Below are 54,182 nucleotides of genomic sequence, written 5' to 3'. Positions count from 1 at the left end.
GAGGCCTTCGGCAAACGCCGCGAGCCAATCAGGGCCTACATCGGGCAAGGTCAGGGCAAGGGTGAAGCCGATCGGCTTTGCCCCCATGGCCGCCAGGTCGCTGGCTGCCACCGCCAGCGAACGCTGGCCGAGCAAGCAAGGATCGCAGACAGCGGGAAAATGCACCCCGGCGACCAGCGTGTCGGTGGACACCGCCATTTGCTCGCCTGGGAAAAGGCTAAGCAGTGCGCAGTCGTCGCCAATGCCCAACACCACACCTTCGCCGCCTTGCGCACAGGACGCAGCAGCGAAGAAGCGGTTGATCAGCTCGAACTCACCCATGGCCCGACAGCGCCAGGATCAGCGCTTGTTCGCCTTGACTTCTGCTTCACGCAGGATCGGAGCGAGCTTGTCCAGCACGCCGTTGACGAACTTGTGGCCGTCAGTGGCGCCAAAGACCTTGGCCAGTTCCACGCCTTCGTTGATCACCACGCGGTACGGTACGTCGACGCGCTTGATGAACTCCCAGGTGGACAGGCGCAGCACGGCCAGCTCGACCGGGTCGAGCTCTTCCAGTGCCAGGTCCAGGCAAGGTGCTAGGGCGTTGTCGATCTCGCCCTTGATCGCCGGAACCCCGTGCAGGATTTCGCGGAAGTAGGCGCCGTCGACATCGGAGAAATCGTTATCGACCCGGAACTGTGCCTCGATCTCGTTCAGCGAATGCTGAGCCATGTGCCACTGGTACAGGGCCTGGGTCGCGAGCTTGCGGGCTTCGCGGCGCTTGGCGCTCTTCGATGGCTTGCCGGCATCCGCAGGTTTTGGATCGCGCGGGTTGAAACGATCGCTTTCGTCGCTAATCACTTGGCCTCCAACTGCGCCAGCAGGCTGACCATTTCCAGTGCGGACAGGGCAGCTTCAGCACCTTTGTTACCGGCCTTGGTGCCGGAACGCTCGATGGCTTGCTCGATGGAATCGACGGTCAGGACGCCGAAGGCGACCGGTACACCGAACTCCATGGACACCTGGGCCAGGCCCTTGGTGCATTCGCCCGCCACGTATTCGAAGTGCGGGGTACCGCCACGGATCACTGCGCCCAGGGCGATGATCGCGTCGTATTCCCCTTGCTGGGCAACTTTCTGAGCCACCAGCGGGATTTCGAACGCGCCCGGGGCACGGATGATGGTGATGTCGCTTTCGCTGACGCCATGGCGAACCAGGGCATCGACTGCACCGCTTACCAGGCTTTCGACGACGAAGCTGTTGAAGCGGCCAACCACCAAAGCATAGCGACCTTTGGGGGCGATGAAGGTACCTTCGATGGTCTTCAGGGTCATTCCGATGTTCTCATCTTCAAGAGCGAGGCCGCGCGCAGGCGGCCTCGGGAGGGTTTGGACTCGAGCAGAAGGGCGTCAATGCCGCTTCAAGTCACTCGGAGGGCACGTATTCTACAACTTCCAGATCGAATCCGGATATCGCATTGAACTTCATCGGCGAACTCATCAGGCGCATCTTGCGCACGCCCAGATCGCGCAGGATCTGCGAACCGGCACCCACGGTGCTGTAGGTGGTCGGCGCCTTGGCCGGCACATCGCCTGCACTTTCGCGGATGTGGGCCAGCAGCACATCGCCGTCCAGCGGGTGGCCCAGCAGCAGCACCACGCCACTGCCCGCCTCGGCCACCGCGGCCATGGCCGCACGCAGGCTCCAGCGGCCCGGCTGCTTGACCATCAGCAGGTCGCGCAGCGGATCCATGTTGTGGACCCGCACCAGGGTCGGCTCTTCGGCGCAGATCTTGCCCAGGGTCAGGGCCATGTGCACGTCACCTTCCACCGCGTCGCGGTAGGTGACCAGGTTGAACTGGCCCAGCTCGCTCTCGATTGGCTGCTCGGACACACGCTGCACGGTGCGTTCATGGATCATGCGGTAGTGGATCAGGTCGGCGATGGTGCCGATCTTCAGGCCGTGCTCGGCGGCGAACACTTCCAGCTCGGCGCGACGCGACATGGTGCCGTCGTCGTTCATCACTTCGCAGATCACACCGCTAGGCTCGAAACCGGCCATGCGCGCCAGGTCGCAGGCCGCTTCAGTGTGGCCAGCACGGGCCAGGGTGCCGCCCGGCTGGGCCATCAGCGGGAAGATGTGGCCAGGGCTGACGATGTCTTCGGCCTTGGCGTCCTTGGCGGCGGCAGCCTGCACGGTACGCGCGCGGTCGGCGGCGGAGATGCCGGTGGTGACACCTTCGGCGGCCTCGATCGACACGGTGAACTTGGTGCCGAAGCCCGAGCCGTTGCGCGGCGCCATCAGCGGCAGCTTGAGCGTTTCGCAGCGCTCGCGGGTCATCGGCATGCAGATCAGGCCACGGGCGTGCTTGGCCATGAAGTTGATGTGCTCGGGTTGGCAGCACTCGGCGGCCATGATGATGTCGCCTTCGTTCTCACGGTCTTCGTCGTCCATGAGGATGACCATTTTGCCCTGGCGGATGTCTTCTACCAGTTCTTCGATGCTGTTGAGCGCCACTCGGCACCCCCTTCTCAATCAGGATTTCAAGAAGCCGTTGGCGGCCAGGAAGCTTTCGGTAATGCCACTGCCCTTGCTCGGCTCGGCAGCCTTGTCACCCAGCAGCAGACGCTCCAGGTAACGGGCCAGCAGGTCGACCTCAAGGTTGACCCGACGACCTGCACGGTAGTCGGCCATGATGGTTTCGGACAGGGTGTGCGGGACGATGGTCAGCTCGAATTCGGCGCCATTGACCTCGTTGACCGTCAGGCTGGTGCCGTCGACGGTGATCGAACCCTTTTGGGCGATGTACTTGGCCAGCTCCTTCGGTGCACGCACGCGGAACTGGATAGCGCGGGCGTTATCGCTGCGCGAAATGATCTCGCCGACGCCGTCGACGTGGCCACTGACCAGGTGCCCGCCTAGGCGGGTGGTCGGGGTCAGGGCTTTCTCCAGGTTGACCTTGCTGCCGCTCTTGAGGTCGATGAACGCGGTGCGCTTGAGCGTCTCGACGCTGACGTCGGCCCAGAAACCGTCGCCCGGAAGCTCGACGGCGGTCAGGCACACGCCGTTGACGGCAATGCTGTCACCGAGCTTGACGTCACCCAGGTCGAGCTTGCCGGTCTCGACGTAGACGCGCACGTCGCCGCCTTTCGGGGTCAAGCTGCGGATGGTGCCGATGGATTCGATGATACCGGTGAACATGGGGTCTTCCTCAGGAACGGGTTGCGCAGGGCAAGCCCGGCATTATACGCCGGGCGGCGGCAAGGGGATGGCCGTGACCCGCCAGTCATCGCCCACAGCACGCATTTCAGTGATCTTCAGTCGTGGCGCCTCGCTCATTTTCGCCAATGGCCAGTCCAGCAGAGGGCGGGCCTGGGAGCCGAGGAAGGTACCGGCGACAAACAATTGGTACTCGTCGATCAGTCGTTGCCGGGCGAAGGCGCCAACCAGGCCGGCGCCCGCCTCCAGCAGGATCTCATTGACGCCGCGGGCAGCCAAGGTGCGCAGCAGTTCGGGCAGGTCGACCTGGCCATTCTCGCCTGGCAGGCACAGCAGCTCATGGCCGGCAGCGGCATAACGCGGGTCTTCAGCGACAGCGGTCACCACCAGCGCGGGGCCGGCCTGGAAGAATGGAGCGCTCAGCGGCAGGCGCAGGCGGCCATCGATGAGTACACGCAGGGGTGGCCGGCTCAGGGCCAGGGCGGTGGTTTCGGCATCCAGTCCTAGCTCGTCGCCGCGCACGGTCATGCGGGCATTGTCGGCCAGCACACTGGCGGCGCTGGTCAACACCACGCTGGAGCGGGCGCGCAGGCGCTGTACCGCCGAGCGGGCGGCCGGGCCGGTGATCCATTGGCTCTCGCCACTGGCCATGGCGGTGCGACCATCCAGGCTCATAGCCAGCTTGGCCCTGACGAACGGGAGCCCATGTTCCATGCGCTTGAGAAAACCGGGGTTGAGCGCCCGCGCTTCGCCTTCGAGCACACCACTGGCGACCTCGATACCCGCCTCGGCCAGACGGCGCAGGCCTTGTCCAGCCACTTGCGGGTTCGGGTCCTGCATGGCCGCCACCACCCGGGCGACGCCTGCCTTGACCAAGGCCTCGGCGCACGGCGGGGTGCGGCCATGGTGGCTGCAGGGTTCGAGGGTCACATAGGCACAGGCACCACGGGCACGTTCGCCAGCCTGGCGCAGGGCATGCACCTCGGCATGCGGTTCGCCAGCGCGCACATGCCAGCCCTCACCCACCACCTCGCCGTCACGCACGATGACGCAGCCCACCCGTGGGTTGGGGTGCGTGGTGTAGGCGCCCTTGCGGGCCAGTTCCAGGGCACGGGCCATGTAATGGGCGTCGAGGATCGCGGTCTGGCTGGGCATGCTTACTCTTTAGCTGGCTCGCGGGCCAGTCGGTCGATTTCTTCGCGGAATTCGTCGAGATCCTGGAACCGCCGGTAGACCGAGGCGAAACGGATGTAGGCGACTTCGTCGAGCTTGCGCAGCTCGGCCATCACCAACTCACCCACGACCAGTGACTTGACCTCACGCTCGCCGGTGGCGCGCAAACGGCTCTTGATGTGCGCCAGCGCAGCTTCCAGGCGCTCGACGCTGACCGGACGCTTTTCCAGCGCGCGCTGCATGCCGGCCCGCAGCTTCTCTTCATCGAAGGGCTGGCGCGTGCCATCCTGCTTGATCAGCCGAGGCAGCACGAGTTCGGCGGTTTCGAAGGTGGTGAAACGCTCGCCGCAAGCGACGCATTCGCGCCGGCGACGCACCTGTTCGCCCTCGGCGACCAGGCGCGAGTCGATGACCTTGGTGTCGTTGGCACCGCAAAAGGGACAGTGCATGGTGGCAGGCAACAAAAAAAGGGAGGGCCATGGTAGCGCATTGCACTGGCAAGACAAGCCAAAGGGGTTAACATCCATTCAATTCTGCCCGTGAAGGACGACCCCATGCATCTTCGAGCGCTCGCCGTGCTGTGCTGCGCCGCCCTGCTCGCCGCCTGCAGCAGCGAACGGCCCAAGACCGAACAGCCCCCCGCGCCCACACCGGCCAAGGTGACGAAAAAGGCCGAACCACTGGGTCCGTTGCCGGCCTACCAGCGTGAATTGAGCGGCACCTTGCTGGACATTCCTGCCGGCGCCGACGTCGAACTGGCCTTACTGGTGATCGACGAACGTGACCGTCCACAACAGTTGTTGGCCAGCAGCACCCTGACAGGCACCGGCCAGGCCCTGCCTTATCAACTGCGCTTCAACCCCGAAGTCTTTCCCACCGGCGCGCGGGTCGAGCTGCGCGGTCGAGCCAGTCAGTCCGGGCAACTGATCCTGCACCTGCCGCCGGTGCGCATCACCCAGGCGCAAACCCAGGCCACCGGCCCACTGCGTTTCAAGAAGGCGCCGTAGATGGCGCCGCAACACCTGCAACAGGCCCTGAGCGGCCTGATCGGCGAAGCGCGCCTGATCGTCAGCGAACTGCCGGGTTGCGAGCTCAAGCTCTGGCTGATCGACGAGCAGAACATGGACCGCGCCTTCAGCAGCGAGGAAACCCGGCGGATCCTCGAAGACCCGCCCTATTGGAGCTTCTGCTGGGCCAGCGGCCTGGCCATGGCCCGCTACCTGGCCGAGCGGCCTGAGTGGGTGGCAGGCAAGCGCGTGCTGGACTTCGGCGCAGGTTCAGGCATTGCCGGGATCGCTGCCGCCCGTGCCGGCGCCCTGGAAGTGGTCGCCTGCGACCTCGACCCATTGGCACTGGACGCTTGCCGCGCCAATGCCGCACTCAATGGCGTCGAGCTGGGCTACAGCAGCGATTTCTTCGGCGAAGACGACCGCTTCGACCTGATTCTGGTCGCCGACGTGCTCTACGACCGCGCCAACTTGCCTCTGCTGGACGCCTTTCTGGGGCGGGGCCGACAGGCGCTGGTGGCCGACTCGCGCGTGCGCGACTTCAGCCACCCGCTGTATCGCCAGTTGGGCGTACTCGAAGCCCTGACACTGCCAGACCTGGCCGAGCCGCACGAATTCCGCAGGGTCAGCCTGTACCACGCCAGTCGCGAGCCTTTATAGTGAGCCCATTGACCGATTTGCGAGAGTTACGATGAGCCAGGAAACGCCGTATATCTTCGATGCCACCGATGCCACCTTCCAGCAACTGGTCATCGAAAATTCCTTCCACAAGCCGGTGCTGGTCGATTTCTGGGCTGAATGGTGCGCGCCCTGCAAGGCACTGATGCCGTTGCTGGCGAAGATCGCCGAGGGTTACCAGGGCGAGCTGCTGCTGGCCAAGATCAACTGCGATGTCGAACAGCAGATCGTTGCCCAGTTCGGCATCCGCAGTTTGCCGACCGTGGTGCTGTTCAAGGACGGCCAGCCGGTCGACGGCTTTGCCGGTGCCCAGCCAGAATCGGCGATCCGCGCCATGCTCGAACCGCACGTGCAAATGCCCGCCGCACCGACGGCCTCCCCGCTGGAACTGGCCAAGGCGCTGTTTGCCGAGAGCCGCTTCGCCGAAGCCGAAGCGCAGCTCAAGCAACTGCTGGGTGAAGACAACAGCAATGCCCAAGCGCTGATCCTCTATGCCCGCTGCCTGGCCGAGCGCGGCGAGTTGGGCGAAGCCGAAGTGGTGCTTGACGCGGTCAAGACCGACGAGCACAAGGCCGCACTGGCCGGCGCCAAGGCCCAGCTGACCTTCCTGCGCCAAGCGACCAGCCTGCCAGAAGTCGCCGAGCTCAAGAGCCGACTGGCGCAGAACCCGCAGGATGACGAAGCCGCCTACCAGCTGAGCATTCAGCAACTGGCACGTCAGCAGTACGAAGCCGCCCTGGACGGGCTGTTGAAGCTGTTCCAGCGCAACCGTGGTTACGAGAACGGGTTGCCGCAGAAGGCGATGCTTCAGGTGTTCGAGTTGCTGGGGAGTGACCATCCATTGGTAGGCGTTTATCGTCGCAAGTTGTCGGCGGCGATGTTCTGACCTGCACCGCACCCGAAAGGCAGGGGCAGATAGCGCAGCAGCTACCTGCCCTTCACTTTTTTGACATCAGCCACCATTGCGCATGGCCACGAATTCAGCGGCTGTCAGCATCGGCACGGGAATGATGATCACCGCGAACTGCATGTAGATCGGATCACGGTGAATTGCCTGTACCACGCTAAACCTGTTGATGACGCCAGGCGTGAAAATGCCGTCCGACACTTTCCCGTCCCCTGCCAGCACTTTCCAGTCGGTAAGTTCCGGCGCTACCACGGTTTCTCCGCCCCCCCACGGCTCATAACAGAACGTCATCTGCAGTTTGCCGCCGACAATGGCGAGCTTGAAGTAATGAGTCGGTTTGGCATTGAGCACGACAATGGTCGAGTAATAGGGAAGTAGCGTGAAGCCCGTTATAATTCGGACAATATCAACGGGATTTCTTTTCAACGAAGTATGCAACGCTGCATCCTTCCGGGTGAGCGGACTTTCCCCGTAGATCACATCGCCATCGCCCTGCGGGACGTAAGTGCACGTGCGGCCGTCAGGAACAAGCTGCCCTATAGTTTCCGAAGCAAACTGCCAGACCGGTGTGCCAAGGTTGACTGTGTTTAGCACCAATCGCTGGCCGACACTCCCCGCAGGGACGATACGGACCAAAGGATTCACATGCGAAGAATAAGCGGCATTCTCTGTCGCGAATGCATCAGCACCCTTGACCTGCAAGTCAACCAATCTGGCTTCAGCAACCGCATTGCCCGGAGCCCCCCAAATCATCCCGGCAAACTTCACATATCCACGAGGGAATAGTATTTGGGCAAAGTGCTCGAAATCTCGCCCGTAGTAACCTGCCTCGGGAATGTTTCTGACATCCAGGTAGCACTGACCCAATAGACTCTCGTCCGTAACCGACACTTCGTCGCGCCCGGTGTTCCTACTGCCAGGAAATGACCCGTTGGCCTCATCAGAACTGGCGATATACATTACAAGCTGGCCTTCAACGCTTCGCAGATGGAAACGTAGATCCTGCATCAACCATCGCCCGTAGCTAACATCCGCGGTCTTGGGCAGCACAACATTTTTTTCACCCGCAGGAAGGTTGGCGAAACGAATCTTGAATGGCAGGCCCGCCTCTGTGTCGCGCCCTTGCCCTCCCAATAATCCGACAGAAAAGTCGGAACCCTCCGTCAGCGTAAAGACGGCGTTATCGTTGTATTTATAGGTCCCGACGCACTGGTCCAGCTTGAAGGTCTGAAACAGCGCCATGCGCTCATTCCGGCTGCCGGCAACGACCTCAAACAGCTCAGCCTGATTCGCCCCCGACGCTCTCTGAAACTCGTAGCTGGTGTAGGACACAAAACGCCTTGTCACATTGATCGAATCACCATTGCCGGTTGGAAACTCCAGCAGTGGACTGCCCAACACACAGCATATCCTCAGCCAGCCACTGGGGCGCTGATGGACAAAATCCAGGGCGTCATTGTTGGCACTGTCAGGCCGACTCTCGTAGTAGCGCAGCAGGAGGGCGTTTAGTTTTTCAACATTGAAAACAAAGTGCATGCGCCAACCGCGCAAGTCGTAATGTTGTCCCGCTTCGTCGATTCCGGTGTCCATGGCAGGCCCTCCTGTTCGAAGACCTACCCATTCGACACCTTCGGACACTCAACATAAACTGGTAATAATGTCAGTTGATATCAGACCGGATAGTGCTCAAAGCTGCTCGCTTGCATCTTCCTGCCAACAGTACAGTGGCGCATCCTCTCCCGCCAACACGCGTACCTGAGCAGAGTGCCTCAACCGCACCAGCAGCTTCTTGCCTGCTGCGGCACTGCCGGCCAACCCCGTGAGGCTCTCCAACAAATCAGGCCCGGACATCTGCCCAGCCTGGCGCAATACATCAAGCGCCACAGCCCACTGGCCGTCATCCTGACGCGGTGTCGACATTGTCGGCGCAGGCGAGGCTGTGCCCTGTACCTGCGCCTCGACCTGCCCCCCCAACTGCGCCCATTCTGCCGGATCCAACTCGATAGTCAGGTCCACCGGCCAGTCGCCGATCTGTCCGCGAATTCTCATGATGCATTCCTTGAACCCAAGTCAATGCCCCATGCTACCGCAACATGAAACCTGCGCCACGCAGGCTGGCGACTCGCAGAGAACTTGTTATAACATAACTTAAACTTCAACCCGCTCCCGGAGTCGTCCATGCGTCGCCTGCTGCTTGCCCTGCCCTTCGCCCTGCTGCCCCTGGCCGTGGTCCATGCCCACGATGACCATGATCATGACCACGATCACGCCCACGGCAGCCTCGGCGCCCACGAGCATGGGGTGGCCAAGCTCAACGCCGTGCTCGACGGCAACACCCTTGAGCTGGAACTGGACAGCCCGGCGATGAACCTGGTCGGCTTCGAGCACACCGCCAACACCGACGCCGACAAAGCCAAGGTCGCCGCCGCTCGCCAGCAGCTCGAACAGCCCCTGAAGCTGTTCGGCCTGGCGCAAGCCGCCGGCTGCAAGGAAGAAGCGCAGGAACTGGAGAGCCCGCTGTTCGGCGATGCCGCCCATGCCGATGACGAGGGCGATGCCCATGAACACGCGCACCAGCACGCCGACGTCAACGCCCACTATCAACTGAGCTGCGCGAACCCCGACAAGCTTTCCCAGATTGACCTGAGCCCTTTGTTCAAGGCCTTCCCGCAAACCCAGAAGATCAGCGTGCAACTGATCGGCCCTGATGGCCAGAAAGGCCTGGAAACCACTCCCGCCAAGGCCGTGGTTGCATTCTGAATGAGCCAGGCGCTGATCGAACTGCATGACCTGGTGTTCGCCTGGCCAGGGCAGCCGCCCTTGCTGGATATCCCGGCATTGCGCCTGGATACCGGCGAGGCGTTGTTCCTCAAAGGCCCCAGCGGCAGTGGCAAGACCACCCTGCTGGGGCTGCTGGGTGGCGTCAACCAACCCGGCCAAGGCAGCATCCGCCTACTCGGGCAAGACCTCTCCGGCCTGGGCCAAGGGGCCCGCGATCGGTTCCGGGTCGACCACACCGGTTATATCTTCCAGCAGTTCAACCTGCTGCCGTTTCTCTCGGTGCGCGAAAACGTCGAACTGCCCTGTCGCTTCTCGCAAAGCCGCGCCAAACGTGCGATGGAGCGCCACGGTAGCGTGAGCCAAGCCGCCGCCTCACTGCTGGCCCACCTGGGCCTGGACGACCCGGCCTTGCTCGCTCGCCGCGCGGGCAGCCTGTCGATCGGCCAGCAACAACGGGTCGCCGCAGCCCGGGCATTGATCGGCCAACCTGAACTGGTGATCGCCGACGAACCCACTTCGGCGCTTGACGCCGATACCCGTGAGGCGTTCATTCGCCTGCTGTTCGACGAATGTCGGGCAGCGGGTTCCAGCCTGCTGTTCGTCAGCCATGACCAAAGCCTGGCCCCCCTGTTCGACCGACACCTGTCGCTGACCGAACTCAACCGCGCCGCCAAGCCCCGGGAGGCCTGATGTACCTGCTTCGCCTTGCCCTGGCCAGCCTGGCCAACCGTCGTTTCACCGCCTTCCTGACGGCCTTTGCCATTGCCCTGTCAGTGTGCCTGTTACTGGCCGTCGAACGAGTGCGCACCGAAGCCCGCGCCAGTTTCGCCAGCACCATAAGCGGCACCGACCTGATCGTCGGTGCCCGTTCGGGCTCGGTGAACCTGTTGCTGTATTCGGTGTTCCGCATTGGCAACGCCACCAACAACATTCGCTGGGACAGCTTCGAGCACTACGCCAAGGACCCTCGGGTGAAATGGGCCATCCCCATCTCACTGGGCGACTCGCACCGAGGCTACCGGGTGATGGGCACCACCGGCGACTACTTCAGCCACTACCAATATGGCCGCCGCCAACATCTGGAACTGAGCCAGGGTCGGGCGTTCGCCGACGACCCGTTCGAAGTGGTGCTCGGAGCCGAAGTCGCCGAGGCCCTGCAGTACAAGCTGGGTGACAAGCTGGTGCTGGCCCACGGGGTGGCCGCGATCAGCCTGGTCAAGCATGACGACAAGCCCTTCACTGTGGTGGGTGTGCTCAAACGCACCGGCACTCCCGTGGACCGAACGCTGCACATCAGCCTCGGCGGCATGGAAGCTATCCACATCGACTGGCACAACGGTGTCCCTGCCAGGGGCGCCGGACGCATCAGCGCCGAGCAGGCACGTGGTATGGACCTGCAGCCCACCGCAATCACCGCCTTCATGCTGGGCCTGAACAACAAGATCGCCACCTTCAGCCTGCAACGCGAAATCAACGAGTACCGCAATGAGCCGCTACTGGCGATTCTGCCTGGGGTGGCGCTGCAAGAGCTGTGGAGCCTCATGGGCACGGCCGAGCAGGCCTTGTTCGTGGTGTCGCTGTTCGTCGTGCTGACCGGGCTGATTGGCATGCTCACCGCCATTCTCACCAGCCTCAACGAACGGCGCCGGGAGATGGCGATTCTGCGCTCGGTTGGCGCGCGCCCTTGGCACATTGCCGGCTTGCTGGTGCTCGAAGCATTCGCCCTCGCCGTGGCGGGCATCGCTGCTGGGCTTGGTCTGCTCTATGCCGGTATAGCCCTGGCCCAGGGTTATGTGCAGGCCAACTACGGCCTCTACCTGCCGCTGGCCTGGCCAAGTGCGCATGAGTGGACGTTGCTGGCTATCATCCTCGTTGCCGCGCTGCTGATGGGCAGTGTGCCCGCCTGGCGCGCCTACCGGCAGTCGCTCGCCGACGGTCTGTCGATTCACCTCTGAGTGCCTACCATGACCAGGAACCTCACCGCCTTCTTCGCGGGTAAACCCGCGAACAGGCCGGCCAGAGCAGCACAACTTCTACTGGTTGTGCTGCTCTGGCTGGCATCGCCTGCCTGGGCCTCGGAACCTCGCGAGCTGGATTGGCCCGCGCTCATCCCCGAGGGCGCACCGGTCATCCCGCCACAACTCGCCCCGCTGCACGACATGTCGCAGCTCAGCGATGCACTGTCCGCCGAATCTGCCCCGGCAGCGCGCCAGCAAGCGCCCAATGCTCCCGTGGTCAAGAAACTGGACGGCCAGTTGATCAAACTGCCCGGCTATATCGTGCCGCTGGAAGTCAGCGAAGAAGGCCGCACCACCGAATTCCTGCTGGTGCCTTACTACGGCGCCTGCATACACGTGCCGCCTCCGCCCTCGAACCAGATCGTGCATATTTTCAGTGAGATGGGCGTACGCGTCGAAGACCTCTACCAGCCCTACTGGATCGAGGGAAAGATGCAAGTTAGAGCCTCCAGCAGCGAGCTGGCCGATGCCGGATACCAGATGGAAGCCGAGAAAATCTACGCTTATGAGCTGAAGTGAGAACTGTTTCGAAGTCGTACACACGCTTCGTTGAGCTGGGTCAAACTTTCTGTTTATGTGTCTTCGTACCATTGGACTTCACAAAATTTTCACGTCCTTTGGGAGCTTCCATGAACAAGTCCTTGCTCGGCGCCGCACTCGTTGCCTTGGCGCTCGCAGCCCCTGTTGCCAACGCCCACCAGGCGGGTGATTTCATCATCCGCGCCGGTGCCGCCACGGTAGATCCGAACGAAGACAGCGGCGCACTCAAGCTCGATGGCGCAAAGGTTTCGGGCACCAAGGCTACCCTGGACAGCGACACCCAGTTGGGCCTGACCTTCGCCTACATGCTCACCGACCACATCGGCGTCGAGCTGCTGGCCGCCACCCCGTTCAACCACACCGTGGCCGTCAAAGGCCTTGGCCCGGGCCTGGACGGCAAACTGGCCGACATCAAGCACCTGCCACCGACCCTGTCGTTGCAGTACTACCCGATGGCGCCTACTTCGAAGTTCCAGCCGTACGCCGGTATCGGTATCAACTACACCATGTTCTTCGACGAAGACCTCAGCGGTGCACGCAAACAGCAGGGCTTCAGCAACCTGAAGCTGCAGGATTCGGTGGGCCTGGCCGGCCAGTTGGGCATGGACTACATGCTGACCGATAACCTGCTGTTCAACGCCTCGGTCTGGTACATCGACCTCGACACCAAGGCGACCGTCGATGGCCCCAACGCCCTGGGCGTTGGCAAGACCAAGGTCGACGTGGACGTAGACCCTTGGGTGTACATGGTCGGTCTCGGCTACAAGTTCTGATTCAGGTCGCGATACTGGCGGGGGCCTTGCGCCCCCGCTGTGCTGTGGGCTTATTGCCGGCAAACCGGCTTTCTGCAGGTGACGGGCGATAACCCTTGGATTATCTCAGCCTTTACCCAGAAGCTGGGCCAAGCCCTCGACCATCGAGGTCGGCTGTGGGAATTGGAACCGCGCCAGCAACCGCTGGTTATCCGCCCGAGAATGGCGAATGTCACCCGACCGCGCCGGCCCGTAGCTGATAGCTGGCAAGCTGCCCACCACCGTCTCCAGCGCCTTCAACAGCTGGTTCAGCGAAGTCGCCTGGTTCAGACCGATATTCACAGCCCCCTCTTCCGCTTGCGGCTTTTCCAGTGCCTGCACCATGACCTGTACCAGGTCCGCCACATAGAGAAAATCGCGAGTCTGCTCACCATCACCGAACACAGTGATCGGCAGGCCCTGGGTCGCTCGTTCGCAGAAAATGCTGATCACACCGGAGTAGGGCGAGGACGGATCCTGCCGTGGCCCGAAAATATTGAAGAAGCGGAACACCACTGGCTCCAGGCCATGCTGACGACGGTAGAAGTCCAGGTACTGCTCACTGGCCAGTTTATCCACGGCGTAGGGCGTCAGCGGCGCCTTGGGCGTGTCTTCGGCGATCGACTCGCCCTCGCCGTTGTTGCCATAAACCGCCGCACTGGAAGCGAACAGCACACGACGCACACCTTGCACACGCATCGCCTCGCATACATTGAGGGTGCCAATGAAGTTGCTCTGGTGGGTTTTCACCGGGTCTTCGACCGACGCCTGCACCGAAGCCACCGCCGCCAGGTGCACCACGCCAGCACAGTCGGCAACGGCGCGGTTGACCAGCTCGGCGTCTGCCACGTCGCCTTCGATCAGTTCGAGCTTTGGGTGGCCCAGCTGCAGGTTGTCCCGCTTGCCTGTGGACAGGTCGTCGAGGATACGTACGGCGTAGCCTTTGCCTAGCAAAGCATCACACAGATGGGAGCCAATGAAGCCGGCGCCGCCGGTGATGAGGATGGGGGCATCAGCCATGTCGGTAGAATCGGTCCAGAAGGGGCGGCAAACCGGCGCGCCAGGCACGCGGCTTGATGCCGAAGGTGTGAAGGATTTTCTTACAGGCCAGCACCGCATGCTGGGGTTCCTCGCTGGCATCCGGGCGCGCAGCGTGTGCCTGCGGGGTGGGTGCCTGCACGGCCAGCTTGCGGTACTGCCCGGCCTCGCCGAGGATGGCCTGGCCCAGCGCCAGCGGCGTAGTCGCCTCGTTACCAGCGTAGTGGTAGGTGCCCCACAGCGGCGCGTTGCAGTCGAGCTGCTTGAGCACCGAGAGAATGACCCGGGCCGCATCGTCGACAGGCGTTGGGTTACCACGGCGATCGTCCGCCAGCAGCAACTCCTGTGGCTGCTCGGCGCGGGTCAGGAAGCGCCCCAGGGTGCCGTCGATGCTCTCGTCCAGCAGCCAGCCGAACCGCAGCAGCACATGGTGAGGGCACGCTGCCCGCACGCTCTGCTCGATCCGCCACAGCGCCTGGCCACGCAGGCCGAGCGGCAGCGGCTCGTCCTTTTCGCTGTAGGCCGTGGCCCGCGAGCCGTCGAAAACCCGGTAGCTAGACGGTTGCACCAAGGTGATCTGGTGGTGCTGGCACAGTTCCGCCAGCCGCTCCACCGCCCGCTCCTGCAGGGCCAGACGCTGTTCGCTGACCGACTCGGCCTGGAACCAGTCGAAGTAATAGGCCAGGTTGACCAGGGCGTCGGGGCGATGATCGTCCAGCAACTGGGTGAGACTGGCAGGGGTCCAGCCGTCTTCAGGCGGACGCGGCGCCAGGAATGCGATGTCCTCCTCGGCCCCGAGACGAATCAGCGCTTGCCCGAGGGCATTGCCACCACCCAACAGCATCAGGCGCATACGCATAGAGTCAGCAGATCCGAACAGGTTGATTTGATGAAAGGAGTCATTTTGCGGTTTCCGGGCGGGGAAGTCCAACTCTAGGCACGGCGTAACTTATTCAACCCAATCACACCCCTACACGAGAAATGCCCGACACGCGGAACGAGCTCGGCCCTGCATCAGACGCGAAAAAAATCTGGCTCAATCATCAGTGTTTTCCCAAAAACTCCCGCCAAGCCCTACATACAAAGAAAAGAACAATGACAGGACGTTATTGCGAAACACGGTCTACAGCACTTCGCGTTGCAGATAAGGCACGAAAGAGGCTGAGCATCACTCAATCTCGAACAAACTGTTCTTCAGCGGCCCCACGCTCAACCGCTCACGCACATCATCATCGATGCGCGGATCGTCCGGCCGGTACAGTTTGACCTGCCGGTAGGCATTGATGCGGTTGATTTCCTCCCCCAGGTATTCCCAGACCACACGGGTGCAGGCCGGGTTGCGCCGGTCGCCGCTAGAGACGCCGGTCTTGAGCCCATTGAGGCGGGTGATGCGGCTCTTGAAACTGGGGATGAGAATGGTCTGGCTCATTTCGTTGAGGGTCAGCGACTCGTAGTCGATCAGGAACACGCGGTCCTGCAGCTGGAATGCCGCCCCCAGATAACGGCAGCGTACTTCGGCATGCAGGTCGGTCGCAGTGGATCGCTCCTGACGCTCCTGACGCTCGAACAGAAACTGGCCGCGCTCCTCCCGCAAATGCACCAGCGAGACCAGGATCGTGCCGGGCACCGACATGCAGTTGGAATATTCAAAGTAGTACCCGCAATAGCGCGACAGGTTGCCAGCGTGTGCATGCAGCGGCCGGAACAATTCACTGATCGGGTCGCTGGCCTGGTCGGCCACGGTGGAAACCCGGGCGCCTATCAACCGCGCGAACTGTTCGGGTGGCAGGTTCAGCTCGTAATCCTCGACGCCGAAGAAATCGCCGATGCGCTTGAGGTTGTAGGCCGTCGGACGGCTCTGCCCACTCAGGTACTTGTTGAACTGAGCGCGGTTGATCGACAACTGCCGGCAAACTTCGGAAATAGAGCGGTAGTGGCTGCAAGCCAGTTTCAGATTGGTAGCGAAATGATCGCTCATGTGCGGAATCCAAGGTGACGCGAATGGCGCCATTGTAGCATCAAGTCGCATCAACTCAGAGCAACCCGCGAAATTGTAACGACTCTTGTCATAGCCAAACATGCGCCCCAACGCATAGCGGTGCGCCTGCCGCCCGCTGTTCTATTCACACGAACAATAAGAATCGAGGTCATTTTCCAATGCTCGAAGCACTCAACGATTTCCTTTCGGGGAAACTCCTCATCGTGCTGATCGTCGGACTCGGCAGCTACTTCACCATCCGCTCGCGGTTCGTGCAGTTCCGCCATTTCGGCCATATGTTCAGTGTCTTCAAGGAATCCCTTCGCGGCCAGGCAGGCCAACTGAGCTCGTTCCAGGCCTTGATGCTGAGCCTCGCCGGCCGTGTCGGTGCCGGTAACATCGCAGGCGTCGGCATCGCCGTGACCCTGGGCGGCCCAGGTGCCGTGTTCTGGATGTGGGTTACCGCACTGGTGGGCATGTCCAGCAGCTTCTTCGAATGTACCCTGGCCCAGGTCTACAAGCGCGCCGATGGCGATGGCCTGTACCGTGGCGGCCCAGCCTACTACATCCAGCATGGTCTGAAGCTCAAGAGCATGGCCGTGGTGTTCTCGGTCCTGCTGCTGGTCACCTATGGCTTCGCCTTCAACGGGCTGCAGTCGTACACCGTGACCCACTCGCTGCAAAACGCCTTCGGCTTCGACCCACAGCACACCGGTATTGCCCTGGCCGTGCTGCTGGCCATCGTGTTCCTCGGCGGCATCAAGCGCATCGCAGCTGTGTCCGACCTGCTGGTTCCGGTCAAGACCCTGGCCTACATCGGCGTAACCCTGTACGTGATCGGCAGCCAGATCGAGCACGTACCCGCCATGCTGGAAACCATCTTCAAGAGCGCCTTCGGCCTTGACCCAGCGTTCGGCGGCCTGCTCGGCAGTGCCATCGTCATGGGCGTGAAGCGTGGCGTGTTCGCCAACGAAGCCGGCCTGGGCAGCGCGCCTAACGTCGCTGCGGTCGCCGCTGTGAAGCACCCAGGCGCCCAAGGCGTGGTCCAGGCGTTCAGCGTGTTCCTCGACACCTTCGTCATCTGCACCTGCACCGCACTGCTGATTCTGTTGTCGGGCTTCTACACCCCTGGTTTCGAGGGTGACGGTATTGTCCTGACCCAGAACTCCCTGGCTGCCGTGGTCGGTGACTGGGGTCGTCTGTTCGTCAGCGTCGCGCTGTCGCTGTTCGTGTTCACCTGCATCCTCTACAACTACTACCTGGGCGAGAACAGCCTGCAGTTCCTGAGCCGCAATCGTGCTGTGCTGATGGGCTACCGCGCACTGGTCCTGGCGCTGATCGTGTGGGGTTCGGTGCAGAACCTGTCGACCGTGTTCGCCTTCGCCGACATCACCATGACCTGCCTGGCGTTCGTCAACCTGATCGCCCTGGCCCTGCTGTTCAAGGTCGGACTGCGTGTGATGCGCGACTACGACGCCCAGCGCAAGGCCGGCGTGAAGCAACCGGTATTCGACTCGTCCAAGTTCACCGACCTGGACCTGGACCGCGATGCCTGGCCTGCCAATCCTCAGGTTGAAACAGCCGCTGACAAGATCACCGGTCACGCTCAACCTCAGCGCTGATATCCTGCCGTACCCAGCCGCCCCTTCCGTGGGCGGCTGTTCTTTCTCCGCTCACCGCTACGGATGCTTTCCATGCGTGCAGTCAAGAATCTCCTCGTCCTCTACACCGGAGGCACCATCGGCATGCTCGAAACCCCAGAAGGCCTGGCCCCGGCCGGTGGTTTCGAGGCGCGGATGCGCGAACACTTTGCCCAGCAGGCCGACGCGCCGCAGGTGCAGTGGTCGCTGATGGAAATGAACCCGCTGCTCGACAGCGCCAACATGCAGCAAGCCAACTGGCTGGCAATGCGTGATGCCATCGTCGAGGCTGTCGAGGTTGGCGGCCACGACGGCGTGTTGCTGCTGCATGGCACCGATACGTTGGCCTACAGCGCCGCCGTGTTGTCGTTCCTGCTGCTGAGCCTGCCAGTGCCGGTGCTGCTGACAGGCTCGATGTTGCCGGCGGGCGCACCGGGCAGCGATGCCTGGGACAACCTCAGCGGCGCGCTGCGTCAGTTCGAGGCAGGCCTTGAAGAGGGCGTGCAGCTGTATTTCCACGGCCAGCTACTGCACGGCTGCCGCGCCTCGAAGCTGCGCAGCGAAGCATTCGACGCATTTGCCGTCCTGCCTCGCCATCGCGAGGGCGAACGTGTCGGTAGCGTGCCTGCCGCGCTGGATTACCGCCAGCCGCGCAAGCTGGTGAACCTTGCGGTGATGCCCGTGTTCCCCGGCCTGCAGGCCGATCACCTGCGCGCCCTGCTCGACAGCGGTGTGCAAGGCTTGCTGCTGGAGTGCTACGGCAGTGGCACCGGCCCTTCGGATGACCACGCATTGCTGGAGGTGCTGCAGGCGGCACGCCAGCGTGGCGTGATGATCGTTGCGATCAGCCAGTGCCCTGAGGGTTCGGTGGTGTTCGATACCTATGCGGCAGGTAACAAGCTGCGAGGTGCGGGGTTGGTCAGCGGTGGCGGCATGACCCGTGAGGCGGCGTTGGGCAAGCTGTTTGCACTGCTGGGAGCAGGGTTGGATGCGGATGCGGCCGAGCAGTGGTTTGCGTTGGATCTGTGTGGGGAGCGGGCCTGACTTGGGCGTTGCGCTCGACCCCATGGGCGCGGCCACCTTGCGCCAAGCTTCCAACAGCCCACACGCCATTCCCACGTGCAAAAAAATTGGCGGAAGGCAGCGGGAGTCGAACCTGCCCGGGAACGGCTGCCGTCCCCAACCGGGTTTGAAGCCCGGCCGCGCCACCGGGCGCGATTGCCTTCCTTGAACTCAGGGCCTGCCCTGCTGCTGTGCCAGGGCGCTGTCGGCACGGATGTGACGCTGATCGGCGACCCTGCGGGTCAGACCGATGCGGTCGAAGTACTCGAGAATCTGCACACTGCGCTTGCGACCGATGCCCAACATATCGCGAAACGCCGCAACCTGCACTATCGGGGTTTCATTGGCCTGCGCAAGCAACAGCTCTGCCATGCACTGCAGGGTCGCTTCAGGGTAAAAAAGGTCGCGCACCACCTGGTGCACCAAGCCCAACCGCGCCAACTTGCGTAACAGCAGACGCACATCCGCTTCGGGACATTTTTCCTCGCTGGCCAAGGTCCTCACCCACGGCGGGTCGAACTGCCCCTCCAGCAAGCGAGGCTGCAGACGCGACCACAACGCGCTGTCGGCATCGCTCAGTTGAACCTTGTGACCAGGCAGGTGAAGCCAAGCACCGCTGCTGGCAATCGCGCCTTCATTCAGCAACTCATCCAGCAGGCTGACGAATGCCGGCCGCTCAAGCGGCAAGGCAGCAAAGCGACGCAAGCGATCGCGGTCGGGACCAAGCTGGTCGGGCTCTTGCTCGTGGAATGCCGCCAGTTGCTCCAGCACACGGATCCTGAGTCGTTGCCATTGGCCTTTATCGAACAACAACTGGCCTTGCCGGGTAGCGACCACCCACACATTGGCTGGAAGTTGCCAGGTTTCTCGCAGACGGTTGAACTGGCGCTCAAGGCGCTGCGGATCCACTCCGCCAGGTGCGTTTTCCAGCAACGTCGTCAGAGCATGCTCCAGCCCCTCGGCATCGCGCAGCACTTGCAACTGACGCAGGCGCTCATCACTGCGTCGCTGGCGACTGGGTGCGAACGGATCGAGGACCTTGCCGCCGCCCAAGGTGCGCTGGGCACGCTGGTCGCGCAGCACCAAACGGTCGCCGTGGACGGCTTGTAACGGGGCGTTGAGCAGCAACTGGGCAAACATGCGCTGGCCCGCCGACAATCGCTCGCCCTCCAGCAGCGCGACACGGGCAGTGACGTCCTGGGTGCCCAGGTGTACGTGCACGGCACTGAAATGTTCGAAAGTGCGGGTTTCTCCCGCCAACAGGGTCAGTTCAATATCGACCCGCATGCTCGGAGCATGCAGCCATTCAGGCACCAGCCAATCGCCCCGATGCACCTGCTCGACGGTCAGGCGTTCGGCGGTGATGTTCAACGCCACCCGTTGCCCCGCTTCGGCCACCAGTGCCGCCTGATTCTGCGCATGCAGGCCACGCACCCGCACCGGCTTGCCTGCCTTGCCCAGGCACAACGTGTCGCCTGCACTCACCTGCCCGGCCAACGCCGTCCCCGTGACCACCACACCTGCACCGGTGACGGCAAAGGCACGGTCTACGGCCAGGCGAAAGCCCCCGCGGGCACTACGTTGCTGCACACGCCTTTCGGCCGCCAGCAAGGCCTCACGCAGGGATCCGATGCCTTCACCGGTGATGCTCGACAGCGGAAACTGCGGTGCGCCGGCGTAAGGCCCTGGCGCGAGTAACTCGGTGACCTGCGCCTGCACCTCCAGCAAACGCACGGGTTCCACCCGGTCACATTTGCTGATCGCCACCAGCGCCTGGGGAATGCCCAGCAGTTCGATGATCGCCAAGTGCTCACGGGTCTGTGGCATGACTCCGTCATCGGCGGCCACCACCAGCAGCACCAGGTCGATGCCATGCGCCCCGGCCAGCATGTTGTGGATAAATCGCTCGTGGCCGGGCACATCGATAAAGCCGGTCAACGGCGCCCCTTCGGCGAGGGATGCGTAGCGATAACCGAGGTCGATGGTCATGCCACGGGCACGCTCTTCCTGGCGATGGTCACCCGCTTGGCCCGTCAGTGCCTGCAACAGCGCAGTCTTGCCATGGTCGATGTGGCCAGCGGTTCCTACGATCACTGCACAGGCCCCAACTGCAAGGCAGGGAGTTGCGCCAGCCATTGGGCTTCGTCATCGAGCTGGCGCAGGTCGAGCCACAGTGCATCGTCGTCGATGCGCCCCAGCACCGGCACGGGCAGGCTTCGCAGGGCACGCTCCAGCACATGCAGGCTGCGCCCGCGCAACTTCTTCGACACCTGCGGACGCAGGCACAACGCAGCACTGGGCAAACGCGCCACGGGTTGGCTGCCACTGCCGATCATGCCCAGCGCCGGCTCCACGCTGACCCGCCACTGCTCACCCAGGCGGGCCGTGAGTGCCGGTGCCAGACGCTCGGCCTGGGCCTGGATCTGGGCTTGGCTGCGGGTCAGCAGACGCAGGCTGGGCAGGCGCTCGGCCAGGCGGTCGGGGTTGCGATACAGCGCCAGCACCGCTTCGAGTGCAGCGAGGGTGATCTTGTCGACCCGCAAGGCTCGCTTGAGCGGGTTTTTCTTGATTCTGGCAATCAGCGCCTTGCGCCCGACAATGATGCCCGCCTGAGGGCCGCCGAGCAGTTTGTCGCCACTAAAGGTCACGATGTCGGCACCATCGGCGAGCGCTTGGCGAACCGTGGGTTCGGCCGGCAGGCCCCAGCGCGTCAGGTCGAGCAGACTGCCGCTGCCCAGGTCTTCAAGCAGTGGCAGCTGATGTTGGTGAGCAATGCGCGCCAGTTCTGCGGTGGCCACCTGGGTGGTGAAACCCTGGATGCTGTAGTTACTGCAGTGCACGCGCATCAACAGACCGGTGCGCGGGCCGATGGCCGCTTCGTAGTCGCGGGGATGGGTGCGATTGGTGGTGCCGACTTCATGGAGGCGTACACCGGCACGGGCCATGATGTCGGGAATGCGAAAGGCGCCGCCGATCTCGATCAGTTCCCCGCGCGAGATGACGCCTTCCTTGCGCGCGCCCAGGCTATTGAGCGCCAGCAGCACGGCGGCGGCATTGTTGTTGACCACGGTGACGGCTTCGGCACCAGTCAGCTCGCGGATCAGGCCTTCGATCAAGTCGTCACGGTCACCGCGCTTGCCGGTGGCCAGGTCGAATTCCAGGTTCAGCGGATAGCGGGCAGCGGTCTGCATGGCCTCAATGGCCTCTTCCGGCAACAGTGCCCTGCCGAGATTGGTGTGGAGCACCGTGCCAGTGAGGTTGAAGACGCGGCGCACGTGGCTGCGCTGTTGGATGGCCAGGCGCTCGCCCGCGCGGCCCACTAGCACTTCAGCGGCCAGCTCGGCGGCGCAGAGTTGGCCGGCGCGAGCCGGCTCGCGCAGATCGTCTAGCAGCTGGCGCAGGGTGGCGAGCACGGCATCGCGACCGTGGCGGTCGATCAGCGCAAGACTGGCCGGGTGGCGCAGGAGGGTGTCGATGGAAGGCAGGCGTGGGGTGTCGCTGGCTACGCTGGATGACATGCGGTACTACCTTGGACTGATCCGTTGTCTGTGCTGGCCTCTTCGCGGGTAAACCCGCTCGCGCAGATCCCGCTGCGAAAGCGGGCCTACCCGCGAATCAGGCGACTCGGTATTGCAGTGTAGACACTCCCCACTATCCGGGCGCGAGCATCAGGTTAGGTGCCAGGCGCTGAAAGCCCTCCTCGTCCAGGCGGATATCCAGCGCCAGGCTGGCCAGGTCGTCGGCCAGCGGCTCGGCCGCTGCATCGTTTTCCAGGTAATTCTGCTTCAGGTAGCTTTCGCACCCCGGGCAGCATTCGGCACGCAGCGGCGCCTTGCCCGGCGCATGGCGGTCATCCTCCAGATAGGTGTACCGCAAGCCTTTGCTCGACTCGCAGTACACACACTTGACCCGCACCACATGCCATTCACAGGCGCACAATGAACATACCAGGTAACGCAACCCATTGTGCTTGCCGCGATTGCGCACTACGCCGGCCATGGCCGGCGAACCGCAAGCCGGGCACTGGGCCAGGCTAGCGGTGGGCTGGAGTTCGGGCGCGGGCAACGCCAGCAACCAGCTCGACCAGGCCGCTTGTAAAGCCGCGCCAATGAAGGGGACCAGCGCCGCCGGCACTGCGTCGTACTGGCCAGCGAGCAGGGCGATGCCCCAGCCTTTGCGCTGGCCATCGTCGCTGCCACGCAGGGCCTGCAAGGCATCGACCAGCGGGCCATCAGCTTCACTGTCGAAGTGATCGAGCAACGCCTGCAGCCATCCCAGCCACGGGCCTTCGCGAACCAGGCTATCTGCGGCCAGCGGCGGCAACCCATGACTCATACACAAGCGCTGACGGTCTTCTGCCACCGGCAAACCGCTGGGCGGGTTATCCACAAGCTGTTGCTGAATGCGGCACAGCCGGGCGACCAGCCGCAAATAGTCACCCAAGGCATGCCCTGTGGATAATTGTTCGAGGCGCGTGGCGCGCAGCTCGAACAGGTTGGCGGGGGGCAGATGCAGAAACGGCGGCATCACTGCCGAGGCTTCGATCTGCCCTGGCTCGAGTATCGTGCTCAAACGGTCATCCTTCTTTACGTCCGTGAGGGGTCGGCGTCTTGTCGCCAGTCACTTCGCGGTACCACAACGCGTGGTGTTTGCGCGCCCAGGCGCGGCTCACCCAACCATGCAACATGGCGCCTACCGAGCCCTTGATCCAGATCCCGGCATAGATGTGCACGATGATGCTGAGAATCAGCACGAAGGCTGCCAAGGCATGTAGCAAGGAGGCAAGACGAATGGCGCCGATGTCGAAGTAATGGCTGAAGTACGCTCGCCAGATCACCACGCCACTGACCAGCAACACCAGCATGCACACCAACAGGGTCCAGAACAGCAGCTTCTGGCCCGCGTTGTACTTGCCGATCGGCGGTACGCCCTCCTCCTTGTTGAGCATCACCCGGTCGATGCGGCGCAACCACAGGCGGTCATTGGCGGTGATGAAGTTGGCACGCCAGAAGCGCAGCACCAGGCCCAGGAAGAACACGAACATCGCTACCCCGATGAACGGATGCAGGATGCGCGTCCATGGGCCGCCACCGAACAGGTGACTCAGCCAGAACAGCGCTGGGTGGAACAGCGCCAGCCCCGACAGTCCAGCGAGCACGAACAGGATCGCCACGACCCAGTGATTGCTCCGCTCGTTGGCGTTGTAGCGCAGGATAGGCTTGTTGTCGTTCATGGCCGCTGCTCCCCCTGCCCGCCGGGCTGTTTAGGATCATAGACATGGACCGACGGGTCCACCTGATGCACGCCATCACCCGGCGGTGCGGGGTGTTCATCCTCCTCGACACGCTGCGGGCCGACCCGCACATAGTGGAAGAATCCAGCCAGCACCGCCGCGCCCATGGCCAGCAGCGCCAGCGGCTTGGCGAAGCCCTTCCACAACCCGACCAGCGGGCTGATCACCGGCTGGTCCGGCAGGCCGGCGTAAAGCTTGGGCGTGTCGGCATGGTGCAACACGTACATGACGTGAGTGCCACCGACACCATCGGGGTCGTACAACCCGGCGTTGTCGTAGCCTCGCGACTTGAGATCGACGATACGCTCGGCGGCATGAACCTTCATCTCGTCCTTGGTCCCGAACACAATCGCCCCGGTTGGGCACGTCTTCACGCAGGCCGGTTCCAGGCCCACGGTCACGCGGTCGGAACACAAGGTGCACTTGTATGCCTTGTGGTCTTTCTGCGAGATCCGCGGAATGTTGAACGGGCAGCCGGTGATGCAGTAGCCGCAACCGATGCAATGGTCCTGGTTGAAGTCGACGATGCCGTTGGCATGCTTGATGATCGCCCCCGGACTCGGACACGCCTTCAGGCAACCTGGGTCTGCGCAATGCATGCAGCCGTCCTTGCGGATCAGCCACTCCAGGTTACCGTCATCGCGCTCGTGCTCGGTGAAGCGCATCAGGGTCCAGGTTTCAGCGGTCAGGTCCTGAGGATTGTCGTAGGTACCATGGTTGTGGCCGACCTCGTCACGCAACTCGTTCCACTCCGAACACGCCACCTGGCAGGCCTTGCAGCCGATGCACTTGGTGGTGTCGATCAGCTTGGCCACTTCCTGCTGCTGGCGTACCGAAGGCGGTACAGTGGTGGTGGCCGAGCGAGCGATGATGTCTTGGCTGGCCATCAGATTTTCTCCACTTTGACGAGGAACGACTTGGACTCCGGCGTCTGGGTATTGCCGTCACCGAGGAACGGCACCAGCGTGTTGGTCAGGTAGCCGTGCCGAGTAGCCCCGGTGAAGCCCCAGTGCAACGGGATGCCGATCTGGTGCACGGTCTGGTTGTTGACCTTGAGCGGGCGAATCCGCTTGGTCACCACCGCTACCGCTTCGATATGCCCGCGCTTGCTCGACACCCGCACCCGGTCGCCCGCCTTGATGCCCTTCTCATTGGCCAACACCTCGCCGATCTCGACGAACTGCTCGGGCTGGGCAATGGCGTTGAGTCGGCAATGCTTGCTCCAGAAGTGGAAGTGCTCGGTCAGCCGGTAGGTCGTTGCCGCGTAAGGGAACTCGTCGTGCTTGCCCAAGGTGTCCCACACCGAATCGAAGATCCGTCCGGCCGGGTTGCTCGTGGCCTTCTGGTTCTGCGGATGCAGCGGGTTGATGCCAATCGGCGTTTCGAACGGCTCGTAGTGCTCGGGGAACGGCCCCTCGGCCATCTTGTCGATGGCGAAGAACCGCGCCACGCCCTCAGGGTTCATGATGAACGGATTCATCCCCGCCTCCGGTGGCGAGTCGACCTTGAAGTCGGGCACGTCGGTGCCTGTCCAGGCCTTGCCGTTCCACCACACCAGGCGCTTCTTCTCCGGGTCCCACGGTTTGCCTTGTGGGTCGCTGGAGGCCCGGTTGTAGAGGATGCGACGGTTGGCGGGCCAGGCCCATGCCCAGTTCTGTACCTGGTGCATGCCATAGGGGTCGCTGTTGTCGCGGCGGGCCATCTGGTTGCCCTGCTCGGTCCAGCAGCCGGAGAAGATCCAGCAGCCGGAGGCGGTGCTGCCGTCATCCTTGAGCTGACCGAAGCCCGACAGCTGCTGGCCGGCCTTGAGCTGCGCTCCGGTCGGGTCGGTGAGGTCGGTCACTGCCCAGCCGTTCATCTCCTTGGCCAGTTCCTCCGGGGATGGCTCTTCGGGGACCTTGTACGGCCAGTTGATGCTCATCAGCGCGTCCGGGAAAGCACCGCCTTGGGCCTGATACCGCTTGCGCAGGCGCAGGAACAGTTCGCTCATGATGTGCACATCGGTGCGTGTTTCGCCCGGGCCATCGGCGCCTTTCCAGTGCCACTGCAACCAACGACTGCTGTTGACCAGCGAACCATCTTCCTCGGCGAAACAGGTGGTGGGCAGGCGGATGACTTCGGTCTGGATGTTGGCCGTGTCGACATCGTTGAACGGCCCGGCGTTGCGCCAGAACTCCGAGGTTTCGGTGGCCAGCGGGTCCATGATCACCAGCCACTTGAGCTTGGCCAAGGCCGCAGTGACGCGGTTCTTGTCCGGCAACGCGGCAATAGGGTTGAAGCCCTGGCACATGTAGCCGTTGACCTTGCCCTGCCCCATCATCTCGAACATGCGCAGCACGTCGTAGGCTGGTACGTCGAGCTTGGGTAGCCAGTCGTAGCCCCAATTGTTCTGCGCAGTTGCATTGGCGCCGAACCAGGCCTTCATCAAGCTGACATGGAACTTGCCGTAGTTCTGCCAGTATGACAGCTGGCCGGGGCGCAACGGTTTGGAGGCGCGCTTGTCGATGTAGGCGGCGTAGTCCTGCTCGGCGTCACCAGGCAAGGTCAGGTAACCCGGCAGCGAGTTCGACAGCAGGCCAAGGTCGGTCAGACCCTGGATGTTGGAGTGCCCGCGCAGGGCATTGACCCCGCCCCCCGGCATGCCAACGTTGCCCAGCAGCAACTGCACCATCGCGGCGCTGCGGATGATCTGCGCACCGATCGAGTGTTGCGTCCAGCCCAGCGCGTAGAGGATCGTCATGGTCTTGCCCGGTACCGAGCAGGTGGCGATCTCCTCCCAGATTTTCATCATGGCGTCCTGCGGCATGCCACAGGTCATGCTCGCCACTTCCGGTGTGTAGCGGCTGTAGTGCTGCTTCATCAGTTGATAGACGCATCGCGGGTGCTGGAGCGTCGGGTCGACCTTGGCGAAGCCATCTTCACCCAGCTCGTATCCCCAGCCGGATTTGTCGGCATACACACGCTTGGCCGCATCGTAGCCGCTGAACAGCCCGTCCTCGAAACCATAGTTTTCTTTGACGATGAACGACACGTCGGTGTAGTTGCGCACGTATTCGTGCTGGATCTTGTCGTTGCTCAGCAGGTAATTGATCAGCCCGCCCATGAAGGCGATATCACTGCCGGTGCGTATCGGCGCGTAGTAGTCCGCCACCGAGGCGGTACGGGTAAACCGCGGGTCGACCACGATCAGCCGCGCCTTGTTGTGCGCCTTGGCCTCGGTCACCCACTTGAAGCCGCACGGATGCGCTTCTGCTGCGTTGCCACCCATCACCAGGACCAGATTCGCGTTGGCGATATCTGACCAATGGTTGGTCATGGCGCCACGGCCGTACGTCGGGGCAAGACTTGCCACCGTCGGGCCATGTCAGACACGCGCCTGGTTATCGAACCCCAGCATGCCTGTTGCGCGGATGACCTTGTGGGTCAGGTAGCCAGCCTCGCTGGAGGCGGCGGATGCAGCGAGAAAACCAGTGGTGAGCCAACGGTTGACCGTCTGACCCTGGGCGTTTTTCTCGATGAAGTTGGCGTCGCGGTCCTGCTTCATCAGGTCGGCGATGCGGTCGAGCGCATCATCCCAACTGACCCGTACCCACTCCTTGCTGCCCGGCTTGCGCACCTCAGGGTACTGCAGGCGACTGGCGCTGTGGATGAAGTCCAGCAGGCCAGCGCCTTTCGGGCATAGGGTGCCGCGGTTGACCGGGTGATCGGCGTCGCCTTCGATATGGATGATGTTCTGTTTGACGTTCTTGCCCGCATCACCCTGGCTGTACATGATCAGGCCGCAGCCGACCGAACAGTAGGGGCAGGTGTTACGCGTCTCGTGGGTGTGCGCCAGCTTGAAGTGGCGCACCTGCTCGGCGAAGGCTGGCGTCGGGGCCATGCCCAACGCCGCCAGGCTCGAGCCTCCAAGGCCGACGGCGGCGACCTTGAAGAACTGCCGACGGTTGAGGTCCATCGTGTACTCCTGATCAGGTGTGAGCGCGCGGGACTTGGCCGGCGCCTCTGGTAGTCACGGTGGTGGCAAATAGATGCCGCCAACCGTTAAGACTAGACAAGATTCATGGAAGTGCGATGACGTGGGTCATGGGGGGAGTTGTTGGGTATGTCTTGGGCTATTCAGTGCACATGAGATCGAGCGCCGACCGCCCGCGCATCGCATCGCATCGCATCGCGAGCAAGGCTCGCTCCTACGTTCGTTTTGGGCCAGTTATGCCAGTGCGATCTGCACGTTACCGCCGTACGCCACAGACGAAATTGGCTGAGAAAAAGGGAGCGAAGCGCCGCGCGGGCGGCGCTCGTTCTGATGGGCGCTGACGATCCGGTGGCAAGCACCATGGAGGTGGGATGCAGGCTTTTCAGCACTCTGGCAGGTTGCGCACCACGTTCAGCGCCGCGCTGCTCTGCGCAACTGGCATCATTTCTACGGTATTGATGTTCACATGGGCCGGTTGCTCGGCGATCCAGGCAACGGTGGCAGCAATGTCTTCGGGCTGAATTGCCTGCACGTCGCGATACAGCGCCTCCACCGCGGCCAAGTCACCGTTCAGGCGCACCACCGAGAAGTCGGTACCCGAACACAGCCCAGGTTCGATGTTGCTGACGCGCACGCGGGTGCCTGCCAGATCGGCGCGCAGGTTCAAGCTGAACTGGCGGACGAAAGCCTTGCTGGCACCGTACACGTTGCCACCGGGGTAGGGATAAGTACCCGCAATCGAGCCGATGTTGATGATCATACCGCTGTCGGCCTTCACCATCTGCGGCAGCACGGCATGGGTAACCATGGCCAACCCGGTGACATTGGTGTCGATCATGCGCTGCCAGTTCTCGGCACTGCTGACCTGGGCACGCTCGATGCCCAGCGCCAGCCCGGCGTTATTGACCAGCACATCGATGCTGGGCGCCGCCTCGTTGATCTGTTCTACCGCAGAAGCAATCGATCGGGCATCGGTGACATCCAACGTCAGCGGGATGAAATTGTCGCCCAGTTCCGCTTCCAGCTCCTGCAGTTTGTCGGTGCGCCGGGCGCCACCGATGACGCGGTAGCCCTTCTTGACCAGGGTTTGGCAGATGGCACGGCCAAACCCAGAGGATGCGCCGGTTACGAATGCTGTTTTCATCAGGGATCTCCAGAAGTCAGGGGGTCAGGCCAGGTATTTCACGCCCAGGCTGGTGAACAGGCACAGCATCGAGAACACGAGGGCCTTGCGTACCACCTCGTTGCCTTTACGGATGGCCAGGGCGCTGCCCATGTGGTTGCCGAGGATGTTGCAGGCCACCAGGGGCACGGCCAGGAGATAGACCACCTTGCCCGCCATCACGAAAGCCACCAGTGCACCGATGTTGGAGGCAAAGTTGAAGGTCTTGGAGTTGGCCGAGCTGGATACCAGGTCCATGCGCAACAGGTAATGGAACGCGATGATGAACATGCTGCCGGTACCTGGTCCGAAGAAGCCGTCGTAGAAGCCGATCACCAGGCAGGTCAGTGGCACCACCGTGTAGAGCATGCGCGTCGACAGCTCGCGTTCTTCGACAGGTCGATCTTTAGGGGTAAGGAAGATCAGGATGCCGAAAGGGATCAGTGCGAGGATGATCTTGCCCACAGTCTCCTGGGAGATCGACACGATCAGGTGGGCCCCTAGATAAGCACCGAGCAGCGAGAACGGTACACCGACCAACGCCACCTGCCAGACCATCTTGCTGTTGGCCAGGAAGTTTCTGATGGCCGCCAGGGTTCCCAGCGTACTCACCAGCTTCTCCTGGCCCAGGGCGACCTGGGGCGGCATGCCGACCAGCAGAAACCCTGGGACCAGAAACAGCCCACCGCCCCCAGCGATGCTATCCACGAAGCCAGCGATGAAGGCGATTGCGCCCAGCAGCAAAATCGCCAACAGCCAATGTTCCGCCCAGAAGGCGCCTAACAGTTCCATAGCAGTGTGTCCGTCGAGTGGTGGAGAGGGTTACGAGAGAACTTCGTAGAGGTGGTCGGCCCGGGCCAGGCGAACCCGGTTCAGGTCATTGACCGCGAACAGTCGCAACAACCAGCGGTCGGCGCCGTCGTTCTGTGGCTCGAAGCCATCACGGGCATGCAGCACGCGCTGGTTCTTGAAGATCATGAAGTCGCCTGGCAGTAACAGGTGCGGCTCATCGAAGCGGCGGGTTTCCAACAGACTGCGCAAACTGGCCAACGCTTGTTCGGCACGCAGGTTCAGGCCATGGGTATTCTCGCTGTCGAAGCGGCACAACCACTCGCCGGATTGACCGCGTACCAGCACCGGCAGCTCGGCCGTGCGACGGCGGTTACCCGTGAAGGAGTCCGGACGGCGAATCTCGAACTGCGGCAGGCACAGTTCTCGCACCGTGGCCATTGGCAGGGCTGCGATCACGGCATCGAGGTTGACCAGGGTGGTGCTGATGCGCGGGTCACAGCGCATACCGAAGAACGACAGGTACTCCGGGCAGCAGGACGCCTCGCCGATGGGCTCGGAGGACAATGGCAGGTCAGGGTTGTCGACGTGATAGGAAAAACGCAGTCGGGAGCCATGCGAGCTCTTGTGACTGGAGGAACTACGCGCCGGGATGACATGGCGGAACAGCCGGCCGTCGTTCTCGCCTTCGTAAACGATCGGGTGGATGCCCATCAGGCTCTGCATGGTCAGGCTGACCAGGCAGGCAACCGGCGTGCTGCGCGGGCTGAGTACGCCGGAATACGGCGTTGGCGGCACATCGCGGTCACGGGGGCAGTTGCGCACGATCAGGGAGGTCAGGTCAGGGTTTTCGACGAAGTGATGAATCTGCTGACACAGCGCCTTGCCCAGCACTTCCTGCGCCTGGTCCTTGAGTTGTGGATAAAGGTCTTTGCTGGTCTCGAAGTCGAGCGGCGTGTTGTTCAGCAAGGTTTGCCAGGCACTGGAGACGACCCAGGGCAAGCGAATCTCCAGTGAGGCCTGAGTTTCGGCTGCTTGTTGCAGGTGTGCGCTTTCCATTTCGAGTGATATTCCATTGAACTAGCTTGGGGCCATTCGTTGTCGTGCTAAGCCGGGCAGAGGCGGCAGACGTCGTTATTTTTTGAAGCCGTTCACAACAATGCGATGACAGGGCGTACGTCCGAGCGGCGCAGGCACATTGCATCGACTCAATCATTGTAATAACGGGAAATGACTCGATTCAATTAAATTTTTACAATGATTACGCACAAAATTGCACCGACTCAATCAAGCCATTGATTTCAAAAGATTTCAACATGGGCTGGCGAAGAGACGGCACCCTACCACCCGCCTTGGACCGGCGAGAACGCGCCTTCGTATCGACCGATCACAGAGCAGAACCGATGCAATAGAGGTAATTAACCCGTAGGAAATTGCAATTACCTCTATAAGACCATTCGTGCTAGGCTTCCGCGTTCTCGCAGATTCTGGTGCCATTTCTATGTGGGTTCCTCACTACAGCGACCTGTCGCAACCGGTCTACCTGATGATCGCCGACGCCCTCGAACAGGACATCGGCAGCGGTCGTCTTGCAGCTGGCGATCGCTTGCCAACACTCAAGGACCTGGCCGAGGCGTTGAGCGTGACCCCTGGCACCATCGGCCGGGCTTACGACGAAGCTGCCAAGCGCGGCCTGGTGGTTGGCGAGGTCGGCCGTGGCACCTTCGTGTTGCAGCGACAGTCCGCGACACCCACGCCTGCGCTACAGACGGTGCCTGCAGCGCAGAAAGGCGACAGCAGCCAGGTCGACCTCTCGATCATCAAACCCAACGACGCGCACATGGCCGACTGGCTGCGCGGCGCGATCAATGCGCTGGCCGACGCCCCCGATCTTGCGCAAGTGCTGGACTACGTCACCGAAGGTGGCCATGCGACGCACAAGCAAGCGGGTGCCGCCTGGATCCAGCGCTGGTTGCCCGAGGCCCGCTGGCAGCAGGTGGTGCTGACCTCTGGCGCGCAGCATGGCCTGCTGGTAGCCATCAGCAGCCTGTCGAAAAGCGACGATGTGATTCTGTGCGAGTCGTTCTGCTACCCCGGCATCATTTCGCTTGCGCACAGCATGGGTCGCCGTCTGCGCGGTGTGGCGATGGACGAGCACGGCCTCATTCCGGAGGCGCTTCGTGCGGCCTGTCGCGAGCATCGCCCTGCCCTGCTGGTTTGCGTGGCGACCCACCAGAACCCGACCAACTCGATCATGCCCCGCGAGCGACGCGAAGCTATCGCTCAGATCGCGCGTGAATTCGACCTGTTCATCATCGATGACGACATCTACGGGTTTCTTGAACCGAACCCCGAGTACGAACCACTGGCCGCCTATGCGCCCGAGCGTTCGGTGTACCTGACCAGCCTGTCCAAGAGCGTGCTGCCGGCGCTGCGCATCGGCTACCTGTATGCCCCGCCGCAGACGCTGTCGCGGCTGTCGTCGATGGTGCGCAGCAGCGTCTGGATGCCTTCGCCACTGATGGCCCAGCTGGCCAGCAACCTGATCAACAGCGGCAAGGCCGATCAGTTGATCCAGGTCCAGCAGAGCGAAGCCGCGGCGCGACAGCAGATGGCACGGGAAATCCTCGGCCAGTACAACATTCGCAGCCAGCCCAACAGCTTCCACATCTGGCTGGAATTGCCCGAGCCCTGGACCAGCGACGAGTTCGCCAACCTGGCGCGCAACAATGGGGTGACGGTTGTCAGTGGCAGCCAGTTCCTGCCAGAGCGGACCTCCGCCACCTGCGGCGTGCGCATCGCCTTGATGACACCCAGCCGCCAGGAACTGAGCTTCGCCTTGACCAAGCTGGCCAGCCTGCTGGATTCGCCGGAGCCGCGGCTGTTCTACTGAACCTTCACGGTTCAGGGCGTTCATGCGCGGCCCGGGTTGCTTCAATACAAAACACCACACCTATAAAAAACCCCCGCATCGCGGGGGTTTTACGATCAGCTCAACGCTGCAGCAATTCCTTAGAACGGAATATCGTCGTCGAAGCTATCGAAGTCGGCGGCTGGCTGTGGAGCTGGCTGCTGCGGCGCGGGACGCTGTGGTGCCTGTTGCGGACGTGGGGCCTGCTGGCGCGGTGCCTGGTTGTACTGCTGCTGGCCACCGTAGTTGCCGCCACCCTGGTTGTAGGGGTCGCCGCCCTGTTGCTGGTTCTGCGGACGGCCGCCGAGCAGCTGCATGGTGCCCTGCATGTCGACGATGATTTCGGTGGTGTAGCGCTTGATGCCGTCTTTTTCCCACTCGCGAGTCTGCAGCTTGCCCTCGATGTAGACTTGGGAACCCTTGCGCAGGTATTCACCAGCAATTTCGGCAACCTTGCCGAACAGCGACACACGGTGCCACTCGGTACGCTCGACCTTCTGACCGGACTGCTTGTCGGTCCACTGCTCACTGGTAGCCAGGCTCAGGTTGGTCACGGCGTTACCGTTGGGCAGGTAGCGGACTTCGGGATCCTGACCGCAGGTGCCGACCAGAATGACTTTGTTAACCCCACGGGCCATAACGTTCTCCTAGGCTTCGCACGCCGAAGAGGCTGGATTCACCAGACGCTCCAGGGTCGCACGGTCCAAAATTTTCGTATCCAGTTTGATATAGATGGCGGCCTCGTCTGCCACCACCACGGCGTCGGTTACACCCGGCACGGCCATCAGACGCTCGGTCAGTCCGGCTTCACGGACGGCCTCGGGCGACAGCGGCATGCGCAGGCTGGTCACATAGGGCGGCTCGTTCATACGCAAGGCAACGACCAACCAAATGGCGCAGAGCCCTGCACAACCGAGGAACACCATGCTCAGCCCACCGTGCTGGAACAACCAGCCACCGATGATTCCTCCCAGAGCAGCGCCGAGGAACTGGCTGGTGGAATATACCCCCATCGCCGTCCCTTTGCCGCCAGCGGGCGACACCTTGCTCACCAACGAAGGCAACGACGCCTCCAGCAAGTTGAATGCGGTAAAGAATACCACGGTGCCGATCACCAGTCCGCGCAAGTTGTCAGCCCATTCCCAGAAGAACACCTCGACTAGCAGCAGCACAGCGACCGCACCAACCAAAACGCGCTTCATCTTGCGCTTCTTTTCGCCGTAGATGATGAACGGGACCATTGCAAAAAATGAGATGAACAACGCGGTCAGGTACACCCACCAGTGCTCTTCCTTGGGCAGCCCGCCACGCTCGACGAACGCCAACGGCAGCGCCACGAAGCTGGCCATGAGGATGGCATGAAGGATGAAAATGCCCGCGTCCAGGCGCAGAAGGTCCGGATGGCGCAGGGTCGGGCCGAGGGCCTGGCGCGCCACACCTGACTCTCGGTGCTGCAAGGTGCTGTGGGTATTAGGCACCAGGAAGGCGATCAGCGCGATACCGACCAGCGCCAACGCTGCGGTGGCGAGGAATAATCCTGACAAGCCGAAGGCACGTGTCAGCAAGGGGCCGACGACCATGGCTACAGCGAACGACAGGCCGATGCTCATGCCGATCATGGCCATGGCCTTGGTACGGTGCTGCTCGCGTGTCAGGTCTGACAGCAACGCCATGACCGCTGCGGAAATCGCCCCTGCGCCTTGCAGGATGCGACCGGCGATCACGCCCCAGATCGAGTCGGCCTGGGCCGCCAGCACACTGCCCAGGGCGAAGATGACCAAGCCCAGGTAGATCACCGGGCGACGGCCGATGCGGTCGGAAATCACCCCGAACGGGATCTGCAGCACCGCTTGGGTCAATCCATAGGCACCGATGGCCAGGCCAATCAGCGCGGGGGTAGCGCCGGCAAGGTCCATGCCGTAGGTGGCCAGCACGGGCAAGACCATGAACATGCCCAGCATACGAAAGGCAAAGACCAGAGCCAGGCCGCCTGCGGCGCGGGTTTCGCTGCCACTCATGCGTTCGTTGTGGGTGTCGTGCATGGTTTAACCTCGTATGAACCGGCGGCGATTCTACCAGTCCGACAGCTTGACGGCATCTACGCGACGCTTTGCCGCGTACTGGCAGCGCGCCGTATACTTCCTTGTTTATGCCCGCAGAGCGAGGCCGCAGTGGACAAGATCCTGATTCGTGGGGCACGTACCCACAACCTGAAGAACATCGACCTGACCCTGCCCCGGGACAAGCTGATCGTGATCACCGGCCTGTCCGGCTCCGGTAAGTCATCCCTGGCGTTCGACACCCTGTACGCCGAAGGCCAGCGCCGCTACGTCGAGTCGCTCTCGGCCTATGCCCGACAGTTCCTGTCGATGATGGAAAAACCCGACGTCGACACCATCGAGGGGCTGTCGCCGGCCATTTCCATCGAACAGAAATCGACGTCGCACAACCCACGCTCGACCGTCGGCACCATTACCGAGATCTACGACTACCTGCGCCTGCTCTATGCCCGTGTCGGTACGCCGCGTTGCCCTGACCACGACATTCCGCTGGAAGCGCAGACCATCAGCCAAATGGTCGACCTGGTGCTTGCCCAACCCGAGGGCAGCAAACTCATGCTGCTGGCCCCGGTGATCCGCGAGCGCAAGGGCGAGCACCTGGCTGTGTTCGACGAACTTCGCGCCCAGGGCTTCGTCCGTGCACGGGTCAATGGCAAGCTCTACGAGCTCGACGAACTGCCCAAGCTGGACAAGCAGAAGAAGCACAGCATCGATGTAGTGGTAGACCGTTTCAAAGTGCGTGCCGATTTGCAGCAGCGCCTGGCCGAGTCGTTCGAGACAGCCCTGAAACTGGCGGACGGCATTGCCCTGGTGGCGCCGATGGACGACGAGGCCGGCGAAGAGATGATCTTCTCCGCACGCTTCGCCTGCCCTATCTGCGGTCATGCGATCAGCGAGCTGGAACCGAAGCTGTTCTCCTTCAACAATCCCGCTGGCGCCTGCCCGACGTGCGACGGTCTGGGCGTAAAGCAGTTCTTCGACACCAAGCGCCTTGTCAATGCCGAGCTGACGCTGGCCGAAGGGGCGATCCGCGGCTGGGACCGGCGCAACGTCTATTACTTCCAGATGCTCGGCTCGCTGGCCGCGCACTATGGCTTCAGCCTCGAAGCGCCTTTCGAGCAGCTCTCTGCGGAACACCAGAAGGTCATTCTTCAGGGCAGTGGCAAGCAGAGCGTCGACTTCAAGTACCTCAACGACCGCGGGGACATCGTCAAGCGTTCGCACCCGTTCGAGGGCATCGTGCCGAACCTGGAGCGGCGCTACCGTGAGACCGAGTCGGCCACCGTGCGCGAAGAACTGGCCAAATTCCTCGGCACGCAGCCCTGCCCGGACTGCCGTGGTACGCGTTTGCGCCGTGAAGCCCGCCATGTTTGGGTCGGGGAGAAGACCCTACCAGCAGTGACCAACCTGCCGATCGGCGAAGCCAGCGATTACTTCGGCGCATTGACCCTGACCGGTCGGCGCGGTGAAATCGCCGCGAAAATCCTCAAGGAAATCTGTGAACGCCTGCAGTTTCTGGTCAACGTCGGCCTCGACTACCTGACACTGGACCGCAGCGCCGAGACCTTGTCCGGCGGCGAAGCCCAGCGTATCCGCCTGGCAAGCCAGATCGGCGCAGGCTTGGTGGGGGTGATGTACATCCTCGATGAACCGTCCATCGGACTTCATCAACGCGACAACGATCGCTTGCTGGCCACCCTCAACCACCTGCGGGACCTGGGCAATACGGTGATCGTCGTCGAACACGACGAGGATGCCATTCGCCTGGCCGACTATGTCGTCGACATCGGCCCCGGGGCGGGCGTGCATGGCGGCCGGATCGTCGCCGAGGGTACACCACAGGAAGTGATGGCTCACCCTGACTCGCTCACCGGTAAGTACCTGTCCGGTCGCAAGAAGATCGTGGTGCCGGCCAAACGCACGCCGCGCAACAAGAAGCTGCAACTCAAGCTCAAGGGTGCGCGAGGCAATAACCTGCAGAACGTCGATCTGGAGGTGCCGATCGGTCTGCTGACCTGCGTGACCGGTGTCTCCGGCTCGGGCAAGTCGACCCTGATCAACAACACCCTGTTCCCCCTGGCCGCCACCGCCCTCAATGGCGCAAGCAGCCTGGAGGCTGCCGCCCACACCAGCATCGATGGCCTGCAGCACCTGGATAAAGTGGTCGATATCGACCAGAGCCCGATTGGCCGTACACCACGCTCGAACCCAGCCACCTATACCGGCATCTTCACTCCGATCCGCGAGCTGTTCGCGGGCGTGCCGGAATCGCGATCCCGCGGTTACGGACCGGGGCGCTTCTCGTTCAACGTCAAAGGTGGCCGTTGCGAAGCGTGCCAGGGCGATGGCCTGATCAAGGTCGAAATGCACTTCCTGCCGGATATCTACGTTCCGTGCGATGTCTGCAAGAGCAAGCGCTATAACCGTGAGACGCTTGAGATCAAGTACAAGGGCAAGAACATCCACGAAGTACTGGAAATGACCATCGAGGATGCCCGCGAGTTCTTCGACGCCGTCCCCGCGCTGGCGCGCAAGCTTCAGACCCTGATGGATGTCGGGCTTTCGTACATCAAGCTGGGGCAGTCGGCGACCACGTTGTCCGGTGGTGAGGCGCAACGGGTGAAGCTGTCGCGCGAGCTGTCCAAGCGCGACACGGGCAAAACGCTGTATATCCTCGATGAGCCGACCACCGGCCTGCACTTCGCCGACATCCAGCAGCTGCTGGACGTACTGCATCGCCTGCGCGACCACGGCAACACCGTAGTGGTGATCGAGCACAACCTGGACGTGATCAAGACAGCGGACTGGCTGGTGGATCTGGGGCCTGAGGGTGGCTCCAAGGGTGGCCAGATCATCGCCTGTGGTACACCGGAAGAACTGAGCAACACCAAACAGTCCTATACCGGGCATTACCTCAAACCGTTGCTGGAGCGGGACCGGGCATAAACAAAAAGCCCCTGGCAGTTGATTGCCAGGGGCTTTGGGTATCAGGGTGGCCGGCGTTACATCTGCGACTGCAGGTAGTTCTCCAGGCCTATCGCCTTGATCAGGCCCTGCTGCTTCTCCAGCCAGTAGGTGTGATCTTCCTCGGTGTCGGCCAACTGCGCACGCAGGATATCGCGGCTGACGTAATCCTTGTGCAGCTCGCAAAGCTCGATGCCTTTGCACAGTGCAGCCCGTACCTTGTACTCGAGCTTCAGATCCGCTTCGATCATCTCCGGCACGGTTGTACCCACTTCGAGGTCATCCGCGCGCATGTCTGGCGTACCTTCGAGCATGAGAATTCGACGCATCAGGGCATCGGCGTGCTGCGTCTCTTCTTCCATCTCATGGTTGATTCGCTCGTAGAGCTTGGACAGGCCCCAGTCTTCGTACATACGCGAGTGGATGAAGTACTGGTCGCGCGCCGCCAGTTCGCCCTTCAGCAATGTAACGAGGTAGTTGATAACATCCGGGTGACCTTGCATCGCCCTGTTTCTCCATGTGAAAACGTCTATGCCACATAGTGTGAACCAGCTTTCGCGCGCGGTCACTGAAAAACGCGCAATTAGAAGTAAAAAATCGGCTAAACAGTAGTGATATTCATTGAAAAACCGCCCAATTGAGGGCGGTTCTTCTTATCACTTCGACTTAGGCGAGGTTTACGCCCAACGCCTTGGCTATCCCTTCTGCGTAGGCCGGGTCAGCCTTGAAGAAGTGCTGCAGCTGCCGCTGAACCACCTCTTCGCTGACACCGGCCATGGCGCCGGCGATGTTGCGGAAAAGAAGTGCCTTTTGCTGCTCATTCATCAAGCGGAACAACGCACCGGCATGACTGTAGTAGTCATTGTCCTCACGGTGATCGTAACGATCCGCGGCACCACTCAAGGGCAACGCGGGCTCGGCGTGACGTGCCGACTGCTTGGGCGCGTCCGCGTAGCTGTTCGGCTCATAGTTCGGCGCACTGCCATAGCTACCGTTAGCCATCGAGCCATCGCGCTGGTAGCTGTGCATCGGACAGCGCGGCGCGTTAACCGGCAACTGCTGATGGTTGGTCCCGACGCGGTAGCGGTGGGCGTCTGCATAGGCGAACACGCGGCCTTGCAGCATGCGGTCGGGCGAGAGGCCAACGCCAGGCACCATGTTGCTCGGGCCGAACGTGGCTTGCTCGACTTCCGCAAAGTAGTTCAACGGGTTACGGTTGAGCTCCAGAACGCCCACCTCGATCAGCGGAAAATCTTTCTGCGACCAGGTTTTCGTGACATCGAACGGATTCTCGCCACGTCCGGCTGCCTCGGCTTCGCTCATCACCTGGATGCAGACAGTCCAGCGCGGGTAATCGCCGCGTGCAATGGCCTCGAACAGGTCACGCTGCGCGTAATCCGGGTCAGTACCTGCCAAACGCGCGGCTTCGGAAGGTTCCAGATTCTTGATGCCCTGCTGGGTCTTGAAGTGCCATTTGACCCAGGTGCGCTCACCTTGGGCATTGACCAGGCTGTAGGTGTGGCTGCCGAACCCGTGCATGTGGCGATAGCCATCCGGAATTCCGCGGTCAGAGAACAGAATGGTGACCTGGTGCAGCGCTTCGGGCGAGTGCGACCAGAAATCCCACATCATCTGGGCATTTTTCAGGTTGGTCTGCGGATGGCGCTTCTGGGTGTGGATAAAGTCAGGGAACTTCAACGGATCGCGGATGAAGAATACCGGCGTGTTGTTGCCAACGATGTCCCAGTTGCCTTCTTCGGTATAGAACTTGACGGCAAAACCGCGCGGGTCGCGCTCGGTGTCGGCCGAGCCACGCTCACCCCCAACAGTAGAGAAGCGCAGGAAGGTCTCCGTTTGCTTGCCGACCTCCGAGAACAGTTTTGCATGGGTGTAATGGGTGATGTCGCGGGTGACCGTGAAGGTACCGTAAGCACCCGAGCCCTTGGCGTGTACACGACGCTCGGGGATGTTCTCACGGTTGAAATGGGCGAGTTTCTCCACCAGGTGGAAATCATCGAGCAGCAGCGGGCCGCGCGGGCCTGCAGAACGGGAATTCTGGTTATCGGCTACGGGTGCACCGCTGGCGGTGGTGAGAATCTTGCTCATGGGCTCTCCTTATGGGGTCTTGATGTGCCGACCAAACGGCTTGAGGAGAGTATTGGCGAACGAGGTTACAAGAACAAATTCATTGAATGACTAACATCAATAGATAATTACAATACATGTAAAGACAAAAAACCGGGCACTAGGCCCGGTTCTTTGTAGCAGACAGAACGTCTTACTCAGCAGCTTCTACAGCACCGCCGACCGGACGATCAACCAGCTCGACGTACGCCATAGGGGCGTTGTCGCCAGCGCGGAAACCGCACTTCAGGATGCGCAGGTAGCCGCCCTGACGGGTGGCGTAACGCTTGCCCAGGTCGTTGAACAGTTTGCCAACAGCGGACTTCGAACGGGTACGGTCGAAGGCCAGACGACGGTTAGCAACGCTGTCTTCCTTGGCCAGGGTGATCAGCGGCTCGGCAACGCGGCGCAGTTCCTTGGCTTTCGGCAGGGTGGTTTTGATCAGCTCGTGCTCGATCAGCGACACAGCCATGTTCTGGAACATAGCTTTGCGGTGAGAGCTGGTACGGCTCAGGTGACGTCCACTTTTACGATGACGCATGATTCATTCCTTACCAAACACTACGTTCGGTGATTACGACGATCAGGCGGTCGCCTTGTCGTCTTTCTTAAGACTTGCAGGCGGCCAGTTGTCGAGGCGCATGCCGAGAGACAGACCACGAGAGGCCAGCACGTCCTTGATTTCAGTCAGGGACTTCTTGCCCAGGTTAGGAGTCTTCAACAGCTCTACTTCGGTACGCTGAATCAGGTCGCCGATGTAGTAGATGTTCTCCGCCTTGAGGCAGTTGGCCGAACGTACAGTCAGTTCCAGGTCGTCAACCGGACGCAGCAGGATCGGATCGATCTCGTCTTCCTGCTCGACTACGACAGGCTCGCTGTCACCTTTGAGGTCGACGAACGCGGCCAGCTGCTGTTGCAGGATGGTCGCAGCGCGGCGGATAGCCTCTTCAGGATCCAGGGTGCCGTTGGTTTCCAGATCAATGACCAGCTTGTCCAGGTTGGTACGCTGTTCAACACGGGCGTTCTCGACCACGTAGGCGATACGACGCACCGGGCTGAACGAAGCGTCCAGCTGGAGACGGCCAATGCTGCGGCTTTCGTCTTCGTCAGTTTGACGAGAGTCGGCCGGCTCGTAACCGCGACCACGAGCTACAGTGAGCTTCATGTTCAGGGCGCCGTTGGACGCCAGGTTCGCGATTACGTGATCGGGGTTGACGATCTCGACATCGTGATCCAGCTGAATATCGGCAGCGGTAACCACCCCCGAACCCTTTTTCGACAAGGTCAGCGTAACTTCGTCACGACCGTGCAGCTTGATAGCCAGACCTTTCAGGTTCAACAGGATTTCAATTACGTCTTCCTGTACACCTTCGATCGCGGAGTACTCGTGGAGTACGCCATCGATCTCGGCCTCGACTACTGCACAGCCAGGCATGGAGGACAACAGGATGCGGCGCAGCGCGTTGCCCAGGGTATGGCCGAAACCACGCTCGAGAGGCTCGAGCGTAATCTTGGCGCGGGTTGGACTGACTACCTGCACGTCAATGTGACGGGGAGTCAGGAACTCATTTACCGAAATCTGCATGGATGCACCTATTTTCTAGCCCTTACTTGGAGTAGAGCTCGACAATCAGGTTTTCGTTGATGTCGGCAGACAGGTCGCTGCGAGCAGGAACGTTCTTGAAAACGCCCGACTTTTTAGCAGCATCTACGTCTACCCACTCAACGCGGCCACGCTGGGCGCACAGTTCAAGGGCTTGAACAATGCGCAGCTGGTTCGACGACTTCTCGCGAACCGCGACCACGTCACCCGGACGAACTTGGTAGGATGGAATGTTTACAGTCTTACCGTTGACGCTGATCGCTTTGTGCGAAACCAGCTGACGGGACTCGGAACGAGTCGAGCCGAAGCCCATACGGTAGACGACGTTATCCAGACGGCACTCGAGCAGTTGCAGCAGGTTCTCACCAGTTGCGCCTTTTTTCGAGGCAGCAGCTTGGTAGTAACCGCGGAACTGACGCTCCAGAACACCGTAGATACGACGGACTTTTTGTTTCTCGCGCAGCTGGGTACCGTAGTCGGACTGACGGCCACGGCGCTGGCCGTGGATACCTGGGGCTGCTTCGATGTTGCACTTCGATTCCAGAGCGCGAACACCGCTCTTCAGGAACAGGTCAGTGCCTTCACGGCGAGACAGTTTGCATTTTGGACCAATGTAACGTGCCATTTATCTGTCTCCTGATTACACGCGACGCTTCTTCGGCGGACGGCACCCGTTGTGCGGGATAGGCGTCACGTCGGTGATGCTGGCGATCTTGTAGCCGCAGCTGTTCAGTGCACGAACGGCGGACTCACGACCTGGACCTGGACCCTTGACGTTAACGTCGAGGTTCTTCAGACCATATTCCAGCGCAGCTTGACCAGCACGTTCAGCAGCGATCTGAGCTGCGAACGGGGTGGATTTGCGCGAACCACGGAAACCCGAACCACCGGAGGTAGCCCAGGACAACGCGTTGCCCTGACGGTCGGTGATGGTCACGATGGTGTTGTTGAAAGACGCATGGATGTGGGCGATGCCATCAACCACTGTCTTTTTGACTTTCTTACGAGGACGAGCAGCAGGTTTTGCCATGTCTATATTCCTGGGCGATTACTTGCGGATCGGCTTACGCGGGCCCTTACGGGTGCGTGCGTTGGTCTTGGTGCGCTGACCGCGAACCGGCAGACCTTTACGATGACGCAGGCCGCGGTAGCAACCCAGGTCCATCAAGCGTTTGATCTTCATGTTGATGTCACGACGCAGGTCACCTTCAGTGGTGAACTTCGCGACTTCGCCACGCAGGATTTCGATTTGCTCGTCGCTCAGATCCTTGATCTTAGCGGCTGGGTTGACACCAGCGTCTGCACAGATCTTCTGTGCAGTAGTGCGACCGACACCATAGATGTAGGTCAGCGAGATAACAGTATGCTTGTTATCTGGAATGTTGACGCCTGCAATACGGGCCATTCAGTGGGACTCCAATTGACAGCTACCTACGCCCCGGAAGCCAAGAAATAGGGCGCGAGATAATATCGCTGTAGAAACGAATAATCAACCCAGCAGCACACTAGCTGCTGGGTTTGAAGCGCAGATCACACTCAGCCTTGGCGCTGTTTGTGACGCGGTTCCGCGCTGCAGATCACTCGTACGACGCCTTCGCGACGAATGATTTTGCAGTTGCGGCACAGCTTTTTCACCGATGCACGAACTTTCATTACCGACTCCTCGAACCTTAGGGGCGTATCAGCGCAGCAGACCGCTGCCACCGTAGCCTTTCAGGTTGGCTTTCTTCATCAGGGATTCGTACTGGTGCGAAACGAGGTGCGATTGTACTTGGGACATGAAGTCCATCACAACCACTACCACAATCAGCAACGAGGTCCCGCCAAGGTAGAACGGCACATTTGCTGCCACCACCAGGAACTGGGGCAGAAGGCAGACGGCCATCATGTAAAGAGCACCGAACATGGTCAGACGAGTCAGAACGCCATCAATGTAGCGTGCCGACTGCTCACCAGGACGGATACCCGGAATAAAGGCACCGGACTTCTTCAGGTTTTCCGCTACGTCTTTCGGGTTGAACATCAGCGCTGTGTAGAAGAAGCAGAAGAAAATGATCCCTGCACTAAACAGCAGAATGTTCAACGGCTGACCAGGAGCGATCGACTGCGAGATGTCCTGCAGCCAGCCCATACCTTCGGACTGACCGAACCAGGCACCCAGCGAAGCCGGGAACAGCAGAATGCTGCTCGCGAAGATGGCCGGGATAACCCCTGCCATGTTCACTTTCAACGGCAAGTGGCTGGTCTGCGCAGCGAAGACCTTACGGCCCTGCTGACGCTTGGCGTAGTGAACGGCGATACGACGCTGACCACGCTCGATGAACACCACGAAACCGATAATCGCTACTGCCAGCAAACCGATAGCGACTAGGGCGAAGATGTTGATATCGCCTGTGCGTGCAGACTCGAAAGACTGCCCGATTGCTCTCGGAAGACCGGCAACGATACCTGCGAAGATCAACATCGAGATACCGTTGCCCACACCGCGCTCGGTGATCTGCTCGCCCAGCCACATCATGAACATCGCGCCAGCCACGAACGTGGAGACGGCAACGACATGGAAGCCCAGGCCTACAGAAAACGCCACGCCCTGGTTGGCCAGGCCAATGGACATGCCAATGGCTTGAACCAGTGCCAGGATAACGGTGCCGTAGCGGGTGTACTGGCTGATCTTGCGACGGCCAGCTTCACCTTCCTTCTTCAACTGCTCCAGTTGCGGGCTGACCGCAGTCATCAGCTGCATGATGATCGATGCCGAGATATACGGCATGATCCCCAGTGCAAAGATGCTCATGCGCTCGAGCGCGCCACCGGAAAACATGTTGAACAAGCTAAGAATGGTCCCCTCATTCTGCCGAAACAGATCCGCCAGACGGTCTGGATTGATGCCAGGAACCGGGATATGCGCACCTATCCGATAGACGATGATCGCCATGAACAGAAAGCGCAGACGAGCCCAGAGTTCCGACATCCCGCCCTTACCGAGCGAAGAGAGAGCACCTTGCTTAGCCATTTATTCCTCGAACTTGCCGCCAGCTGCTTCGATAGCCGCACGCGCACCCTTGGTGGCTGCGATACCCTTGATGGTGACTGCGCGAGTGACTTCGCCAGACAGCATGATTTTCACACGCTGGACGTTCTGGCCGATCACGTTGGCATCCTTCAGGGATTGCACGGAGACCACGTCGCCTTCCACCTTGGCCAGCTCGGACAGACGCACTTCTGCGCGGTCCATGGCTTTCAGGGAAACGAAGCCGAACTTCGGCAGGCGACGGTGCAGCGGCTGTTGACCGCCTTCGAAGCCCGGAGCGATCGAACCACCCGAACGGGAAGTCTGACCTTTGTGGCCACGGCCGCCAGTCTTACCCAGACCGCTACCGATACCACGACCCGGACGATGCTTTTCGCGACGGGAACCCGGCGCTGGACTCAGATCATTGAGTTTCATCGATTAACCCTCGACGCGCAGCATGTAGTAAGCCTTGTTGATCATCCCGCGGTTCTCGGGAGTATCCTGGACTTCTACAGTGTGACCGATGCGACGCAGACCCAGGCCTTTAACGCACAGTTTGTGGTTAGGCAGACGGCCGGCGGTGCTTTTGATCAGCGTTACTTTTACGGTTGCCATGATCAGATGATCTCCTCAACGCTCTTGCCGCGCTTGGCAGCAATGGACTCAGGAGATTGCATGGCTTTCAGACCCTTGAAGGTGGCGTAAACCACGTTCACTGGGTTGGTCGAACCGTAGCACTTGGCCAGGACGTTCTGAACGCCAGCAACTTCCAGGACGGCACGCATGGCGCCGCCGGCGATGATACCGGTACCTTCCGAGGCAGGCTGCATGTAAACCTTCGAGGCGCCGTGGGCGGCCTTGGTGGCGTACTGCAGGGTGGTGCCTTTCAGGTCAACCTGAATCATGTTGCGACGAGCAGCTTCCATGGCTTTCTGGATCGCGGCAGGTACTTCGCGCGATTTGCCACGGCCGAAACCAACACGACCCTTGCCATCACCAACCACGGTCAGCGCGGTGAAGGTGAAGATACGGCCGCCTTTAACGGTTTTAGCTACGCGGTTAACTTGAACCAGCTTCTCGATGTAGCCTTCGTCGCGCTTTTGATCGTTATTTGCCATAACTTAGAACTCCAGCCCGCCTTCACGAGCAGCATCAGCCAGCGCTTTGACGCGGCCGTGGTACTTGAAGCCGGAACGGTCAAAGGCAACTTGAGATACACCGGCGGCTTTCGCACGCTCAGCTACCAGCTTGCCAACCTTAGTGGCCGCGTCGATGTTGCCGGTGGCGCCATCACGCAGTTCTTTGTCCAAGGTCGAGGCGCTTGCCAGAACCTTGCTGCCGTCGGCCGAAATGACCTGGGCATAGATGTGCTGCGAGGAGCGGAACACGCAGAGACGCACGACTTCGAGTTCGTGCATTTTCAGGCGTGCTTTGCGAGCGCGACGCAGTCGAGTAACTTTTTTGTCGGTCATTTGCTAGGCCCTACTTCTTCTTGGCTTCTTTACGACGGACTACTTCGTCCGCGTAACGCACACCCTTGCCTTTGTAAGGCTCTGGCGGACGGAAGTCGCGGATTTCAGCGGCCACCTGACCCACCAACTGCTTATCGATACCCTTGATCAGGATGTCGGTCTGGCTTGGGGTTTCAGCGGTGATACCGGCTGGCAGTTCGTAGTCCACTGGGTGCGAGAAGCCCAGAGCCAGGTTCAGAACGGTGCCTTTAGCCTGTGCCTTGTAACCAACACCGACCAGCTGGAGCTTACGCTCGAAGCCTTGGCTTACGCCTTGGACCATGTTGTTGACCAGAGCACGGGTAGTACCGGCCATGGCGCGAGCTTGCTGGTCACCATTGCGAGCGACGAAACGCAGCTCGCCAGACTCTTCGGTAACTTCAACAGACGAGTGAACATTCAGTTCGAGAGTGCCTTTGGCACCCTTAACCGAAAGCTGTTGGCCGGCGAATTTGACTTCGACACCAGCTGGCAGCTTAACGGGGTTCTTAGCGACGCGAGACATGCCTATCTCCCCTTAGAACACTGTGCACAGAACTTCGCCGCCGACACCGGCAGCGCGCGCAGCGCGATCAGTCATCACACCTTTGTTGGTGGAGACGATAGACACGCCCAGACCGCCACGTACTTTCGGCAGGTCAGAGACGGACTTGTACTGGCGCAGGCCTGGACGGCTGGAGCGCTTCAGCTCCTCGATGACCGGACGGCCTTCGAAGTACTTCAGTTCGATCGACAGGGAAGGCTTGGCTTCGCCACTGACCTGGTAGCCAGCGATGTAACCTTCGTCCTTCAGAACTTTGGCAACCGCGACCTTCAGGGTGGAGGAAGGCATGCTTACGACGGACTTTTCAGCCATCTGGGCATTACGGATGCGAGTTAGCATGTCCGCTAACGGGTCCTGCATACTCATGGGCTAGATGCTCCTGATACAAGAATTATTAGCCTTGCGGCTATCACAACCACCCGAGCAGGCAGGGCAAAAAACCCAGGCTCAGGTGAGCCGGTCATTCTAGACACAAGACAGAAACGAAACAAGCCCCGTATAGGGGCTTGTTTGTTGGCGAGGTCACCGACGGTCGGAAGATTGCTCCCCTTCCGCCGGGATCACACCTGCAGCGATTACCAGGAGGCTTTGACCAGGCCTGGTACGTCGCCGCGCATTGCAGCTTGACGCAGCATGTTACGGCCCAGGCCGAACTTACGGTATACACCGTGAGGACGACCGGTCAGGCGGCAACGGTTGCGCAGGCGCGAAGCGCTGGCGTCACGTGGCTGTTTCTGCAGAGCGACTACGGCAGCGAAACGCTCTTCTGGAGAGGCGTTCAGGTTGACGATGGTCGCTTTCAGCTCGGCACGCTTCTTAGCGTACTTGGCTACCGTGAGCTGACGCTTCAGCTCGCGGTTCTTCATGCTCTTCTTGGCCATTTTCCTACTCCAATCAGTTGCGGAACGGGAATTTGAAAGCACGCAGCAGTGCGCGGCCTTCATCATCCGTACGAGCAGTGGTGGTCAGGGTAATGTCCAGACCGCGCAGAGCATCGATCTTGTCGTAATCGATTTCCGGGAAGATGATCTGCTCTTTCACGCCCATGCTGTAGTTGCCACGACCGTCGAAGGACTTGGCGTTCAGGCCGCGGAAGTCGCGAACCCGAGGCAGGGAGATCGCCAGCAGGCGGTCCAGGAACTCGTACATCTTGTCGCGACGCAGGGTCACCTTGACACCGATCGGCCAACCTTCACGGACTTTGAAGCCCGCGATGGATTTACGAGCGAAAGTCACAACTGGCTTTTGACCAGTGATCTTTTCCAGGTCGGCAACAGCGTGCTCGATGACTTTCTTGTCACCGATCGCTTCGCCCAGGCCCATGTTCAGGGTGATCTTGGTTACGCGCGGAACTTCCATCACGTTCGAAAGCTTAAGTTCTTCCTTAAGCTTGGGAGCGATTTCGTTCCGGTAAATCTCTTTCAGTCGTGCCATTGTCTTCTACCTAGCAGTGTTCAAGCATCAACCGCTTTCTGGGTCGACTTGAAGACACGAATTTTCTTGCCGTCTTCAACTTTGAAGCCAACGCGGTCTGCCTTGTTGGTTTCGCTGTTGAAAATGGCAACGTTGGAAGCGTGCAGAGGCGCTTCTTTTTCGACGATACCGCCCTGTACGCCCGCCATCGGGTTAGGCTTGGTATGACGCTTGACCAGGTTGACACCGCCAACGACCAGACGGTCGTCAGCGAGAACCTTCAGCACCTTACCGCGCTTACCTTTGTCTTTGCCGGCGATCACGATGATCTCGTCATCACGACGAATCTTTTGCATGTCGGATCTCCTTACAGCACTTCAGGGGCGAGCGAGACGATCTTCATGAACTTCTCAGTACGAAGTTCACGGGTCACTGGCCCGAAGATGCGAGTGCCGATCGGCTCTTGCTTGTTGTTCAGCAGAACAGCAGCGTTGCCGTCGAAACGAATGATGGAACCGTCAGCGCGACGTACACCGTGACGGGTACGGACGACAACAGCAGTCATCACCTGGCCTTTTTTGACCTTACCGCGCGGAATTGCTTCCTTGACGGTTACCTTGATGATGTCACCGATACCGGCGTAACGACGGTGCGAACCGCCGAGCACCTTGATGCACATGACGCGACGAGCGCCGCTGTTATCGGCCACATCGAGCATGGATTGAGTCTGAATCATAAAATTTCTCCGACCCTTAGCCCTTAGACTTCAACAGCGCGTTCGAGGACTTCAACCAGTGCCCAGGACTTGGTCTTGGCCAGCGGACGGGTTTCACGGATGGAAACCTTGTCGCCGATCTTGCACTGGTTGGCTTCGTCGTGCGCGTGCAGCTTAGTCGAACGCTTAACGTATTTACCGTAGATCGGGTGCTTAACGCGACGCTCGATCAGAACGGTGATGGTCTTGTCCATTTTGTCGCTGACGACACGGCCAGTCAGCGTACGGACGGTTTTTTCAGCTTCAGCCATGATCACTTACCTGCCTGCTGGTTGAGCACAGTTTTCACGCGAGCGATGTCACGCTTAACTTGCGAGAGCAGGTGCGACTGCCCCAACTGGCCAGTTGCTTTCTGCATACGCAGATTGAACTGGTCGCGCAGCAAGCCGAGCAGTTGCTCATTCAGTTGCTGTGCCGATTTTTCACGAAGTTCATTCGCTTTCATCACATCACCGTCCGCTTAACAAAGGAGGTGGCGAGAGGCAGCTTTGCAGCGGCCAGAGCGAAAGCTTCGCGCGCCAGCTCTTCAGAAACACCCTCGATTTCGTACAGGACTTTGCCTGGCTGAATCTGGGCAACCCAGTATTCCACGGAACCCTTACCTTTACCCATACGAACCTCGAGAGGTTTCTTGGAGATCGGCTTGTCCGGGAACACACGGATCCAGATCTTACCGCCACGTTTTACGTGACGGGTCAGCGCACGACGTGCGGACTCGATCTGGCGAGCGGTGAGGCGACCGCGAGCAACAGCCTTCAGGGCGAATTCGCCGAAGCTGACTTTGCTACCGCGCAGTGCCAGACCACGGTTGTGGCCGGTCATCTGCTTGCGGAATTTTGTACGCTTTGGTTGCAACATTTGGCGTACCCCTTACTTAGCAGCTTTTTTACGAGGCGCTGGTGCTTGTGGTTTCAGTTCTTCTTGGCGACCACCAATAACTTCGCCTTTGAAGATCCAAACCTTCACACCGATCACACCGTAGGTGGTGTGAGCTTCGTAGGTGTTGTAGTCGATATCGGCACGCAGGGTGTGCAGAGGCACACGACCTTCGCGATACCACTCGGTACGAGCAATCTCAGCACCGCCGAGACGACCGCTCACCTGGATCTTGATGCCCTTGGCACCAATACGCATGGCGTTCTGAACGGCGCGCTTCATGGCGCGACGGAACATTACGCGGCGCTCCAGCTGCTGAGCTACGCTCTGCGCAACCAGCATAGCGTCGAGTTCCGGCTTGCGGATCTCTTCGATGTTGATGTGCACAGGCACACCCATCTGCTTGGTCAGGTCCTGACGCAGCTTCTCGACATCTTCACCTTTCTTACCGATAACGATACCGGGACGAGCGGTGTGGATGGTGATGCGTGCAGTTTGAGCCGGACGATGAATATCGATACGGCTTACGGACGCGCTTTTTAGTTTGTCCTGGAGGTACTCACGCGTTTTCAGATCCTTCAACAGGTAATCTGCGTAAGTAGCACCGTCTGCGTACCAGACGGAGGTGTGCTCCTTGACGATTCCCAGGCGAATGCCAGTGGGATGTACTTTCTGACCCATCTGATCGACTCCGTTACTTGTCCGCAACCTTGACAGTGATATGGCAAGACCGCTTGACGATGCGATCAGCACGGCCTTTGGCACGTGGCATGATGCGCTTCAGCGAACGCCCTTCGTTGACGAAGACGGTGGAGACCTTCAGGTCATCAACGTCTGCGCCTTCGTTGTGTTCGGCGTTGGCAACGGCCGACTCGAGGACTTTCTTCATGATTTCAGCGGCTTTTTTGCTGCTGAAGGCCAACAGGTTGAGCGCTTCGCCCACCTTCTTCCCGCGGATCTGGTCGGCGACCAAGCGGGCTTTCTGGGCGGAGATGCGAGCGCCCGACAACTTAGCGGCTACTTCCATTTCCTTACCCCTTAACGCTTGGCTTTCTTGTCAGCCACGTGCCCGCGATAGGTGCGGGTACCGGCGAACTCGCCCAGTTTGTGGCCGACCATGTCTTCGTTCACCAGAACTGGGACGTGTTGACGACCGTTGTGTACCGCGATGGTCAGACCGACCATTTGTGGCAGGATCATCGAACGGCGCGACCAGGTTTTAACTGGCTTGCGATCGTTCTTCTCCACCGCCACTTCGATCTTCTTCAGAAGGTGAAGATCGATAAAAGGACCTTTTTTCAGAGAACGTGGCACTGTCGTATCCCTCTAGTTACTTGCGACGACGGACGATCATGTTGTCGGTACGCTTATTACCACGAGTCTTAGCACCCTTGGTTGGGAAGCCCCATGGCGATACCGGATGACGACCACCGGAGGTACGACCTTCACCACCACCATGTGGGTGGTCAACCGGGTTCATGGCAACACCACGAACGGTTGGGCGAACGCCGCGCCAGCGTTTGGCACCAGCTTTACCCAGCGAGCGCAGGCTGTGCTCGGAGTTCGAGACTTCGCCCAGGGTCGCACGGCACTCAGCCAGTACTTTGCGCATCTCACCGGAGCGCAGACGCAGAGTCACGTAGACGCCTTCACGAGCGATCAGCTGAGCCGAAGCACCAGCGGAACGAGCGATCTGAGCACCTTTACCCGGCTTCAGTTCGACGCCGTGAACGGTGCTACCTACTGGGATGTTGCGCAGTTGCAGGGAGTTACCGGCCTTGATTGGGGCCAGGGCACCTGCGATCAGCTGGTCGCCAGCGCTCACGCCTTTAGGGGCGATGATGTAGCGACGCTCGCCGTCTGCGTAGCACAGCAGGGCGATGTGAGCAGTACGGTTCGGATCGTATTCGATACGCTCGACAGTGGCTGGAATGCCATCTTTGTCGTTGCGACGGAAGTCGACCAGACGGTAATGCTGCTTGTGACCACCACCAACGTGACGAGTGGTGATGCGGCCATTGTTGTTACGACCACCAGACTTCGATTTTTTCTCGATCAGCGGTGCGTGAGGAGCGCCTTTGTGCAGCTCCTGGTTGACCACCTTGACCACGAAACGGCGGCCAGGGGAAGTCGGTTTGCATTTAACGATTGCCATGATGCACCCCTTCCTTACTCAGCACTGCTGCTGAAATCGAGATCTTGGCCTGGCTGAAGGGAGACGATCGCCTTCTTCCAGTCATTACGCTTGCCCAGACCACGTGCGGTACGCTTGGTTTTACCCAGAACGTTAACGGTCGACACGTTTTCAACTTTTACGTTGAACAGGCCTTCGACAGCTTTCTTGATTTCCAGCTTGGTTGCATCGGTAGCAACCTTGAATACGAACTGGCCTTTTTTCTCAGCCAGAACGGTAGCCTTCTCGGAAACGTGCGGGCCAAGGAGGACTTTAAATACGCGTTCCTGGTTCATCCCAGCAGCTCCTCGAATTTCTTCACGGCCGAGACAGTGATCAACACTTTCTCGTATGCGATCAGACTGACCGGGTCGGAACCTTGAACGTCACGTACATCTACGTGCGGCAGGTTGCGAGCAGCCAGGTACAGGTTCTGATCAACAGCGTCCGAAACGATCAGTACGTCGTTCAGACCCATGCCGTTCAGCTTGTTCAGCAGGTCTTTGGTTTTCGGGGCTTCAACAGCGAAGTCCTGAACCACGACCAGACGGTCGCTACGCACCAGCTCAGCGAGGATGGAGCGCAGAGCTGCGCGATACATCTTCTTGTTGAGCTTCTGCGAGTGATCCTGAGGACGAGCTGCGAAGGTAACACCACCGCCACGCCAAATCGGACCACGAGTGGTACCAGCACGAGCACGGCCAGTACCCTTCTGACGCCATGGGCGCTTACCGCCACCAGCCACGTCGGAACGGGTCTTCTGCTGCTTGGTGCCCTGACGGCCGCCGGCCATGTAGGCCACGACTGCTTGGTGTACCAGCGTCTCGTTGAATTCGCCACCGAAGGTCAGTTCGGAAACTTCGATCGCCTGAGCGTCATTTACATTGAGTTGCATGTCAGTTTCCCCTTAACCGCGAGCCTTGACAGCTGGACGAACAATCACGTCGCCGCCAGTAGCGCCCGGAACGGCACCCTTGACCAGCAGCAGATTGCGCTCAGCGTCTACACGCACTACTTCCAGGGACTGAACAGTCACGCGCTCGGCGCCCATGTGACCGGACATTTTCTTGCCCTTGAACACACGACCAGGAGTCTGGCACTGGCCGATGGAGCCTGGGACACGGTGCGACACGGAGTTACCGTGGGTGTTGTCCTGACCACGGAAGTTCCAGCGCTTGATGGTACCGGCGAAGCCTTTACCTTTGGACTGACCAGTAACGTCTACCAGCTGGCCTGCAGCGAAGAGTTCAGCTTTGATCGAGTCGCCAGCCTGGAACTCGCCTTCTTCAAGACGGAACTCCCAGACACCGCGACCAGCGGCAACGTTCGCTTTAGCGAAGTGACCTGCCTGAGCGGCAGTCACGCGCGAAGCACGACGCTCGCCGACAGTGACTTGCACTGCACGGTAGCCATCGGTTTCTTCAGTTTTGAACTGGGTGACGCGATTCGGCTCGATCTCAATGACCGTGACCGGAATGGAGACACCTTCTTCGGTGAAAATGCGGGTCATACCGCACTTGCGACCGACTACACCAATAGTCATGTTGTAAACCTCATGAGTGTACGGGGCTTTCACCCGCTATGGCCGCCCATTTCAGAGCGTTACACGACCAGACCGAAGTCTTAGCCGAGGCTGATCTGCACTTCCACGCCTGCCGCGAGATCAAGCTTCATCAGCGCATCAACGGTTTTATCCGTTGGCTGGACGATGTCCAGAACACGCTTATGAGTGCGAATCTCGTACTGATCACGCGCGTCTTTGTTGACGTGCGGGGAGACCAGAACGGTGAAACGCTCTTTGCGGGTAGGCAGTGGAATTGGACCACGCACTTGTGCACCAGTACGTTTCGCGGTTTCCACGATTTCCTGGGTGGATTGGTCGATCAGGCGATGGTCGAAAGCCTTCAACCTGATACGGATTTGCTGATTTTGCATTGGATTTCAGACTCCAGGCTGTTCCCATCGGGCGCACTACGCCCGTTAAAAGGAGGCGTGATTCTATAGACGCCCCCATTTAGTGTCAACCCAATAAAAAAAGCCCCCGCTGAGCGGGGGCTTTTTCAATCGACCGAGTGATTACTCGATGATTTTGGCTACGACGCCGGCGCCGACGGTACGACCGCCTTCACGGATAGCGAAGCGCAGACCGTCTTCCATTGCGATGGTCTTGATCAGGGTGACAGTCAT

Annotated in this window: 66 protein-coding genes and 1 tRNA gene (1 of these 67 running past the window's edge); 12 read left to right on the top strand and 55 right to left on the bottom strand. The window is 60.7% G+C overall.

Translation table 11 applies throughout. The annotated features are described in order from the left end of the window. The 7 genes from thiL to nrdR form a co-directional block, all read right to left on the bottom strand. Positions 1-321: the start of a thiamine-phosphate kinase gene (thiL, locus tag H620_RS0114540; RefSeq protein WP_023382588.1), read on the bottom strand. It extends 642 nt beyond the left edge of the window; the window shows 321 of its 963 coding nt (coding positions 1-321); it begins with the start codon at positions 319-321; its stop codon lies off the left edge, out of view. Positions 322-339: 18 nt separating this feature from the next. Beyond that, positions 340-840, bottom strand: coding sequence for a transcription antitermination factor NusB (gene nusB, locus H620_RS0114535; RefSeq protein WP_023382589.1), 501 nt, complete (start codon positions 838-840; stop codon positions 340-342). Beyond that, entirely contained in the window at positions 837-1,313 is a 477-nt protein-coding gene (ribH, locus tag H620_RS0114530) for a 6,7-dimethyl-8-ribityllumazine synthase (RefSeq protein WP_008092356.1), read from the bottom strand. Before ribH ends, nusB begins: the two co-directional genes overlap by 4 nt. Before the next feature lie 91 nt (positions 1,314-1,404). Then, entirely contained in the window at positions 1,405-2,496 is a 1,092-nt protein-coding gene (ribBA, locus tag H620_RS0114525; protein WP_023382590.1) for a bifunctional 3,4-dihydroxy-2-butanone-4-phosphate synthase/GTP cyclohydrolase II, read from the bottom strand. Positions 2,497-2,514: 18 nt separating this feature from the next. Next, positions 2,515-3,180, bottom strand: a complete 666-nt coding sequence (locus tag H620_RS0114520; RefSeq protein ID WP_027907543.1) for a riboflavin synthase — start codon at positions 3,178-3,180, stop codon at positions 2,515-2,517. Positions 3,181-3,222: 42 nt separating this feature from the next. Next, positions 3,223-4,353 (bottom strand): bifunctional diaminohydroxyphosphoribosylaminopyrimidine deaminase/5-amino-6-(5-phosphoribosylamino)uracil reductase RibD, encoded by a 1,131-nt coding sequence (gene ribD, locus H620_RS0114515; protein WP_027907542.1) that lies wholly within the window; start codon positions 4,351-4,353, stop codon positions 3,223-3,225. 2 nt (positions 4,354-4,355) lie between these two features. Then, positions 4,356-4,820 carry a transcriptional regulator NrdR gene (gene nrdR / locus H620_RS0114510; protein ID WP_008092351.1) on the bottom strand — a complete coding sequence of 155 codons (465 nt, stop codon included), beginning with the start codon at positions 4,818-4,820 and terminating at the stop codon, positions 4,356-4,358. Between the two features lie 105 nt (positions 4,821-4,925). Between nrdR and H620_RS0114505 the strand changes: the two genes are divergently transcribed. From H620_RS0114505 to trxA, 3 genes are read left to right on the top strand one after another with little or no spacing between them, the layout of a single operon-like run. Beyond that, positions 4,926-5,378, top strand: coding sequence for a YbaY family lipoprotein (locus H620_RS0114505; protein WP_023382592.1), 453 nt, complete (start codon positions 4,926-4,928; stop codon positions 5,376-5,378). Further along, on the top strand, positions 5,379-6,038 hold the full coding sequence (locus H620_RS0114500; RefSeq protein ID WP_027907541.1) for a class I SAM-dependent methyltransferase: 660 nt from the start codon (positions 5,379-5,381) through the stop codon (positions 6,036-6,038). 31 nt (positions 6,039-6,069) lie between these two features. Next, the gene (trxA, locus tag H620_RS0114495) at positions 6,070-6,942 is read left to right on the top strand and encodes a thioredoxin (protein WP_023382594.1); all 873 of its coding nucleotides are present in this window, start codon (positions 6,070-6,072) and stop codon (positions 6,940-6,942) included. A gap of 66 nt (positions 6,943-7,008) precedes the next feature. On the opposite strand, the gene H620_RS0114490 is transcribed toward trxA, so the two are convergent. Beyond that, positions 7,009-8,553, bottom strand: coding sequence for a hypothetical protein (locus H620_RS0114490; protein ID WP_027907540.1), 1,545 nt, complete (start codon positions 8,551-8,553; stop codon positions 7,009-7,011). A 96-nt stretch (positions 8,554-8,649) separates the two neighbouring features. Continuing rightward, positions 8,650-9,012 carry a hypothetical protein gene (locus H620_RS0114485; protein ID WP_023382596.1) on the bottom strand — a complete coding sequence of 121 codons (363 nt, stop codon included), beginning with the start codon at positions 9,010-9,012 and terminating at the stop codon, positions 8,650-8,652. Positions 9,013-9,141: 129 nt separating this feature from the next. Here H620_RS0114485 and H620_RS0114480 point away from each other — a divergent pair, with 129 nt between their 5' ends. From H620_RS0114480 to H620_RS0114460, 5 genes are all read left to right on the top strand, one after another. Beyond that, positions 9,142-9,723, top strand: coding sequence for a DUF2796 domain-containing protein (locus H620_RS0114480; RefSeq protein WP_027907539.1), 582 nt, complete (start codon positions 9,142-9,144; stop codon positions 9,721-9,723). Then, complete coding sequence (locus H620_RS0114475; protein WP_023382598.1) at positions 9,724-10,434, top strand: ABC transporter ATP-binding protein; 711 nt, start codon at positions 9,724-9,726, stop codon at positions 10,432-10,434. Further along, on the top strand, positions 10,434-11,699 hold the full coding sequence (locus H620_RS0114470) for an ABC transporter permease (protein ID WP_023382599.1): 1,266 nt from the start codon (positions 10,434-10,436) through the stop codon (positions 11,697-11,699). Before H620_RS0114475 ends, H620_RS0114470 begins: the two co-directional genes overlap by 1 nt. A 9-nt stretch (positions 11,700-11,708) precedes the next feature. After that, positions 11,709-12,281, top strand: coding sequence for a DUF3299 domain-containing protein (locus tag H620_RS0114465; RefSeq protein ID WP_049818789.1), 573 nt, complete (start codon positions 11,709-11,711; stop codon positions 12,279-12,281). A 110-nt stretch (positions 12,282-12,391) separates the two neighbouring features. Continuing rightward, positions 12,392-13,075, top strand: a complete 684-nt coding sequence (locus tag H620_RS0114460) for an OmpW/AlkL family protein (protein WP_023382601.1) — start codon at positions 12,392-12,394, stop codon at positions 13,073-13,075. A gap of 105 nt (positions 13,076-13,180) precedes the next feature. On the opposite strand, the gene H620_RS0114455 is transcribed toward H620_RS0114460, so the two are convergent. The 3 genes from H620_RS0114455 to H620_RS0114445 all read right to left on the bottom strand — a co-directional run bounded on the left by H620_RS0114455 (position 13,181) and on the right by H620_RS0114445 (position 16,109). Continuing rightward, positions 13,181-14,113 carry an NAD-dependent epimerase/dehydratase family protein gene (locus H620_RS0114455; RefSeq protein WP_027907538.1) on the bottom strand — a complete coding sequence of 311 codons (933 nt, stop codon included), beginning with the start codon at positions 14,111-14,113 and terminating at the stop codon, positions 13,181-13,183. Next, positions 14,106-14,990 (bottom strand): sugar nucleotide-binding protein, encoded by an 885-nt coding sequence (locus tag H620_RS0114450; protein WP_023382603.1) that lies wholly within the window; start codon positions 14,988-14,990, stop codon positions 14,106-14,108. The genes H620_RS0114455 and H620_RS0114450 overlap by 8 nt, the downstream gene beginning before the upstream one ends. 309 nt (positions 14,991-15,299) lie before the next feature. Beyond that, positions 15,300-16,109, bottom strand: a complete 810-nt coding sequence (locus tag H620_RS0114445) for a helix-turn-helix domain-containing protein (protein WP_023382604.1) — start codon at positions 16,107-16,109, stop codon at positions 15,300-15,302. Positions 16,110-16,288: 179 nt separating this feature from the next. Between H620_RS0114445 and H620_RS0114440 the strand changes: the two genes are divergently transcribed. Both H620_RS0114440 and H620_RS0114435 read left to right on the top strand, forming a co-directional pair. After that, positions 16,289-17,731 (top strand): alanine/glycine:cation symporter family protein, encoded by a 1,443-nt coding sequence (locus H620_RS0114440; protein ID WP_023382605.1) that lies wholly within the window; start codon positions 16,289-16,291, stop codon positions 17,729-17,731. A 72-nt stretch (positions 17,732-17,803) separates the two neighbouring features. Beyond that, positions 17,804-18,793 (top strand): asparaginase, encoded by a 990-nt coding sequence (locus H620_RS0114435; RefSeq protein ID WP_027907537.1) that lies wholly within the window; start codon positions 17,804-17,806, stop codon positions 18,791-18,793. Positions 18,794-18,880: 87 nt separating this feature from the next. On the opposite strand, the gene H620_RS0114430 is transcribed toward H620_RS0114435, so the two are convergent. The 10 genes from H620_RS0114430 to H620_RS0114380 form a co-directional block, all read right to left on the bottom strand. Continuing rightward, positions 18,881-18,976, bottom strand: a tRNA-Sec gene (locus tag H620_RS0114430). 6 nt (positions 18,977-18,982) lie between these two features. Then, entirely contained in the window at positions 18,983-20,905 is a 1,923-nt protein-coding gene (gene selB / locus H620_RS0114425) for a selenocysteine-specific translation elongation factor (protein WP_023382607.1), read from the bottom strand. After that, a complete protein-coding gene (gene selA / locus H620_RS0114420; RefSeq protein ID WP_023382608.1) occupies positions 20,902-22,329 on the bottom strand; it encodes an L-seryl-tRNA(Sec) selenium transferase in 1,428 nt (475 codons plus the stop codon). Before selA ends, selB begins: the two co-directional genes overlap by 4 nt. Before the next feature lie 133 nt (positions 22,330-22,462). Next, entirely contained in the window at positions 22,463-23,383 is a 921-nt protein-coding gene (gene fdhE / locus H620_RS0114415; protein ID WP_027907536.1) for a formate dehydrogenase accessory protein FdhE, read from the bottom strand. 4 nt (positions 23,384-23,387) lie between these two features. Beyond that, the gene (locus H620_RS0114410) at positions 23,388-24,044 is read right to left on the bottom strand and encodes a formate dehydrogenase subunit gamma (protein ID WP_023382610.1); all 657 of its coding nucleotides are present in this window, start codon (positions 24,042-24,044) and stop codon (positions 23,388-23,390) included. Next, a complete protein-coding gene (gene fdxH, locus H620_RS0114405; protein ID WP_023382611.1) occupies positions 24,041-24,991 on the bottom strand; it encodes a formate dehydrogenase subunit beta in 951 nt (316 codons plus the stop codon). Before fdxH ends, H620_RS0114410 begins: the two co-directional genes overlap by 4 nt. Next, positions 24,991-28,059 carry a formate dehydrogenase-N subunit alpha gene (gene fdnG / locus H620_RS0114400; protein WP_148299938.1) on the bottom strand — a complete coding sequence of 1,023 codons (3,069 nt, stop codon included), beginning with the start codon at positions 28,057-28,059 and terminating at the stop codon, positions 24,991-24,993. The genes fdxH and fdnG overlap by 1 nt, the downstream gene beginning before the upstream one ends. Positions 28,060-28,459: 400 nt before the next feature. Further along, entirely contained in the window at positions 28,460-29,221 is a 762-nt protein-coding gene (locus H620_RS0114390) for an SDR family NAD(P)-dependent oxidoreductase (RefSeq protein WP_027907535.1), read from the bottom strand. Between the two features lie 24 nt (positions 29,222-29,245). After that, complete coding sequence (locus H620_RS0114385) at positions 29,246-30,031, bottom strand: sulfite exporter TauE/SafE family protein (protein WP_023382615.1); 786 nt, start codon at positions 30,029-30,031, stop codon at positions 29,246-29,248. Between the two features lie 30 nt (positions 30,032-30,061). Then, positions 30,062-31,087: a TauD/TfdA family dioxygenase gene (locus H620_RS0114380; RefSeq protein WP_023382616.1), complete on the bottom strand. Its 1,026-nt coding sequence runs from the start codon at positions 31,085-31,087 to the stop codon at positions 30,062-30,064. Between the two features lie 442 nt (positions 31,088-31,529). On the opposite strand from H620_RS0114380, the gene H620_RS0114375 reads away from it, so the two are divergent. After that, complete coding sequence (locus tag H620_RS0114375) at positions 31,530-32,921, top strand: aminotransferase-like domain-containing protein (protein WP_027907534.1); 1,392 nt, start codon at positions 31,530-31,532, stop codon at positions 32,919-32,921. A gap of 119 nt (positions 32,922-33,040) precedes the next feature. On the opposite strand, the gene H620_RS0114370 is transcribed toward H620_RS0114375, so the two are convergent. Then, entirely contained in the window at positions 33,041-33,577 is a 537-nt protein-coding gene (locus tag H620_RS0114370; protein WP_023382618.1) for a single-stranded DNA-binding protein, read from the bottom strand. Between the two features lie 9 nt (positions 33,578-33,586). Further along, on the bottom strand, positions 33,587-34,981 hold the full coding sequence (locus H620_RS0114365) for an MFS transporter (protein ID WP_023382619.1): 1,395 nt from the start codon (positions 34,979-34,981) through the stop codon (positions 33,587-33,589). Between the two features lie 129 nt (positions 34,982-35,110). Here H620_RS0114365 and uvrA point away from each other — a divergent pair, with 129 nt between their 5' ends. Continuing rightward, the gene (gene uvrA, locus H620_RS0114360) at positions 35,111-37,945 is read left to right on the top strand and encodes an excinuclease ABC subunit UvrA (RefSeq protein WP_023382620.1); all 2,835 of its coding nucleotides are present in this window, start codon (positions 35,111-35,113) and stop codon (positions 37,943-37,945) included. Positions 37,946-38,001: 56 nt separating this feature from the next. Here uvrA and bfr read toward each other — a convergent pair whose 3' ends face one another. The 31 genes from bfr to H620_RS26505 form a co-directional block, all read right to left on the bottom strand. Further along, positions 38,002-38,466, bottom strand: a complete 465-nt coding sequence (gene bfr, locus H620_RS0114355; RefSeq protein ID WP_023382621.1) for a bacterioferritin — start codon at positions 38,464-38,466, stop codon at positions 38,002-38,004. A 163-nt stretch (positions 38,467-38,629) separates the two neighbouring features. Continuing rightward, positions 38,630-40,069: a catalase gene (locus H620_RS0114350; protein WP_027907533.1), complete on the bottom strand. Its 1,440-nt coding sequence runs from the start codon at positions 40,067-40,069 to the stop codon at positions 38,630-38,632. A gap of 172 nt (positions 40,070-40,241) precedes the next feature. Then, positions 40,242-40,628 carry a 50S ribosomal protein L17 gene (gene rplQ, locus H620_RS0114345; RefSeq protein WP_003255451.1) on the bottom strand — a complete coding sequence of 129 codons (387 nt, stop codon included), beginning with the start codon at positions 40,626-40,628 and terminating at the stop codon, positions 40,242-40,244. Between the two features lie 42 nt (positions 40,629-40,670). After that, positions 40,671-41,672 carry a DNA-directed RNA polymerase subunit alpha gene (locus H620_RS0114340; RefSeq protein WP_003255452.1) on the bottom strand — a complete coding sequence of 334 codons (1,002 nt, stop codon included), beginning with the start codon at positions 41,670-41,672 and terminating at the stop codon, positions 40,671-40,673. Positions 41,673-41,694: 22 nt separating this feature from the next. Further along, positions 41,695-42,315, bottom strand: a complete 621-nt coding sequence (rpsD, locus tag H620_RS0114335) for a 30S ribosomal protein S4 (protein WP_023382623.1) — start codon at positions 42,313-42,315, stop codon at positions 41,695-41,697. Between the two features lie 15 nt (positions 42,316-42,330). Further along, a complete protein-coding gene (gene rpsK, locus H620_RS0114330) occupies positions 42,331-42,720 on the bottom strand; it encodes a 30S ribosomal protein S11 (protein WP_003255454.1) in 390 nt (129 codons plus the stop codon). An 18-nt stretch (positions 42,721-42,738) separates the two neighbouring features. Then, the gene (gene rpsM, locus H620_RS0114325) at positions 42,739-43,095 is read right to left on the bottom strand and encodes a 30S ribosomal protein S13 (RefSeq protein ID WP_023382624.1); all 357 of its coding nucleotides are present in this window, start codon (positions 43,093-43,095) and stop codon (positions 42,739-42,741) included. Between the two features lie 131 nt (positions 43,096-43,226). Next, positions 43,227-43,343: a 50S ribosomal protein L36 gene (gene rpmJ / locus H620_RS0114320; protein ID WP_002555468.1), complete on the bottom strand. Its 117-nt coding sequence runs from the start codon at positions 43,341-43,343 to the stop codon at positions 43,227-43,229. Between the two features lie 28 nt (positions 43,344-43,371). Next, entirely contained in the window at positions 43,372-44,703 is a 1,332-nt protein-coding gene (secY, locus tag H620_RS0114315; protein ID WP_003257108.1) for a preprotein translocase subunit SecY, read from the bottom strand. Then, on the bottom strand, positions 44,704-45,138 hold the full coding sequence (gene rplO / locus H620_RS0114310; RefSeq protein ID WP_023382625.1) for a 50S ribosomal protein L15: 435 nt from the start codon (positions 45,136-45,138) through the stop codon (positions 44,704-44,706). It abuts the gene before it with no gap. 3 nt (positions 45,139-45,141) lie between these two features. Then, on the bottom strand, positions 45,142-45,318 hold the full coding sequence (rpmD, locus tag H620_RS0114305) for a 50S ribosomal protein L30 (RefSeq protein ID WP_009397493.1): 177 nt from the start codon (positions 45,316-45,318) through the stop codon (positions 45,142-45,144). A gap of 2 nt (positions 45,319-45,320) precedes the next feature. Further along, positions 45,321-45,821: a 30S ribosomal protein S5 gene (rpsE, locus tag H620_RS0114300; protein ID WP_023382626.1), complete on the bottom strand. Its 501-nt coding sequence runs from the start codon at positions 45,819-45,821 to the stop codon at positions 45,321-45,323. Positions 45,822-45,824: 3 nt separating this feature from the next. Continuing rightward, on the bottom strand, positions 45,825-46,175 hold the full coding sequence (gene rplR, locus H620_RS0114295; protein ID WP_009397496.1) for a 50S ribosomal protein L18: 351 nt from the start codon (positions 46,173-46,175) through the stop codon (positions 45,825-45,827). Between the two features lie 10 nt (positions 46,176-46,185). Further along, positions 46,186-46,719, bottom strand: coding sequence for a 50S ribosomal protein L6 (gene rplF / locus H620_RS0114290; protein ID WP_009681972.1), 534 nt, complete (start codon positions 46,717-46,719; stop codon positions 46,186-46,188). Positions 46,720-46,731: 12 nt separating this feature from the next. Beyond that, entirely contained in the window at positions 46,732-47,124 is a 393-nt protein-coding gene (gene rpsH, locus H620_RS0114285) for a 30S ribosomal protein S8 (protein ID WP_023382627.1), read from the bottom strand. 209 nt (positions 47,125-47,333) lie between these two features. Next, entirely contained in the window at positions 47,334-47,639 is a 306-nt protein-coding gene (rpsN, locus tag H620_RS0114280; RefSeq protein ID WP_013970638.1) for a 30S ribosomal protein S14, read from the bottom strand. A gap of 13 nt (positions 47,640-47,652) precedes the next feature. Further along, the gene (gene rplE, locus H620_RS0114275) at positions 47,653-48,192 is read right to left on the bottom strand and encodes a 50S ribosomal protein L5 (protein ID WP_023382628.1); all 540 of its coding nucleotides are present in this window, start codon (positions 48,190-48,192) and stop codon (positions 47,653-47,655) included. 20 nt (positions 48,193-48,212) lie between these two features. Beyond that, positions 48,213-48,527 (bottom strand): 50S ribosomal protein L24, encoded by a 315-nt coding sequence (rplX, locus tag H620_RS0114270; protein WP_023382629.1) that lies wholly within the window; start codon positions 48,525-48,527, stop codon positions 48,213-48,215. Between the two features lie 11 nt (positions 48,528-48,538). Then, positions 48,539-48,907 carry a 50S ribosomal protein L14 gene (gene rplN, locus H620_RS0114265; RefSeq protein ID WP_002555479.1) on the bottom strand — a complete coding sequence of 123 codons (369 nt, stop codon included), beginning with the start codon at positions 48,905-48,907 and terminating at the stop codon, positions 48,539-48,541. A gap of 23 nt (positions 48,908-48,930) precedes the next feature. After that, the gene (rpsQ, locus tag H620_RS0114260; RefSeq protein WP_003255478.1) at positions 48,931-49,197 is read right to left on the bottom strand and encodes a 30S ribosomal protein S17; all 267 of its coding nucleotides are present in this window, start codon (positions 49,195-49,197) and stop codon (positions 48,931-48,933) included. Positions 49,198-49,199: 2 nt separating this feature from the next. After that, positions 49,200-49,391, bottom strand: a complete 192-nt coding sequence (rpmC, locus tag H620_RS0114255) for a 50S ribosomal protein L29 (protein WP_002555481.1) — start codon at positions 49,389-49,391, stop codon at positions 49,200-49,202. Continuing rightward, a complete protein-coding gene (gene rplP, locus H620_RS0114250; protein WP_003255479.1) occupies positions 49,391-49,804 on the bottom strand; it encodes a 50S ribosomal protein L16 in 414 nt (137 codons plus the stop codon). The genes rpmC and rplP overlap by 1 nt, the downstream gene beginning before the upstream one ends. A 12-nt stretch (positions 49,805-49,816) precedes the next feature. Then, positions 49,817-50,503, bottom strand: coding sequence for a 30S ribosomal protein S3 (gene rpsC / locus H620_RS0114245; protein WP_003255481.1), 687 nt, complete (start codon positions 50,501-50,503; stop codon positions 49,817-49,819). Between the two features lie 13 nt (positions 50,504-50,516). Continuing rightward, on the bottom strand, positions 50,517-50,849 hold the full coding sequence (rplV, locus tag H620_RS0114240) for a 50S ribosomal protein L22 (protein WP_003103908.1): 333 nt from the start codon (positions 50,847-50,849) through the stop codon (positions 50,517-50,519). A gap of 11 nt (positions 50,850-50,860) precedes the next feature. Next, positions 50,861-51,136, bottom strand: coding sequence for a 30S ribosomal protein S19 (gene rpsS / locus H620_RS0114235; RefSeq protein ID WP_010486981.1), 276 nt, complete (start codon positions 51,134-51,136; stop codon positions 50,861-50,863). A gap of 16 nt (positions 51,137-51,152) precedes the next feature. Continuing rightward, the gene (gene rplB, locus H620_RS0114230; RefSeq protein WP_023382630.1) at positions 51,153-51,977 is read right to left on the bottom strand and encodes a 50S ribosomal protein L2; all 825 of its coding nucleotides are present in this window, start codon (positions 51,975-51,977) and stop codon (positions 51,153-51,155) included. 14 nt (positions 51,978-51,991) lie between these two features. After that, on the bottom strand, positions 51,992-52,291 hold the full coding sequence (gene rplW, locus H620_RS0114225) for a 50S ribosomal protein L23 (protein WP_003255484.1): 300 nt from the start codon (positions 52,289-52,291) through the stop codon (positions 51,992-51,994). Next, entirely contained in the window at positions 52,288-52,890 is a 603-nt protein-coding gene (gene rplD, locus H620_RS0114220) for a 50S ribosomal protein L4 (RefSeq protein WP_008089819.1), read from the bottom strand. Before rplD ends, rplW begins: the two co-directional genes overlap by 4 nt. Positions 52,891-52,902: 12 nt before the next feature. After that, the gene (gene rplC, locus H620_RS0114215; RefSeq protein ID WP_023382631.1) at positions 52,903-53,538 is read right to left on the bottom strand and encodes a 50S ribosomal protein L3; all 636 of its coding nucleotides are present in this window, start codon (positions 53,536-53,538) and stop codon (positions 52,903-52,905) included. An 80-nt stretch (positions 53,539-53,618) separates the two neighbouring features. Next, positions 53,619-53,930: a 30S ribosomal protein S10 gene (gene rpsJ, locus H620_RS0114210; RefSeq protein WP_003186070.1), complete on the bottom strand. Its 312-nt coding sequence runs from the start codon at positions 53,928-53,930 to the stop codon at positions 53,619-53,621. A gap of 141 nt (positions 53,931-54,071) precedes the next feature. After that, on the bottom strand, positions 54,072-54,182 hold a 111-nt coding region (locus H620_RS26505; protein WP_080667851.1), incomplete at its 5' end, for an EF-Tu C-terminal domain-related protein.

This window comes from Pseudomonas taiwanensis DSM 21245, from assembly GCF_000425785.1.
GTDB classification, from domain to species: Bacteria; Pseudomonadota; Gammaproteobacteria; order Pseudomonadales; family Pseudomonadaceae; genus Aquipseudomonas; species Aquipseudomonas taiwanensis.
This window is presented reverse-complemented; position numbering and strand designations above follow the sequence as displayed.

What these genes read in the sequence shown, in the direction of transcription:
- ribH (WP_008092356.1), bottom strand. Translation starts at nt 1,313, where the DNA reads ATGACCCTGAAGACCATCGAAGGTACCTTCATCGCCCCCAAAGGTCGC.
- H620_RS0114520 (WP_027907543.1), bottom strand. Translation starts at nt 3,180, where the DNA reads ATGTTCACCGGTATCATCGAATCCATCGGCACCATCCGCAGCTTGACC.
- ribD (WP_027907542.1), bottom strand. Translation starts at nt 4,353, where the DNA reads ATGCCCAGCCAGACCGCGATCCTCGACGCCCATTACATGGCCCGTGCC.
- nrdR (WP_008092351.1), bottom strand. Translation starts at nt 4,820, where the DNA reads ATGCACTGTCCCTTTTGCGGTGCCAACGACACCAAGGTCATCGACTCG.
- H620_RS0114505 (WP_023382592.1), top strand. Translation starts at nt 4,926, where the DNA reads ATGCATCTTCGAGCGCTCGCCGTGCTGTGCTGCGCCGCCCTGCTCGCC.
- H620_RS0114500 (WP_027907541.1), top strand. Translation starts at nt 5,379, where the DNA reads ATGGCGCCGCAACACCTGCAACAGGCCCTGAGCGGCCTGATCGGCGAA.
- trxA (WP_023382594.1), top strand. Translation starts at nt 6,070, where the DNA reads ATGAGCCAGGAAACGCCGTATATCTTCGATGCCACCGATGCCACCTTC.
- H620_RS0114490 (WP_027907540.1), bottom strand. Translation starts at nt 8,553, where the DNA reads ATGGACACCGGAATCGACGAAGCGGGACAACATTACGACTTGCGCGGT.
- H620_RS0114485 (WP_023382596.1), bottom strand. Translation starts at nt 9,012, where the DNA reads ATGAGAATTCGCGGACAGATCGGCGACTGGCCGGTGGACCTGACTATC.
- H620_RS0114480 (WP_027907539.1), top strand. Translation starts at nt 9,142, where the DNA reads ATGCGTCGCCTGCTGCTTGCCCTGCCCTTCGCCCTGCTGCCCCTGGCC.
- H620_RS0114475 (WP_023382598.1), top strand. Translation starts at nt 9,724, where the DNA reads ATGAGCCAGGCGCTGATCGAACTGCATGACCTGGTGTTCGCCTGGCCA.
- H620_RS0114470 (WP_023382599.1), top strand. Translation starts at nt 10,434, where the DNA reads ATGTACCTGCTTCGCCTTGCCCTGGCCAGCCTGGCCAACCGTCGTTTC.
- H620_RS0114465 (WP_049818789.1), top strand. Translation starts at nt 11,709, where the DNA reads ATGACCAGGAACCTCACCGCCTTCTTCGCGGGTAAACCCGCGAACAGG.
- H620_RS0114460 (WP_023382601.1), top strand. Translation starts at nt 12,392, where the DNA reads ATGAACAAGTCCTTGCTCGGCGCCGCACTCGTTGCCTTGGCGCTCGCA.
- H620_RS0114455 (WP_027907538.1), bottom strand. Translation starts at nt 14,113, where the DNA reads ATGGCTGATGCCCCCATCCTCATCACCGGCGGCGCCGGCTTCATTGGC.
- H620_RS0114450 (WP_023382603.1), bottom strand. Translation starts at nt 14,990, where the DNA reads ATGCGTATGCGCCTGATGCTGTTGGGTGGTGGCAATGCCCTCGGGCAA.
- H620_RS0114445 (WP_023382604.1), bottom strand. Translation starts at nt 16,109, where the DNA reads ATGAGCGATCATTTCGCTACCAATCTGAAACTGGCTTGCAGCCACTAC.
- H620_RS0114440 (WP_023382605.1), top strand. Translation starts at nt 16,289, where the DNA reads ATGCTCGAAGCACTCAACGATTTCCTTTCGGGGAAACTCCTCATCGTG.
- H620_RS0114435 (WP_027907537.1), top strand. Translation starts at nt 17,804, where the DNA reads ATGCGTGCAGTCAAGAATCTCCTCGTCCTCTACACCGGAGGCACCATC.
- selA (WP_023382608.1), bottom strand. Translation starts at nt 22,329, where the DNA reads ATGTCATCCAGCGTAGCCAGCGACACCCCACGCCTGCCTTCCATCGAC.
- H620_RS0114410 (WP_023382610.1), bottom strand. Translation starts at nt 24,044, where the DNA reads ATGAACGACAACAAGCCTATCCTGCGCTACAACGCCAACGAGCGGAGC.
- fdxH (WP_023382611.1), bottom strand. Translation starts at nt 24,991, where the DNA reads ATGGCCAGCCAAGACATCATCGCTCGCTCGGCCACCACCACTGTACCG.
- H620_RS0114390 (WP_027907535.1), bottom strand. Translation starts at nt 29,221, where the DNA reads ATGAAAACAGCATTCGTAACCGGCGCATCCTCTGGGTTTGGCCGTGCC.
- H620_RS0114385 (WP_023382615.1), bottom strand. Translation starts at nt 30,031, where the DNA reads ATGGAACTGTTAGGCGCCTTCTGGGCGGAACATTGGCTGTTGGCGATT.
- H620_RS0114380 (WP_023382616.1), bottom strand. Translation starts at nt 31,087, where the DNA reads ATGGAAAGCGCACACCTGCAACAAGCAGCCGAAACTCAGGCCTCACTG.
- H620_RS0114375 (WP_027907534.1), top strand. Translation starts at nt 31,530, where the DNA reads ATGTGGGTTCCTCACTACAGCGACCTGTCGCAACCGGTCTACCTGATG.
- H620_RS0114370 (WP_023382618.1), bottom strand. Translation starts at nt 33,577, where the DNA reads ATGGCCCGTGGGGTTAACAAAGTCATTCTGGTCGGCACCTGCGGTCAG.
- H620_RS0114365 (WP_023382619.1), bottom strand. Translation starts at nt 34,981, where the DNA reads ATGCACGACACCCACAACGAACGCATGAGTGGCAGCGAAACCCGCGCC.
- bfr (WP_023382621.1), bottom strand. Translation starts at nt 38,466, where the DNA reads ATGCAAGGTCACCCGGATGTTATCAACTACCTCGTTACATTGCTGAAG.
- H620_RS0114350 (WP_027907533.1), bottom strand. Translation starts at nt 40,069, where the DNA reads ATGAGCAAGATTCTCACCACCGCCAGCGGTGCACCCGTAGCCGATAAC.
- rplQ (WP_003255451.1), bottom strand. Translation starts at nt 40,628, where the DNA reads ATGCGTCATCGTAAAAGTGGACGTCACCTGAGCCGTACCAGCTCTCAC.
- H620_RS0114340 (WP_003255452.1), bottom strand. Translation starts at nt 41,672, where the DNA reads ATGCAGATTTCGGTAAATGAGTTCCTGACTCCCCGTCACATTGACGTG.
- rpsD (WP_023382623.1), bottom strand. Translation starts at nt 42,315, where the DNA reads ATGGCACGTTACATTGGTCCAAAATGCAAACTGTCTCGCCGTGAAGGC.
- rpsK (WP_003255454.1), bottom strand. Translation starts at nt 42,720, where the DNA reads ATGGCAAAACCTGCTGCTCGTCCTCGTAAGAAAGTCAAAAAGACAGTG.
- rpsM (WP_023382624.1), bottom strand. Translation starts at nt 43,095, where the DNA reads ATGGCCCGTATTGCAGGCGTCAACATTCCAGATAACAAGCATACTGTT.
- rpmJ (WP_002555468.1), bottom strand. Translation starts at nt 43,343, where the DNA reads ATGAAAGTTCGTGCATCGGTGAAAAAGCTGTGCCGCAACTGCAAAATC.
- secY (WP_003257108.1), bottom strand. Translation starts at nt 44,703, where the DNA reads ATGGCTAAGCAAGGTGCTCTCTCTTCGCTCGGTAAGGGCGGGATGTCG.
- rplO (WP_023382625.1), bottom strand. Translation starts at nt 45,138, where the DNA reads ATGAAACTCAATGATCTGAGTCCAGCGCCGGGTTCCCGTCGCGAAAAG.
- rpmD (WP_009397493.1), bottom strand. Translation starts at nt 45,318, where the DNA reads ATGGCAACCGTAAAAGTAACGCTGATCAAAAGCACCGCCGGCCGTCTG.
- rpsE (WP_023382626.1), bottom strand. Translation starts at nt 45,821, where the DNA reads ATGGCAAATAACGATCAAAAGCGCGACGAAGGCTACATCGAGAAGCTG.
- rplR (WP_009397496.1), bottom strand. Translation starts at nt 46,175, where the DNA reads ATGACCGACAAAAAAGTTACTCGACTGCGTCGCGCTCGCAAAGCACGC.
- rplF (WP_009681972.1), bottom strand. Translation starts at nt 46,719, where the DNA reads ATGTCTCGCGTCGCTAAGAACCCCGTTAAGCTGCCAGCTGGTGTCGAA.
- rpsH (WP_023382627.1), bottom strand. Translation starts at nt 47,124, where the DNA reads ATGAGTATGCAGGACCCGTTAGCGGACATGCTAACTCGCATCCGTAAT.
- rpsN (WP_013970638.1), bottom strand. Translation starts at nt 47,639, where the DNA reads ATGGCCAAGAAGAGCATGAAGAACCGCGAGCTGAAGCGTCAGCTCACG.
- rplE (WP_023382628.1), bottom strand. Translation starts at nt 48,192, where the DNA reads ATGGCACGACTGAAAGAGATTTACCGGAACGAAATCGCTCCCAAGCTT.
- rplX (WP_023382629.1), bottom strand. Translation starts at nt 48,527, where the DNA reads ATGCAAAAGATTCGTCGTGATGACGAGATCATCGTGATCGCCGGCAAA.
- rplN (WP_002555479.1), bottom strand. Translation starts at nt 48,907, where the DNA reads ATGATTCAGACTCAATCCATGCTCGATGTGGCCGATAACAGCGGCGCT.
- rpsQ (WP_003255478.1), bottom strand. Translation starts at nt 49,197, where the DNA reads ATGGCTGAAGCTGAAAAAACCGTCCGTACGCTGACTGGCCGTGTCGTC.
- rpmC (WP_002555481.1), bottom strand. Translation starts at nt 49,391, where the DNA reads ATGAAAGCGAATGAACTTCGTGAAAAATCGGCACAGCAACTGAATGAG.
- rplP (WP_003255479.1), bottom strand. Translation starts at nt 49,804, where the DNA reads ATGTTGCAACCAAAGCGTACAAAATTCCGCAAGCAGATGACCGGCCAC.
- rpsC (WP_003255481.1), bottom strand. Translation starts at nt 50,503, where the DNA reads ATGGGTCAGAAAGTACATCCCACTGGCATTCGCCTGGGAATCGTCAAG.
- rplV (WP_003103908.1), bottom strand. Translation starts at nt 50,849, where the DNA reads ATGGAAGTAGCCGCTAAGTTGTCGGGCGCTCGCATCTCCGCCCAGAAA.
- rplB (WP_023382630.1), bottom strand. Translation starts at nt 51,977, where the DNA reads ATGGCAATCGTTAAATGCAAACCGACTTCCCCTGGCCGCCGTTTCGTG.
- rplW (WP_003255484.1), bottom strand. Translation starts at nt 52,291, where the DNA reads ATGAACCAGGAACGCGTATTTAAAGTCCTCCTTGGCCCGCACGTTTCC.
- rplD (WP_008089819.1), bottom strand. Translation starts at nt 52,890, where the DNA reads ATGCAACTCAATGTAAATGACGCTCAGGCGATCGAAGTTTCCGAACTG.
- rplC (WP_023382631.1), bottom strand. Translation starts at nt 53,538, where the DNA reads ATGACTATTGGTGTAGTCGGTCGCAAGTGCGGTATGACCCGCATTTTC.
- rpsJ (WP_003186070.1), bottom strand. Translation starts at nt 53,930, where the DNA reads ATGCAAAATCAGCAAATCCGTATCAGGTTGAAGGCTTTCGACCATCGC.